Origin of the sequence: Bradyrhizobium sp. NP1 (assembly GCF_030378205.1) — a bacterium.
Classification (GTDB): domain Bacteria; phylum Pseudomonadota; class Alphaproteobacteria; order Rhizobiales; family Xanthobacteraceae; genus Bradyrhizobium.
Map to the genome: position 1 here is coordinate 1,391,190 of NZ_CP127385.1, position 55,679 is coordinate 1,446,868.

At 65.0% G+C, this 55,679-nt stretch carries 52 protein-coding genes, 1 tRNA gene and 1 pseudogene (1 of these 54 only partly in view); 32 read left to right on the top strand and 22 right to left on the bottom strand.

From position 1 onward, the window contains the following. The 4 genes from cpdR to QOU61_RS06625 form a co-directional block, all read left to right on the top strand. A protein-coding gene (gene cpdR, locus QOU61_RS06610) for a cell cycle two-component system response regulator CpdR (protein ID WP_289657313.1) crosses the window boundary here: on the top strand, positions 1-111 show its end. It extends 249 nt beyond the left edge of the window; 111 of the gene's 360 nt are visible here — the last part of the coding sequence; its start codon lies beyond the left edge, outside the window; it ends in the stop codon at positions 109-111. 118 nt (positions 112-229) lie between these two features. After that, positions 230-304 (top strand) — tRNA-Val (locus tag QOU61_RS06615). Positions 305-413: 109 nt separating this feature from the next. Beyond that, a complete protein-coding gene (locus tag QOU61_RS06620) occupies positions 414-629 on the top strand; it encodes a hypervirulence associated TUDOR domain-containing protein (RefSeq protein WP_289657314.1) in 216 nt (71 codons plus the stop codon). Positions 630-643: 14 nt separating this feature from the next. Then, the gene (locus QOU61_RS06625; protein WP_289657315.1) at positions 644-1,180 is read left to right on the top strand and encodes a DUF488 domain-containing protein; all 537 of its coding nucleotides are present in this window, start codon (positions 644-646) and stop codon (positions 1,178-1,180) included. Positions 1,181-1,191: 11 nt separating this feature from the next. Here the strand turns inward: QOU61_RS06625 and QOU61_RS06630 are convergent, their stop codons facing one another. The 3 genes from QOU61_RS06630 to QOU61_RS06640 all read right to left on the bottom strand — a co-directional run bounded on the left by QOU61_RS06630 (position 1,192) and on the right by QOU61_RS06640 (position 4,902). Beyond that, positions 1,192-1,758 carry an alpha-ketoglutarate-dependent dioxygenase AlkB gene (locus QOU61_RS06630; protein WP_289657316.1) on the bottom strand — a complete coding sequence of 189 codons (567 nt, stop codon included), beginning with the start codon at positions 1,756-1,758 and terminating at the stop codon, positions 1,192-1,194. A 224-nt stretch (positions 1,759-1,982) separates the two neighbouring features. Next, a complete protein-coding gene (locus QOU61_RS06635; protein ID WP_289661330.1) occupies positions 1,983-3,626 on the bottom strand; it encodes an FAD-dependent oxidoreductase in 1,644 nt (547 codons plus the stop codon). A 73-nt stretch (positions 3,627-3,699) separates the two neighbouring features. Continuing rightward, a complete protein-coding gene (locus QOU61_RS06640; protein ID WP_289657317.1) occupies positions 3,700-4,902 on the bottom strand; it encodes an ABC transporter substrate-binding protein in 1,203 nt (400 codons plus the stop codon). A 218-nt stretch (positions 4,903-5,120) separates the two neighbouring features. On the opposite strand from QOU61_RS06640, the gene QOU61_RS06645 reads away from it, so the two are divergent. The 3 genes from QOU61_RS06645 (at position 5,121) to QOU61_RS06655 (ending at position 7,593) form a co-directional block, all read left to right on the top strand. After that, entirely contained in the window at positions 5,121-6,398 is a 1,278-nt protein-coding gene (locus tag QOU61_RS06645) for a glycoside hydrolase family 3 N-terminal domain-containing protein (protein ID WP_354142515.1), read from the top strand. A gap of 314 nt (positions 6,399-6,712) precedes the next feature. Continuing rightward, the gene (locus tag QOU61_RS06650) at positions 6,713-7,285 is read left to right on the top strand and encodes a hypothetical protein (RefSeq protein ID WP_289657319.1); all 573 of its coding nucleotides are present in this window, start codon (positions 6,713-6,715) and stop codon (positions 7,283-7,285) included. A gap of 101 nt (positions 7,286-7,386) precedes the next feature. Then, positions 7,387-7,593, top strand: a complete 207-nt coding sequence (locus QOU61_RS06655; RefSeq protein ID WP_289657320.1) for a zinc ribbon domain-containing protein — start codon at positions 7,387-7,389, stop codon at positions 7,591-7,593. Between the two features lie 13 nt (positions 7,594-7,606). Here the strand turns inward: QOU61_RS06655 and QOU61_RS06660 are convergent, their stop codons facing one another. After that, positions 7,607-8,452: an SDR family NAD(P)-dependent oxidoreductase gene (locus tag QOU61_RS06660; protein ID WP_289657321.1), complete on the bottom strand. Its 846-nt coding sequence runs from the start codon at positions 8,450-8,452 to the stop codon at positions 7,607-7,609. Between the two features lie 227 nt (positions 8,453-8,679). On the opposite strand from QOU61_RS06660, the gene QOU61_RS06665 reads away from it, so the two are divergent. The 5 genes from QOU61_RS06665 (at position 8,680) to QOU61_RS06685 (ending at position 13,090) form a co-directional block, all read left to right on the top strand. Then, complete coding sequence (locus tag QOU61_RS06665; RefSeq protein ID WP_289657322.1) at positions 8,680-10,176, top strand: aldehyde dehydrogenase family protein; 1,497 nt, start codon at positions 8,680-8,682, stop codon at positions 10,174-10,176. Between the two features lie 228 nt (positions 10,177-10,404). Continuing rightward, on the top strand, positions 10,405-11,532 hold the full coding sequence (locus tag QOU61_RS06670; RefSeq protein ID WP_289657323.1) for an alkene reductase: 1,128 nt from the start codon (positions 10,405-10,407) through the stop codon (positions 11,530-11,532). Positions 11,533-11,654: 122 nt separating this feature from the next. Further along, the gene (locus QOU61_RS06675; protein WP_289657324.1) at positions 11,655-12,038 is read left to right on the top strand and encodes a putative quinol monooxygenase; all 384 of its coding nucleotides are present in this window, start codon (positions 11,655-11,657) and stop codon (positions 12,036-12,038) included. A gap of 59 nt (positions 12,039-12,097) precedes the next feature. Next, positions 12,098-12,445 (top strand): RidA family protein, encoded by a 348-nt coding sequence (locus tag QOU61_RS06680; protein WP_289657325.1) that lies wholly within the window; start codon positions 12,098-12,100, stop codon positions 12,443-12,445. Between the two features lie 162 nt (positions 12,446-12,607). Further along, entirely contained in the window at positions 12,608-13,090 is a 483-nt protein-coding gene (locus QOU61_RS06685) for a GFA family protein (RefSeq protein ID WP_289657326.1), read from the top strand. 195 nt (positions 13,091-13,285) lie between these two features. On the opposite strand, the gene QOU61_RS06690 is transcribed toward QOU61_RS06685, so the two are convergent. Beyond that, positions 13,286-13,690, bottom strand: coding sequence for a TfoX/Sxy family protein (locus QOU61_RS06690; RefSeq protein WP_289657327.1), 405 nt, complete (start codon positions 13,688-13,690; stop codon positions 13,286-13,288). A gap of 49 nt (positions 13,691-13,739) precedes the next feature. Continuing rightward, on the bottom strand, positions 13,740-15,401 hold the full coding sequence (locus QOU61_RS06695; RefSeq protein WP_289657328.1) for a lyase family protein: 1,662 nt from the start codon (positions 15,399-15,401) through the stop codon (positions 13,740-13,742). A gap of 56 nt (positions 15,402-15,457) precedes the next feature. Between QOU61_RS06695 and QOU61_RS06700 the strand changes: the two genes are divergently transcribed. Beyond that, positions 15,458-17,119: a thiamine pyrophosphate-binding protein gene (locus tag QOU61_RS06700; RefSeq protein ID WP_289657329.1), complete on the top strand. Its 1,662-nt coding sequence runs from the start codon at positions 15,458-15,460 to the stop codon at positions 17,117-17,119. A 148-nt stretch (positions 17,120-17,267) separates the two neighbouring features. On the opposite strand, the gene QOU61_RS06705 is transcribed toward QOU61_RS06700, so the two are convergent. The 5 genes from QOU61_RS06705 to QOU61_RS06725 form a co-directional block, all read right to left on the bottom strand. Next, on the bottom strand, positions 17,268-17,762 hold the full coding sequence (locus tag QOU61_RS06705; protein ID WP_354142516.1) for an RlpA-like double-psi beta-barrel domain-containing protein: 495 nt from the start codon (positions 17,760-17,762) through the stop codon (positions 17,268-17,270). A gap of 350 nt (positions 17,763-18,112) precedes the next feature. Next, positions 18,113-18,370 carry a hypothetical protein gene (locus tag QOU61_RS06710; RefSeq protein WP_289657331.1) on the bottom strand — a complete coding sequence of 86 codons (258 nt, stop codon included), beginning with the start codon at positions 18,368-18,370 and terminating at the stop codon, positions 18,113-18,115. 170 nt (positions 18,371-18,540) lie between these two features. Continuing rightward, on the bottom strand, positions 18,541-19,200 hold the full coding sequence (locus QOU61_RS06715; protein ID WP_289657332.1) for a phosphoribosylanthranilate isomerase: 660 nt from the start codon (positions 19,198-19,200) through the stop codon (positions 18,541-18,543). 1,047 nt (positions 19,201-20,247) lie between these two features. Beyond that, a complete protein-coding gene (locus tag QOU61_RS06720; protein ID WP_289657333.1) occupies positions 20,248-21,630 on the bottom strand; it encodes an LLM class flavin-dependent oxidoreductase in 1,383 nt (460 codons plus the stop codon). A gap of 21 nt (positions 21,631-21,651) precedes the next feature. After that, positions 21,652-22,278, bottom strand: a complete 627-nt coding sequence (locus tag QOU61_RS06725; RefSeq protein ID WP_289657334.1) for a carboxymuconolactone decarboxylase family protein — start codon at positions 22,276-22,278, stop codon at positions 21,652-21,654. Between the two features lie 173 nt (positions 22,279-22,451). Between QOU61_RS06725 and QOU61_RS06730 the strand changes: the two genes are divergently transcribed. The 10 genes from QOU61_RS06730 (at position 22,452) to QOU61_RS06775 (ending at position 31,608) form a co-directional block, all read left to right on the top strand. After that, positions 22,452-23,834 (top strand): M20 family metallopeptidase, encoded by a 1,383-nt coding sequence (locus QOU61_RS06730; protein ID WP_289657335.1) that lies wholly within the window; start codon positions 22,452-22,454, stop codon positions 23,832-23,834. An 18-nt stretch (positions 23,835-23,852) separates the two neighbouring features. Beyond that, the gene (locus QOU61_RS06735) at positions 23,853-25,148 is read left to right on the top strand and encodes an MFS transporter (RefSeq protein WP_289657336.1); all 1,296 of its coding nucleotides are present in this window, start codon (positions 23,853-23,855) and stop codon (positions 25,146-25,148) included. A 130-nt stretch (positions 25,149-25,278) separates the two neighbouring features. Then, on the top strand, positions 25,279-25,689 hold the full coding sequence (locus tag QOU61_RS06740; RefSeq protein WP_289657337.1) for a hypothetical protein: 411 nt from the start codon (positions 25,279-25,281) through the stop codon (positions 25,687-25,689). Continuing rightward, positions 25,686-26,564: an alpha/beta fold hydrolase gene (locus tag QOU61_RS06745; RefSeq protein WP_289657338.1), complete on the top strand. Its 879-nt coding sequence runs from the start codon at positions 25,686-25,688 to the stop codon at positions 26,562-26,564. The genes QOU61_RS06740 and QOU61_RS06745 overlap by 4 nt, the downstream gene beginning before the upstream one ends. Continuing rightward, positions 26,561-27,478, top strand: a complete 918-nt coding sequence (locus QOU61_RS06750; RefSeq protein WP_289657339.1) for an amino acid ABC transporter substrate-binding protein — start codon at positions 26,561-26,563, stop codon at positions 27,476-27,478. The genes QOU61_RS06745 and QOU61_RS06750 overlap by 4 nt, the downstream gene beginning before the upstream one ends. Before the next feature lie 34 nt (positions 27,479-27,512). Then, positions 27,513-28,430 carry an amino acid ABC transporter substrate-binding protein gene (locus tag QOU61_RS06755; protein ID WP_289657340.1) on the top strand — a complete coding sequence of 306 codons (918 nt, stop codon included), beginning with the start codon at positions 27,513-27,515 and terminating at the stop codon, positions 28,428-28,430. Between the two features lie 90 nt (positions 28,431-28,520). Next, positions 28,521-29,252 (top strand): amino acid ABC transporter permease, encoded by a 732-nt coding sequence (locus QOU61_RS06760; RefSeq protein WP_289657341.1) that lies wholly within the window; start codon positions 28,521-28,523, stop codon positions 29,250-29,252. Positions 29,253-29,258: 6 nt separating this feature from the next. Then, complete coding sequence (locus QOU61_RS06765; protein WP_289657342.1) at positions 29,259-29,951, top strand: amino acid ABC transporter permease; 693 nt, start codon at positions 29,259-29,261, stop codon at positions 29,949-29,951. 11 nt (positions 29,952-29,962) lie between these two features. Next, positions 29,963-30,694 (top strand): amino acid ABC transporter ATP-binding protein, encoded by a 732-nt coding sequence (locus QOU61_RS06770; protein ID WP_289657343.1) that lies wholly within the window; start codon positions 29,963-29,965, stop codon positions 30,692-30,694. Between the two features lie 56 nt (positions 30,695-30,750). Then, positions 30,751-31,608 (top strand): D-amino-acid transaminase, encoded by an 858-nt coding sequence (locus QOU61_RS06775; RefSeq protein ID WP_289657344.1) that lies wholly within the window; start codon positions 30,751-30,753, stop codon positions 31,606-31,608. A 15-nt stretch (positions 31,609-31,623) separates the two neighbouring features. On the opposite strand, the gene QOU61_RS06780 is transcribed toward QOU61_RS06775, so the two are convergent. From QOU61_RS06780 to QOU61_RS06790, 3 genes are all read right to left on the bottom strand, one after another. Further along, positions 31,624-32,088: a carboxymuconolactone decarboxylase family protein gene (locus QOU61_RS06780; RefSeq protein ID WP_289657345.1), complete on the bottom strand. Its 465-nt coding sequence runs from the start codon at positions 32,086-32,088 to the stop codon at positions 31,624-31,626. Positions 32,089-32,117: 29 nt separating this feature from the next. Further along, positions 32,118-33,746: an MDR family MFS transporter gene (locus tag QOU61_RS06785; RefSeq protein ID WP_289657346.1), complete on the bottom strand. Its 1,629-nt coding sequence runs from the start codon at positions 33,744-33,746 to the stop codon at positions 32,118-32,120. 116 nt (positions 33,747-33,862) lie between these two features. After that, positions 33,863-35,020: an HlyD family secretion protein gene (locus QOU61_RS06790; RefSeq protein ID WP_289657347.1), complete on the bottom strand. Its 1,158-nt coding sequence runs from the start codon at positions 35,018-35,020 to the stop codon at positions 33,863-33,865. A gap of 138 nt (positions 35,021-35,158) precedes the next feature. Here QOU61_RS06790 and QOU61_RS06795 point away from each other — a divergent pair, with 138 nt between their 5' ends. From QOU61_RS06795 to QOU61_RS06805, 3 genes are all read left to right on the top strand, one after another. Next, positions 35,159-36,070 (top strand): LysR family transcriptional regulator, encoded by a 912-nt coding sequence (locus tag QOU61_RS06795; protein WP_289657348.1) that lies wholly within the window; start codon positions 35,159-35,161, stop codon positions 36,068-36,070. An 84-nt stretch (positions 36,071-36,154) separates the two neighbouring features. Beyond that, positions 36,155-37,435, top strand: coding sequence for a serine hydrolase domain-containing protein (locus QOU61_RS06800; protein WP_289657349.1), 1,281 nt, complete (start codon positions 36,155-36,157; stop codon positions 37,433-37,435). Next, positions 37,435-38,622 carry an acyltransferase family protein gene (locus tag QOU61_RS06805; RefSeq protein WP_289657350.1) on the top strand — a complete coding sequence of 396 codons (1,188 nt, stop codon included), beginning with the start codon at positions 37,435-37,437 and terminating at the stop codon, positions 38,620-38,622. Before QOU61_RS06800 ends, QOU61_RS06805 begins: the two co-directional genes overlap by 1 nt. Before the next feature lie 3 nt (positions 38,623-38,625). Here the strand turns inward: QOU61_RS06805 and QOU61_RS06810 are convergent, their stop codons facing one another. Then, the gene (locus QOU61_RS06810) at positions 38,626-39,693 is read right to left on the bottom strand and encodes a peptidyl-alpha-hydroxyglycine alpha-amidating lyase family protein (protein WP_289657351.1); all 1,068 of its coding nucleotides are present in this window, start codon (positions 39,691-39,693) and stop codon (positions 38,626-38,628) included. Between the two features lie 164 nt (positions 39,694-39,857). Between QOU61_RS06810 and QOU61_RS06815 the strand changes: the two genes are divergently transcribed. Next, entirely contained in the window at positions 39,858-40,844 is a 987-nt protein-coding gene (locus QOU61_RS06815; protein ID WP_289657352.1) for a tripartite tricarboxylate transporter substrate binding protein, read from the top strand. A gap of 95 nt (positions 40,845-40,939) precedes the next feature. Continuing rightward, complete coding sequence (locus tag QOU61_RS06820; RefSeq protein WP_289657353.1) at positions 40,940-41,482, top strand: GlcG/HbpS family heme-binding protein; 543 nt, start codon at positions 40,940-40,942, stop codon at positions 41,480-41,482. 33 nt (positions 41,483-41,515) lie between these two features. On the opposite strand, the gene iaaH is transcribed toward QOU61_RS06820, so the two are convergent. Continuing rightward, positions 41,516-43,036 (bottom strand): indoleacetamide hydrolase, encoded by a 1,521-nt coding sequence (iaaH, locus tag QOU61_RS06825; protein WP_289657354.1) that lies wholly within the window; start codon positions 43,034-43,036, stop codon positions 41,516-41,518. A 224-nt stretch (positions 43,037-43,260) separates the two neighbouring features. Between iaaH and QOU61_RS06830 the strand changes: the two genes are divergently transcribed. The 3 genes from QOU61_RS06830 (at position 43,261) to mctP (ending at position 45,797) form a co-directional block, all read left to right on the top strand. Next, a complete protein-coding gene (locus QOU61_RS06830; protein WP_289657355.1) occupies positions 43,261-43,869 on the top strand; it encodes a hypothetical protein in 609 nt (202 codons plus the stop codon). A 239-nt stretch (positions 43,870-44,108) separates the two neighbouring features. Further along, a complete protein-coding gene (locus QOU61_RS06835; protein ID WP_289657356.1) occupies positions 44,109-44,288 on the top strand; it encodes a DUF3311 domain-containing protein in 180 nt (59 codons plus the stop codon). A gap of 12 nt (positions 44,289-44,300) precedes the next feature. Then, positions 44,301-45,797, top strand: coding sequence for a monocarboxylate uptake permease MctP (mctP, locus tag QOU61_RS06840; RefSeq protein WP_289657357.1), 1,497 nt, complete (start codon positions 44,301-44,303; stop codon positions 45,795-45,797). Here the strand turns inward: mctP and QOU61_RS06845 are convergent. From QOU61_RS06845 to QOU61_RS06865, 5 genes are read right to left on the bottom strand one after another with little or no spacing between them, the layout of a single operon-like run. After that, on the bottom strand, positions 45,781-46,755 hold the full coding sequence (locus QOU61_RS06845) for a Bug family tripartite tricarboxylate transporter substrate binding protein (protein WP_289657358.1): 975 nt from the start codon (positions 46,753-46,755) through the stop codon (positions 45,781-45,783). The two genes, mctP and QOU61_RS06845, sit on opposite strands and share 17 nt — an antisense overlap. A 9-nt stretch (positions 46,756-46,764) precedes the next feature. Continuing rightward, positions 46,765-48,498, bottom strand: coding sequence for a thiamine pyrophosphate-requiring protein (locus tag QOU61_RS06850; protein WP_289657359.1), 1,734 nt, complete (start codon positions 48,496-48,498; stop codon positions 46,765-46,767). Further along, positions 48,495-49,280, bottom strand: coding sequence for a fumarylacetoacetate hydrolase family protein (locus QOU61_RS06855; protein WP_289657360.1), 786 nt, complete (start codon positions 49,278-49,280; stop codon positions 48,495-48,497). Before QOU61_RS06855 ends, QOU61_RS06850 begins: the two co-directional genes overlap by 4 nt. 12 nt (positions 49,281-49,292) lie before the next feature. Further along, positions 49,293-50,660, bottom strand: a complete 1,368-nt coding sequence (locus tag QOU61_RS06860) for an LLM class flavin-dependent oxidoreductase (RefSeq protein WP_289657361.1) — start codon at positions 50,658-50,660, stop codon at positions 49,293-49,295. A 22-nt stretch (positions 50,661-50,682) separates the two neighbouring features. Continuing rightward, positions 50,683-51,735 carry an Ldh family oxidoreductase gene (locus QOU61_RS06865; protein ID WP_289657362.1) on the bottom strand — a complete coding sequence of 351 codons (1,053 nt, stop codon included), beginning with the start codon at positions 51,733-51,735 and terminating at the stop codon, positions 50,683-50,685. 317 nt (positions 51,736-52,052) lie between these two features. Here QOU61_RS06865 and QOU61_RS06870 point away from each other — a divergent pair. Then, positions 52,053-55,061, top strand: a pseudogene (locus QOU61_RS06870) (bifunctional diguanylate cyclase/phosphodiesterase); the annotation flags it as partial. A gap of 1 nt (position 55,062) precedes the next feature. On the opposite strand, the gene QOU61_RS06875 reads toward QOU61_RS06870, so the two are convergent. Further along, positions 55,063-55,536 (bottom strand): cupin domain-containing protein, encoded by a 474-nt coding sequence (locus QOU61_RS06875; RefSeq protein ID WP_289657363.1) that lies wholly within the window; start codon positions 55,534-55,536, stop codon positions 55,063-55,065. Positions 55,537-55,679 lie beyond the last annotated feature (143 nt).

Consider the following 55,679-nt stretch of genomic DNA (forward strand, 5'->3'; position numbering starts at 1 on the left):
GCCGTGGCGCTGAATTCGGATTCGGAAGCGCCGAAGAACGCCAAGGTGCTGTCGAAGCCGGTGCATCTGCGCGAGCTCGTCAGCGAAGTTAACAAGATGCTGGCCGCCTGAGGTCCCGCCGGCGGCCTGCCGGTTCGGGGCGAAAAGGCGCATCCGGAGCCAAAACGCCGGGTTGCCTGCCCGCGCCGGAGCCGATATACGGACCCCCGACCCACGAAATAAGCGTTTCGGGCACGTAGCTCAGCGGGAGAGCACTACCTTGACATGGTAGGGGTCACAGGTTCGATCCCTGTCGTGCCCACCATCCTTCGCTCGCGAAACGAGGCAGGATGCCGCGCCGGAGCCATTTGGCGGAGGCGGACTGGCGACCCATATCCTCGCTATCCTTATTCCTGTCGAGCGCGGGTATGGCCATGACGAAGGCTTTCAAGGTCGGCGACCACGTGAGCTGGAATTCGGAAGCCGGCAGGGTGCGCGGCACCATCATCCGCGTGCACACCAGCGACGTCGACTACAAGGGCTACGTCCACCACGCGAGCGCCGACGATCCGCAATACGAGATCAAGAGCGACAAGACCGACCACGTCGCGTTGCACCGCGGCCGCGTGCTGCGGCATCTGTCCACGTAGAGTGCGGAGCTGACATGGCTCATCCGTTCTTCACCATCGGCCATGGCACGCGCCCGCTCGACGAATTCGTCGCGCTGCTGGCAAGTGTCGAGGTCACGCTGGTCGCCGATGTCCGCACGGTGCCGCGCTCGCGCACCAACCCGCAGTATAACCGCGAGACATTGCCGGATGCGCTTGCGCCGTTCGGCATCAGCTACGAGCACATCGCCGCGCTCGGTGGTCTGCGCAGTCGCAAGCGCGAGGTCGATGCCGGCGTCAACGCGTTCTGGCAGAACGACAGCTTCCACAATTATGCCGACTACGCGATGGGCGCGGGCTTCCACGAAGGACTTTTCCATCTGCGCGCGCTCGGCCGCGATCGGCGCTGCGCCATCATGTGCGCGGAAACGCTGTGGTGGCGCTGTCACCGGCGCATCATCACCGACTATCTGCTGGCGGCGGGCGAAACCGTATTCCACGTGCTCGGGCCGGGCCATGTCGAGCCGGCTGTCATGAACGCGGCCGCGCGGCCGCAAGCCGGCGACGTGCTGGTCTATCCGGCGGCGGCCTGAGCGCGCGCAGCTTAGCGCTTCATGGTGCGGAAGGTGATGGAGTAACGGCGCGCCTCAACCGGCGGAATCGAATGCTCCCATACGCGCCGCGCCTCGCCATCCATCAGATAGAGCGAGCGCGGTTCGGCATCGAGCGTGAAACGCTGCCACTTTGCCCCGTCGCGGCGACGAAAGCGGAACCTGCACGGCGCGCCCAGCGAAAGCCCGAACACCTTGTCGAAATGCGGCTTGTCGCGATGCCAGCCGATGCCGGCGCCGATCTCGTATTCGGTGCAGAGAATTTGCCGCACGCTGTCGTCGGGCAGGCCGCCGAAATCCGCGACGCGGCGCGCGACCTCTTCGAGCCAGTCCGGGATCGGCTCGGCCTCCAGCATCCGCTGCAGCGTGTAGTCGTAGCGGAAGCCGAACGACTTCACCCGCCGCTTGCCCTCGAAGGCGCCGAACTGGAACGGCGCGAGCGGCAGTTCCGCGATGCGCGCGATCAGCTCTTTCTCTGCCGTCCGCGAAATGAAGTCCGGCGTGGTGCGCAGCCCCTGCGGAACCGGAGTCTGATCGTCAAATAACGCAAGCTGGGACATCGGCGGCGACATGCGCGAGAGGGATCAACACTGCCGATATGGGAATTTTCCGCGGGAATCACAGGGGAGAGCGCAGCTCACCGCGCCCTCCCGCAACCAGAGCATGATCCGGAAAAGTGTGTAGCGGTTTTCCCTCGCGACAAACGCGGAACGCGTTTGCGCGGAGATCATGCTCAATCAAGAACCTAAAGCGCGATGACGACTCAGCCTGATCTCATCGCGCTTTAGCCGGCGCTACCCGCAAGATGCCGGCCCGCGATGTAGCCGAAGGTCAGCGCGGGGCCGAGCGTGATGCCGGCGCCCGGATAGTTGCCGCCCATGATGCTCGCCATGTCGTTGCCTGCTGCGTAGAGCCCGGGAATCGGCTTGCCCTCGGCGTCGAGCGCCTGCGCGTTCTCGTTGGTCTGGATGCCGGCATAGGTGCCGAGATCGCCGATCACCATCTTGATCGCGTAGAACGGTCCGTCCTCGATCGGCGCGATGCAGGGGTTGGGACCATGCAGTGCGTCGCCCTGGTAGCGGTTGTACGCCCGCGAGCCCTTGCCGAAGAAGGGATCGCGGCCTTCCGCCGCCACGGCGTTGAACTCCGCGACCGTCGCCTCCAGCCCCTTCGCATCGATACCGGCGGCGGCCGCGAGTTCGGCCAATGACGCGCCGCGCTTCAGATACCCGGAGCGCAGGTGATGGCCGAGCGGCATCGGGAACGGCGGCACGCAGCCGAGCCCGTAGCGGCGCAAGGAGCGATGGTCGGTGATGAGGAAGGAGGCGATCTCCTCGCCGGGTCCTGCGGCCTTCATCATCTCCTGCACGAAGTCGTGGTAGGAATTGCCTTCATTGGCAAAGCGTCTGCCGTCGCGCATCACGGCGATGACGCCCGGTTTTGCCCGGTCGATGAAATGCGGCATCACGCCTGTCGAGCCGTCCTTGCGCGTCGTCTGCGACACCGGCACCCAGGCCGCCGCATTCGGCAGACGGTCCTCGATGCGGCCGCCGGCTGCTTCCGCGAGCCGCAAGCCGTCGCCGGTGTTGCCCGATGGCCCCGGCGAAAAATGCTCCTGTCCCGTCGGCGCATGCGGAAACATCTTCTTGCGCCGCTCGACGTCGTGCGGGAAGCCGCCGCAGGCGAGCACAACGCCGCGCCTGGCGTTAACGCGGATCGGGCGGCCGTCCTTCTCGACGACGGCGCCGCGCACCACACCATTCTCGACGATCAACTCGCGCACCGGCGAAGACAGCCACATCGGGATCTTGAGGTCGAAGGCCGATTTGGCGAGCCGGCCGGCCAGCGCATTGCCATTGGTCAGCGTCATGCCGCGGCCAAAGCGCAGCACGTCGCGGAAATGCCTGGACAGGCGCTTTGCGACATAGACCGCCGAGGTCAGCGATTTCGTCGCGCGCATGAAGTGGATGATCTCCTTGCCGCTTCCCAGCATCATCCCGAACACGGTGAGCTCGGGCAGGGGATTGCCGAGGTCCTTGATGGCGTCCCCGAGCTCGTGGCCGTCGAACGGCCGCGTCACCATCGAGCGGCCGCCCTGCGCGCCGCCGGGCGCTTCGGCGTGATAGTCGGGGAAGGTCAGGGGCATGTCGAAGCGCAGCGCGGTCTTCGTGGTGAAGAAATCGACTGCCTCGGGGCCAGCGGCGAGGAACGCATCGACCCGCGCGGCATCGAAATTGTTGCCGGCCTCGTGCCGCAGATAATTGCGCGCCTGCCCCTCGCTCTCCGCGATGCCCCAGTCGCGCGCGAGTTTCGTGCCCGGAATCCAGAGCCAGCCGCCCGAGCGCGCGGTGGTGCCGCCGAAGCGCGGCTCCTTCTCCACGATCAGGACGTTGAGCCCGCGATGGCCGGCGGTGACGGCCGCGGACATGCCGGCGCAGCCGGAGCCCGCGACCAGCACGTCGCATTCGTAGGTTTCTTCGTTGTCGGCCACGGGAACAATCCTACTTCTTGAGCAGCGGGCACTTGGATTCGGAGACCGGACGGTAGGCGTCCTCGCCCTTCACGGTCTTGACGATGGTGAGATAGTCCCACGGCTCCTTCGACTCCGAGGGCTTCTTCACCTTGGCGAGATACATGTCGCGGATGACGCGGCCGTCCTCGCGCAGCTTGCCGCCATGCACGAAGGCGTCCTCGATCGGCAGCTCGCGCATCTTCGCCATCACCGCTTTCGGATCGTCGCTGCCGGCGGCCTGGATCGCTTTCAGATAATGCAGCACCGAGCCGTAGACGCCGGTGTGGATCATGGTCGGCATCACGCCAGTCCGGGCGAAGAACTTCTTCGACCAGGCGCGGGTCTTGTCATCCATGTTCCAGTAGGACGCCGTGGTCATGTAGGTGCCTTGGGCGGCCTCGAGCCCGATCGCGTGCACGTCGGTGTCGAACATCAACAGCCCGACGAGTTTCTGGCCGCCCTTGACGAGCCCGAACTCGCCGGACTGCTTGATCGCGTTGTCGGTGTCCTGCCCGGCATTGGCAAAGGCGACGACATCGGCCTTCGAGCTCTGCGCCTGCAGCGCGAAGGAGGAGAAGTCCGCGGTGTTGGTCGGATGGCGCACGCCGCCGAGCACGGTGCCGCCGAGTTCCTTGACGAAGCGCGTGGCATCCTTCTCGAGCTGCTGGCCGAAGGCGTAGTCGGCGGTGATGAAGAACCAGGACTTGCCGCCCTCGGCGATCACGGCCGACGCCGTCACCTTCGACAGCGCATAGGTGTCATAGGCGAAGTGCACGGTGTTGGGGCTGCACAATTCGTCAGTCAGGGAACTCGCGCCGGGACCCGACAGCAGCGCGATCTTGTTGCGCTCCTTCACCATGTTGTGCACGGCGATCGCGATGCCGGAGTTCGGGATGTCGACGACGGCGTCGACCTTGCCGTTGTCGAACCAGTCGCGCACGATCTGGGTGCCGACATCGGTCTTCATCTGGTGATCGGCGCTGATGATCTGGATCGGCTTGCCGAGCACGGCCGGCCCGAATTCCTCGACCGCCATCTTTGCCGCCTCGACCGAGCCGGGCCCGCTGTTGTCACGCCCCCAGCTCGACAGGTCGGTCAATACGCCGATGCGCACCGCGTCGTCGGAGATTTGCGCGGATGCCCCCGATACCGTCACGGCAAGAATGGCGCAGGCCAGGGCGTAAGCTCTCACGATCGTTCCTCCGTTTGATTTTATTGTTTGGCCATTGTGGCTTCCGTTCTTGTGACGGCGATGTCTGCGATGGTCAAGGGAGATGCGCGAGGCCTCTTGCAGCGGCACGGCGGAACAGGCAGTAAGTCCGCAACGGAACGCCGGAGCGGCGGCCGACGGCGCCTCGCCTTCATGCAGACTTCATCCTCATGCAGATATGGCTTCGCATACGATCCGCCTTGGCCGGGCTCGTCGGGCTGGTCCTGGCGCTTGCAGCCCTCAACAAATATGACCCCTATCTGATCCCGTTGCGCGGTACGGGGAACGCCGTCATCGTCGTCGCAAGCCTTCTGGTCGTGGCACTGCTGATCAGGCGGGGCGTCTGGCGCCGCGGCCTCGGTGGACGGCTGCTGCTTCTCGTGTGGATCCTGCCGTCCGTGGCGATGCTTTTGGCCACGACGTCGTATGAGCTCGGCAAGCGGCGCGTGTTGAGCGCACAGCCTTCGCGCGCGCAAATCCTGGGACGGCATTTCGTGGTCGGCTACACTTCCTTCGGCGAGGTTGCGCGCCTGGCGGAACAGGGGCTGATCGCCGGCGTCTATGTCACCAGGCACAATATCGCGGCCGCGGGCGGAACTGCCGAGGGGCTGCGGTCGGAGATCGCAGCGCTGCAGCAGCGGCGACGCAGCGCCGGCCTGCCGCCGCTCGTCGTCGCCGTCGACCAGGAAGGCGGCATCGTCTCGCATCTTGCGCCGCCGCTGAGCGCGCTGCCGGCGTTGTCGACGCTGGCAGGCCTGCCGGCGGACGCTCGCGCGCAGAAGGCCGAGGAGCTCGGACGCACCCACGGCCGCGAGCTGGCGTCGATCGGCATCACCCAGAACTTCGCGCCGGTCGTCGATCTCAAGCCGGATGCGGAACACAACCCGCTCGATTTCAATACGCTGATCGGCGAGCGGGCGATTTCAGACGATCCGGCCGTCGTCAGCGACGTCGCGGCTGCCTATGTCGGCGGTCTCGAAGCGTCCGGTGTCACCGCGACCGTCAAGCATTTTCCGGGCCTCGGGCGGCTGCGCTCCGATACGCACCATTTCACGGCCCATCTCGATACCCCGCGCGAGGTGCTCGACGTCTCCGACTGGCGTCCCTTCAAGGATTTGCTCAAAGGCACAAGAGCCCAGTTGATGATCGGGCACGTCAATCTGGCCGCGATCGATCCCGACCGTCCTGCATCGCATTCCAGGCGCGTGGTTGACGGCCTGATCCGCAAGCAGTGGAATTATCAGGGCGTCATCATCACCGACGATCTGGTGATGGGGGCAGTCTACCACAACGATATCTGCACGGCGGTCATCGAAGCCTTTGGCGCAGGCGTGGATCTGCTGCTGGTTGCCTATGACGGCGCCACGCAATTCTATCCCATCTTTACCTGCGCGCTGGATGCCGCGGAGGCCGGAAAGCTCGATCTCGCGGCCTTGCGCGAGAGCGAGGCGCGGCTGGCCTCTCGAACGCGACCATAGGCCAGAACGAGAAAACCTCAGCGCGCGGGCGCGCGCTGAGGTTCCGGATGGCCGCCGGCCTTCAATTCCGCCGGCCTTCAATTCCGAGGGACGGCCGTGTCAGATCGCAATCGGGATCGATCGACCACACTCCATCAACCGCACACCTGAACCGGCTGGTGGCGCCAGCCATGCGTGGTGTGAACGCGCCGCTGGACGACATAGCAACTTCCGTCGTCGTAATATGAATCCGCGTACGGCGTGTCGTAGGCATAATCGTCGTAATAGTCATACGGATAGTAGCCGTAGCCGTACCCGAAGCGGTGGCGGAAGCCGTGATCGTGGAATCCGCGGCCGGCAAAGCCGCGGCCATCGTGGAACCCACCGGCGAAATGCCCGCCGCCGAAGCCGCCGGGACGCAAGCCTCCAGCGGCTACGCCGCCACCATGGAAGCCGCCGCCAAAACCTCCACCATGGAAGCCTCCACCGCCAAAACCTCCACCGCCAAGGCCGCCACCGTGGAAACCACCACCTCCACCGCCGCCAAAGCCACCGCCGCCATGGCCGCCACCACCTCCGCCACCACCACCACCGCCACCCCGCGCCAACGCCATCGTCGGCGCGACCAGGGCAATGGACGCAACGGCCAACAAGCCGATCACTGTCTTGCGCAACATAACGAGTCTCCAGAGATACGCTCCCAACCACGATCGCTGCGCAGATGGCGATCGATCGGCGCAGCCGCCAGCGTTCTCGCCAACACCTTTCCTCAACTCGTCGCGACCCAGATTAAATTTCAATTTAATGCGCGCGGGTGCGCGCAGCGCACGGGTTCGTCGCAGATCTCGGGAGATTCAAATTCTCGGCACACAGCGCCGCGTGCGGACGGGAATGTGCAGTTCCGATAGAGTTGGGGACTGCGGAACGTTCGGGGAAGTTTTTCGAAAGCGGCTCGCCGGACGCGATATCGATGCTATAAGGCTTCGGTTCTGAACGGTAGGGGAAGCGGATGTCGAAGCAGGCGATGCGGGAAGAGGCGGAGCGCCTGATCCGCGAGACCATGGCGCGCAAGGCTCTCGTCGTAAAGGAGGGCAACACCAGGATCGAGGCGATCTGCGGCAAATGCGGCGCGCCTAACCGCCTCTCGGCGGAACGAGGTGCGACGCGGGTAAAGTTCGTCTGCAAGAATTGCGGGCACAAGCAGGAGACGCTGTGAAGCCGAACGCTGGCTATTTCCCCTTCGCGAACGCCGCGAAGGCTCCCGCATAGTCCGGATGCCAGCGCGACAGCGGCGGGCGGTTCTCGACGATGTCGCCGGCCGCCCACAGGATTCGCCGCTCGTCGAGCGCGCGCGGCACGTCGTTGTCCGGACACAGGATGTAGAAGTCTCCCGCGTCGAGCCGCTCGATCATGAAGTCGACGGTCTGTTCCGGCGTCCAGGCCGCGGCCGGCTTCTCGGTGCGGCCGTGGGACGTCAGCGCGGTGAAGACGAAACCCGGGGTCAAGAGATGCGCGCTGATCCTGCAGGTGGGCGTATTCCGCAGCTCGTGCTGTAGCGCCTCGGTGAAGGCTTTCACGCCTGCCTTCGACACATTGTAGGCGGGATCGCCGGGCGGCGTGGTGATGCCCTGCTTGGAGCCGGTATTGATGATGAGGCCGGCCCGGCCGCGCTCGATCATGCGCGGCGCAAAGGCCTGCGTGCCGTTGATCACGCCCCACAGGTTGACGCCGAGGATGCGCTGCCAATTCTCCGGAGGGCCGAACATCTTGCTGCCGGGCTGGATGCCGGCATTGTTCATCAGGATGTCGGTGCCGCCGAACCGCTTTTGCACCGCTTGCTCCAGCGCCGCGATCTGGTCGGGATGGCTGACATCGACCTCGGCGGTCATGATGGATGCCGCGCCGCCGGCCGCGGCCAATCGCGCCTCCGCCGCCTTCAGCCGCTCGGCGCCGAGATCGGCGATGACTACCTTCATGCCGAGTTGCGCAAAGCGCATCGCGGCCGCAAGCCCGATGCCGGAGGCGCCCCCGGTGATCACGGCGACATGGTCTTTTGACATCGCTGGATGAGGCATCGCGTTTCTCCTTGAATGGCTGGCCGTCGCCGGATGGCGGCAGTTGGCAAATCGTGGTTCTGGCGGGCGAGCACCACGCACGAAGGCGCATGGGAGCTCTTCGTGCGCCGCGCTCGAACCACTCATGCGTTGGCTTTACCGCCTTCCGCCATGGCGGTAGACTTCAGGCGATAACGATCCCCCCCCAAAAGCTGCAAAAAGCCGATCAAGTTTCAGGGAGTGCAGACATGGCTGTGTCACAGGCGATTCCGATCACGCGCCATCCCTTCGCAGATGGTTCCTACAAGAAGATGCTGATCGACGGCCAATGGGTCGATGCCGCCTCCGGCAAGAAATTCGAGACGCGGAACCCGGCGACCGGCGAGCTGCTCGCGACCGTTGCCGAAGGCGATGCCGAGGACATCAACCGCGCGGTGGCCGCGGCGCGCCGCGCCTTCGAGGGGCCCTGGAGCAAGGTCAAGCCGTTCGAGCGGCAGAACATCCTGCTCCGCCTCGCCGACCTCGTCGAAAAGCATTTCGAGGAGCTCGCCCAGCTCGACACCGTCGACATGGGCGCGCCGATCAGCCGGACCCGCGGCAACCGGCTGCGCGTGCTCGGCATGCTGCGCTACTACGCGGGCCAGACGACCGCGATCCATGGCGAAACAATCGAGAACTCGCTGCCCGGCGAGATCTTCTCCTACACGCTGAAGGAGCCGATCGGCGTGGTCGGCGCGATCATTCCGTGGAACGGGCCGCTCGCCGCCACCATCTGGAAGATCGGGCCCGCGATCGCGACCGGCTGCGCCGTGGTGCTGAAGCCCGCCGAGGAAGCGCCGCTCACCTCGCTCAGGATCGCGGAGCTCGCGATGGAGGCCGGCGTGCCGGCGGGCGTCGTCAATGTGGTGCCCGGCTATGGCGAGACCGCGGGTGCCGCGCTCGCCGCCCATCCCGACGTCGACAAGGTGGCGTTCACCGGCTCGCATGTCACGGGGCAATCGATCATCCGCGCCTCGGCCGGCAACCTCAAGCGCGTCTCGCTCGAGCTCGGCGGCAAGTCACCGGACATCGTGTTTGCCGATGCCGATCTCGATGCGGCGGTGCCGGGCGCGGCGATGGCCGTGTTCGCCAACTCCGGCCAGATCTGCAGCGCGGGCACCCGGCTGTTCGTCGAGAGCAGGATCTATGACGAGTTCGTCGGCCGCGTCGCCGAGTTCGGCAAGAAGCTGCAGGTCGGCAACGGCCTCGATCCGAACACGCAAATTGGTCCGCTGGTTTCCGAGCAGCAGATGGAGCGCGTTTCGGGCTATCTCTCGATCGGCCAGAAGGAGGGCGCGAAAGCGCTCGCCGGCGGCGGGCGCATCACCGAAGGACCGCTCGCCAAGGGCTATTTCGTCCAGCCGACCGTGTTCGCCAACGTGCAGGACACCATGCGCATCGCGCAGGAGGAGATCTTCGGGCCGGTGATCTCGGCGATCTCCTTCAAGGATACCGACGAGCTGATCAAGCGCGCCAACGCCACCATGTTCGGCCTCGGCTCGGGCGTGTGGACCACCAACGTCTCGCGCGCGCATCACGTGGCCAAGGCGCTGCGCGCGGGCTCGGTCTGGGTCAACTGCTACCAGGCGATGGACCCGGCGGTGCCGTTCGGCGGCTACAAGATGAGCGGCTACGGCCGCGAAAGCGGCAAGCAGCACGTCGAGGAATATCTCAACGTCAAGGCGGTCTGGGTGAAGACGGGTTAGGGGGCCGGCTGGAGCTTCACCTCTCCCCGCTTGCGGGGAGAGGTCGTCGCGCTCTTGCGCGGCGGGTGAAGGGGATTCTCCACGCGCTGTGCTCTTGAAAAGAGCCCCTCACCCCGCCCCTCTCCCCGTAAGCACGGGGAGAGGGAGAAGTGCGTCAATCGGAGTGGCAGTTTCTTGCGGACTGCCACTCCTTCTTTGTGATGATCACTTTCTGAATTCGGGGCAGGCATGAATTTTCCGTCGCTGTTTTCACCGCTGGATGCGGGTCCCTGTCATCTGAAGCATCGCGTCGTGATGGCGCCGTTGACGCGGATGCGCGCGGCCAGGCCCTCGCTGGCGCCGCGGCCGTTGAACGCGCAATACTACACGCAGCGCGCGACGCCCGGCGGCCTCTTGATCGCCGAAGCCTCGCCCGTGGTCGCGAGCGGCTTCGGCAATCCCGGCGTGCCCGGCATCTGGTCGGAGGCGCAGGTTGCGGGTTGGCGGGCGGTGGTCGACGCGGTCCACGCCAGGGGCGGGTTTATCTTCCTCCAGCTCTGGCATGTCGGGCGCGTCTCGCATTCCTCGTTCCAGCCCGGCGGCGCGCTGCCGGTCGCGCCGTCCGCGGTCGCGATCTCGACCGACTTCAAGGCGATGACATCGGACGGCAAGGTCGCGGCCTACGAGACGCCGCGGGCGCTGGAGACGGCCGAGATCGCCGGCATCATCGAGAATTTCCGGACGGCCGCGCGCAACGCGATGGACGCGGGCTTCGACGGCGTCGAGATCCACGGCGCCAACGGTTACCTGCTCGAGCAGTTCCTGCAATCGCGCAGCAACCGCCGCACCGACCGCTATGGCGGCGGAATCGAGAACCGCGCCCGGCTGCTGCTGGAAGTGACGCAGGCCGCGATCGATGTGTGGGGCGCCAATCGCGTCGGCGTGCGGCTGTCGCCCTATGGCATCGCCAATGATTCCGGCGAGGCCGACCCGATGCCGCTCTATACCCATGTCGTCGAGCGGCTCAACCCGCTGGGCCTTGCCTATCTGCATGTGATCGAGCCGCGCTCGAGCGGCGCCGGGCGCGCCGAGGTCAACTGGCAGAACGTGCCGTCGGCGATGATGCTGTTCCGCCCGATCTGGAAAGGCGTGCTGATCGCGGCCGGCGGCTTCACCGGCGAGGCGGCGAACGAAGCGATCGCCGCAGGCCATGCCGATGCGGTCGCCTTCGGGCGCATCTTCATCGCCAATCCCGACCTGCCGCGGCGCCTGCAGCGCGGCTGGCCGCTCAACCCGTACAACCGCGCCACCTTCTATGGCGGCGAGGAGGCGGGCTATACCGACTATCCCTTCTACGACGAGATGGCCCCGGCCTGAGCCGACGCGCGCGGGCTCGTGGTTTTCGCGCGCGCGGACATGGTCTGCGCCGGGCGTAGGAGCGCGCCGTCGGGCGCCGCGCCGCCCAGTCGCGCCACTGTTGCCAGCATCTCGGCGATGATGTGCTGTTCCGCCGGCGACAGGGTGTGGTCGCGCCGGGTCAAGAGATAACGACGAGGCAGCGGGGGCATTTGGCAGGAGCTGGCATGAGCGAAAATGGGCAGGAAATCGCCATCATCATCGAATTCGAGGTCGCGACCGAGAACAGGGGCCCGTTTCTCTCGCGCCTGCACGAGAACTGCCAGGAAACCCTGCGGGACGACGGCTGCCTGCGCATGGAGGTGTCGGAGCCGATCGGCGGCGACGGCCGCACTTTTTTTCTCACCGAACGCTGGCGCGATCAGGCCGCTATCGATAAACATCGCGCCAAGCCGGGGCACGACGCCTCGCATGCGCGCATCGACGCGCTGCTTGCGCGCAAGCGCGTGGCGAATGCCACGTCGTGAGCGGCTGAACAGACGGCGCTAGCCGCAAGTGCAATGACGGAAGGTGAAGGAGTTGAAAGATGATCGAGCGTTTTGAACCCAGCCAGATTCTCCACGAGGTGGTGAAGCACAACGGCACGCTTTATCTGGCGGGGTGCGTGTCGGAGGATCTGAAGCTCGACATGGAGGGACAGGCGCGCAACGTCTTCGCCCAGATCGACCAGCTTTTGACGCGCCATGGTTCCGACAAGCATCACGTGCTGTCGGCGACGATCTTCGTCACCGATCTCAACCAGAAGCCGGCGATGAACAAGGCCTGGCGCGACTGGCTGCCGGAGAAGGCGCTGCCGGCCCGTGCCACCATCGGCATCAACGATCTCGGTCCGGGCGTCCTGATCGAGGTGGTGGTGACCGCCGCGGTGCGGTGAACGTGTTGTCGTTCCGGTTCGCGTTGAAAGCGCGAACCCCGGATGCGCGGCCGCGCATCGGGCAACCTCGAGATTCCCTGGAGCGCAATTGCGCACCAGGGTTCGATGCCGGCGCATCGCACCGGACTGACGCGTAAGCTGATCTCAGGAGGCCAAGCGCACATGGCAAAGCCAGCCACCGCAGCCGGCGTCGCCAGCGGCCAGTGCCTGTGCGGCACGGTGCGTTTCGAGATCGACGTGCCGGCGCGCTGGGCCTGGCACGATCATTCCGCAGCAAGCCGCCGCGCCCATGGCGCGGCCTACGCCACCTATGTCGGAAGCTGGCGCAAGCGCTTCCGCGTCACGGCCGGCGCGGACGCGATCGCGCGCTATGAGGACGCGGCGACGAAAACGGCGCGCAGCTTCTGCACGGCCTGCGGCACGCCGCTGATCTATGAGCGCGCGCGTTCGGCGCACATGGTCAACATCCCCCGTGCGCTGTTCAATGGCCGCACCGGGCGCCAGCCGCTCTATCACATCGCGATCGAGGAGCTGCAGGAATGGGCCTATACCGGTGCGCCGCTGGTGCCGCTGAAGGGCTATCCCGGCGTGGTCTGGCAGCGCTCGAAAAAGAAGACGCGGCCGGACCGCGAGGGGATGTTTTGAAAGCTTGGGGTGAGCTGATCTGTGGGCCGCAAACGCCGCTGCGCTCCCTCTCCCTTTGGGAGAGGGGTGGGGTGAGGGGTTACGGTCCATCGATGCGGCGATCCCCCTCACCCGGATCGCATCCGGTGATGCGATCCCACCTCTCCCCGCTGGGGAGAGGTGTCGAGTCCGTGGACAACGGCTTGAGCCATCCAACTATGCCTTCCGCTTCTTGCGTGACACCTTTTTTTGTTCCTTTTTCGCGGCCCGCGGCGCGCGCTTCCTCGCCGCCTTGCCCTTCAGCGTCGCGGTGAAATCAACCCCGCGCGTGAGCCATTTCTTTAAGGCGGCCTCGCTCCGGTAGCCGTCCGGCGCCACGCGCACATATCCCTTCATGACGCGGTCGCGCATTTCCATCGGCTCGGTGTGTGGCTCCTGCAGCATCTTTTCATGCGCGTCCGGCCCGACCCGCACCAGCAGGCCGCCGCGGCCGGAGACCGCGCAGCACATGTTGCCGTTCAGCATGAAGCAGACGCCGCCCATCAGCGGCTTCTCGGTCAACGCTTTTCGGCCGGCGAGCTGCTTTCGCACCCGCTCCGCAGTCTTCTCGTCATAGGCCATCATCCGCCCCTTGCGCCTTTCGCCGTTTCGCCGGCCCGTTCAAGGTCTTTCACTCGCGCAGCCGCGCAAACGCCTGGTCGAGCTTTTGCGTGGCGTCCGCGAGTTTTGCCAGCGTCGCATCGAGCCAGGCGCGGTCGGCCGCCAGCCGCTCGCCGGCTGCCTTGAGCATCCGCGCCACCTCCGCCGGCTGCGGTCCGCCCAGCCCCTTGCTGGCGGCGACCATGTTCTCCGCCGTCAGCGCGCGGCGGAACGCGTCCTCGCTCAGCGGCAGTTTCGGATCAAGCTTCGCGCCCGCTGCGATTTCGGCGTAGATGCGCTGCGCCTCGGCGTAAGGAATCTGGCTTGCATGCAGATGATGTCCTCGGCCGTAATTGACGAGCTCGGATGCGAAATGGTGTCCGATGCGGAACGGCACGTCGGCGTCGCGCTGCAGCGTATCGGCGAGCTCGGTCGTGGTCGAATAATCGCCATTGACCTCCTCCAGCGCGCGTTCGGGCCGAAAGCGAAGGTTGCGGATGAGGGCGTCGGCATGCGCGAAGAGCGCGGCCATGTCGCGCAGGATCGTGTCGGGATATTCCTTCGGATTGCCAAAATCCTTGTAGTCGCTCATGCGCGGCTCGACATTGTGCGCGATCACTACGAAGGTCGTGGCCTCCCCGATCAGCGTGGAAGCCTCCCCGCGCAGCCGCACCAGCCCGCTCGGATTGCGCTTCTGCGGCATGATGCTGGAGACGCCGGTCTCGTTGCCCTCGCTGAGAACGATCCATGGCTCGGTCTGGGCGTATTGCGCGGTGACGTCGGCGATCAGGGCACCGAGCGTCAGCGCGGCGGACGTTGCAAGTCCTGCGATCTCAGCGCCGCCGTCGATGGGGGAGATCTGATTGGCATCGAGTGAATTTTCCACCGGCGCATCGAAGCCGAGGAGGTCCGCAAGCCGCGGACGATCGACCGGGAAACTCGAGGTCGCGAGCGCCGCCGCGCCGAGCGGCGACCGGTTGAGGCGCCCCCAGGCTTCGCGCATCCGCGCCGCCTGCCGGTCCAGCGCATTCATGTAGGCCGATGCATAGTGCCCGAGCGTGATCGGCTGCGCCTGCACGCCCCAGGTATAGGCCGGCATGATCGCGTCCGGTGCCTGCGCGGCCAGCGCCAGGACTGCCTCCCGCATTCCGTTCAATGTCCCGAACGCGGCGAGGAAATCGTCGCGCGTGATCAGCCGCTGCGTGGTCGAGCCGATATCCTGCCGGCTTCGCCCCGAATGCAGGCGGCTGATATCGGGGCCGCCCACCGCCATCAGGTCCTGCTCCACCTTGAGATAGTCGCCGGAACGCGCGGCGCCTGGCCGGTCGCCTGTCGCCTCGACGCGGGTGATGGCCTCGAAGAACTTCGCGCCGAGCGGTTTTGGAACGATTCCCCGCTCCACCAGCATCACGGCGGAGGCCTTGTTGATTTCCGACAGCCAGAAGAAGCGGTCGCGGGGCGCGGCTGACGTGGCGTTCGCCTGGGCGATCACAAGCGTGACGCCGGCGATCGCGAGCGTAACGCCCATGGTGATCCCCTTGGTGGTCCCCTTGGCGATCCCGATGGCGATCCCGATGCGCTGGATGTACGACAAGGCAGGTCTCCCTTCAGTTTCTTGTTCCTTGGCCGGATCATAGCCTGCCGCCGACCCGCAGGGCAGCCATGAGCGCGCTCCATTGCGCGCCTCGCTCATCTTTGGTCTCCTGAAATCCCCGGACCGCGAGCGGCCGGGCGCGGCGGAGGAAACGAATGAAGAACCGCATCACCGGGCGATCGGCGTTCCTGGCGCTGCTCAAGGACGAGGGCATCACGCATCTGTTCGGCAATCCCGGCACCACCGAACTGCCGATCATGCACGCGCTGAAGGACCACCCCGACCTCACCTATGTGATGGCGATGCAGGAAAGCCTGGTGGTGGCGATCGCCGATGGCTACAGCCGCGCCTCGGGCCGGCTGGTCGCCTGCAACGTCCATGTCGCGCCCGGCCTCGGCAACGCCATGGGCTCGCTCTACAACGCCAGCTTCACGGGCACGCCGATGATCCTCACCGCCGGCCAGCAGGAGCAGGGCCACGGCCTGATGGAGCCGGTGCTCTATGGCCCGCTGTTGCAGATGGCCGAGCCGCTGGTGAAATGGGCGGTCGAGGTGACGCGGCTGGAGGATCTGCCGCGCATCGTGCGCCGCGCCGCCAAGGTCGCGACCACGCCGCCGACGGGACCGGTGTTCATCTCGCTGCCGGGCGATATCCTCAATTCGGAAGCCGGCATCGATCTCGGCCGTTCCACCCGCGTCGACACGCGGGTGCGGCCGTCGGACGAAGCCTTGCAGGCGCTCGCCCAGCGCATCCTGAAAGCGCGGGCGCCGGTCATCATCACCGGTGACGAAATCGTCAAGAGCGACGCGCTCAAGGAGGCGGCCGCCTTCGCCGAAGCGCTCGGCGCGCCGGCCTATCAATGCTCGACGCCCTATGGCGCCCACTTCCTCTCCGAGAGCCCGTGCTTCATGGGCGCGCTGTCGCGCCTGCAGAAGCAGGTGCGCGAGCTGCTCTCGCCGCACGACCTCCTGATCGTGCTCGGCGCCGATCCCTTGCGCATGTCGGTCTACAGCGAGGTCGATCCGTTGCCCGAGGGGCTCTCGATCGCGCAGGTCGGTCTCGCCGAATGGGACATCGCCAAGAACTATGCAGCCGAGATCGCGCTGAAGGCCGACGTCAGGGAGACGCTGAAGGCGCTCGTGCCCGCGCTCAAGGCCGCCGGTGGCGCCGCGCTCGAGGCGCGCGCGAAGCAAAACCTCGCCGAGTTGGCGCCGAAGAACTGGAGCGCGAAGCGCAAGGCGCTGGTCGAGCAGATTCTCAAGGCAAAGGACAAGGCGCCGATCGATCCGGATTTCCTGGCGCTGCAGGTGGTCGAGGCGATGCCCGACGACGCCATCCTGGTCGACGAGGGGCTGACCTCGTCGCGGCACATGATCGCGCTTCGCCCGCATCGCGAGCGCTACGGCTATCACGGGCTCGCCTCGGGCGGCATCGGCTGGGGACTGCCGGCGTCCGTCGGTGTCAGCCTCGCCAACCACGGCCGGCCGGTCGTGTGCTACACCGGCGACGGCAGCGCGATGTATTCGATCCAGGCGCTGTGGACCGCGGCGCACCACAAGCTGCCGCTCAACGTCGTGATCGTCAACAACGGCGGCTACCGCATCATCAAGCAGCGGCTGCTCTCCTTCCATGGCGACGACAACTACGTCGGCATGGATTTTGTCGATCCGCCGGTCGACTATTCCGGCCTCGCGAGATCGCTCGGGCTCGAGGCGATCCGCATCACGGCGCCCGGAGAGCTGAAGGCGAAACTGTCCGATGCGTTCAGTCGTCCCGGCGCCAAGCTGATCGAGATTGTGGTGGACGGAACGGTTTAGCACCGCACCGTTGATCGTCGCGGGGTCAGCCGACCGGCGCCATGCCACCAGATGTGGCATCGCCTCAAGACGCAGCGAGCGAGGAGGACACCGACGCGTTTCCGCCGTCCAGGCTGTACTACGATAACCGCTCTCGCGAGCGATCATCTCAGCCAACCGGTCCGGGGACCCAATAGTCGCCGAAAAGCGGCTTAACGCTTACGCGATAAATCACCCCGAGCTGCAGCGTTGGATCGAAATAGCGCATCGTCCGCTCATTGAGGTCAATGATGCGGCCAGGCACTAGCGGCCCCACGTCATTTATCTTGACGATGACCTTCTTGCCTACAGCCTCAACGAGGGCATACTTCGGCCTCGCGCCATATTGGACCCCACCAAATTTCTGACGCAAGTTCGTTTTGATGGCAGCCGCCCAGACAGAGGGATCATAACGCTCGCCGGAGGCGGTGTTCGGGCCGCCCTCCCGGCATCCGGGCCGGAACGGGTTGTACATGGATGCGGCGCCAACGATCGCATCCCCCGAAGCTTCATTGACGACGGCGCTTGAATGAACTGTATCGATTTCACTTCGAGCAACGGTAACGGAAACGCCAAGCGCAACTAGGGCGCCGCAAATTGCGGCGCTCGAGCGAAACAGCATCATAACTCCTCGACTGATTTTTTTTGGATTGTTTCGGTTCCCGATGCCGCAAAAGATGGTCAAGCGAACGCGGAGGCGTTGACGAACTTGCGCCAGCTTTTTGCGGATTCGCGCCAATCCTGGCGACGGAACCGGTGAGGGAACCAGGGTGGTCCCTCGCACAGTGTTCTTAGTTCTCACCGTCTAAGACAGAGATTGCGTCAGCAGCTTGACTGAACGGAGCCTTGGATAGGGCGAGAGTCGGAGCAAACGTCTGATGTTCGCCACGGGCCAAAATCGGCAATGCTCTGAGCGGAAAATTTCAGCTCAGCCCCGAAAGCCGACATCTGCGCCCTTATGAGTACGTGCCAGGTTCACGTGTCGGATCGCGATATTCCTCGTCTCAGGGTAACGAGTCCGCCCACGAGCCGACCCAGAACGACCGGGCCGAACAAGCAGGCGGCGATCACAGGCCAATGCACCACAAGGAAGACCGTGGTGCCGGTGCACGAAGTGTCGGCCGTCAGATGGCAATGAAGCCGCCAGGCCGCGCGCCAGGTTTCATCTCGGGACGCGAGCCAGCCTGCGATCACGATCCAGACGATCGAAGCGGCAACGCCGAGACGCATCATGGGCAGGGCTGCCTGTACATGGTTTGCGAGAAGCGGGACTGATTTGCCCGACGGGCAAATCACGCGAAAGCCTGTCCAGCCTTCGCGCGAAAAATATATCGCTTGAGCCGTCGGGCAAATCATCTTCCGCGCGAAGCGCGCCCTTGCCCACCCCGAGGACTGTCATCGATTCAGATTTCGGACAGAGCAGCTTCCCGAAAGCGACGGACCAGATCGATGTCCTTGGCATGCGATCCCTCACGATCCGTTCTTGTCTTGGAGTCGACCCCGGCAGGCCCGACCGCGCGGATTGCATCTCGGACGTTGTCGGGTCCGAGGCCGCCTGCCAGGATCACCGGCACGCGAACCAACTCAACGATGCGGCGGCTGATGCGCCAGTCATGTATGACACCGAGCGCCCCGATTTGATTGTCGAGCGCGCGGTAGCTATCCAGCAGGATGAAGTCCGCGATACCGTCATAACTCTGCGCAATACCGATGCTTTCCTCACCGGTCACGGGCACGCTCCGCATGATTTGGATTGTCGGCAGCCTGCGCTTGAGCGCTGTAACATCCGCTGGCGAAAGGAGGTCAGCGCTGGCCCCAAGGTGAATGATCGAAGGCCGGAGCTTAAGAGCCCACGCCTCAATCATGCGGGTGTTTGCTGTGAGGAAGAGGGCGGAAAACTTGGTCGGCGCTAATATTGCTCGAGCCACTTTCTTTGCTGCCGCGAGAGGCAACTCGCGCGGAAATTGTCCATCCCCGACGAGGACGCCGGCATGATCTATTCCCAAAGACGAAATCGAGCGAGCTTCGTCAGCCGTTGAGATTTCGTATATTTGTGTGAGCACGCAGAATGCCTTCCTTCGACAATCGCGCAGGACGTCGCTGGCGTCATCCGTTCCGGGATCGCGCTATCCGTCTTGCGAGGGTAACGAGTCCCCAGCCCATAAGCCAGCCCACGGCGACAGGGGCGAACAAGACGAGCGCGATCACAGGCCAATGCACCACAAGGAAAACTGTGTCGACGCATGCCGGGTGAGTCGTCAGATGGCAATAGAGCCTCAAGGCAGCGGTCCAGGTTTCGTTTCGGGACGCGAGCAGGCCCGCTACCATGACCCAGACCACCGAAGCTGCGACGCCGAGACGTATCATCTGTTTGCTGCTCTGCATGAGTCCGAAGGCGCGACTGATTTGCCCGACGGGCACGCCGGCGAAAAACCTGTCCAGCCTTCGCGCGAAAAATATATCGCTTGAGCCGTCGGGCAAATCATCTTTACAACCCCGCGCCGTCCGGCCTCGGCAAGAGGGGCGTACGCGTCGTCACGAACGCGAGACCGGATGCGATGGATGTGATGGCGTCGCAAGACGAGCGGCGTTCACTTGCATACGGCGAAGTCGTGTGGTCCTGGCATCCCGACGCTGATGCCAAGTTCGCGAGAGGCAAGCTCTCGCTGATGACGGTGGCAAGAAAGCCCGGTCACCGGGGAGAGCACGAAGGAAACCGTTAAAACCATCGCGCAGGGAAGGCCGGATGATGAGGCCAAGCCTGTGGTGACTAACTCGTGTGCTTTTTTCGTTGCACGCGAGGCTGCGGGTGCGGCCAGCGCCCGGCTTTCCCTGCGCCCTCTGTCTTCGAGGGACGAAGCTTCTGCATCACTCGGGCGCGAAACGCGTCGCGGGAATGCGGAGGTGTATCCTCTCGGCTGTTTGACAATCGAATCGATCCAGGCATGCCACGCATTCATTTGTCATCGCCCGCCAACGGGTCGCGCGAATGCGCGCCCGATGACAGGCTCCGGCGGGCGATCCAGTAAGCCGCGCCCTGTTGGCTCAAGCCTTGACGTCTCTGGAATACTGGGTCGCCCGGTCAAGCCGGGCGACGACACCTGAGAACACTACCTTGGCGCCTTCGCCTTCACCCGATATTGCGCCGCCGGATGCGGCGCGGACAGCCGGGCGCGTCCCGCGCCGAACAGTTTTTCGCGCAAGGTGCCCTGCGCATATTCCGTCTTGTAGCGGCCGCGCCTGGTCAATTCCGGCACCAGCATGTCCGCGATATCCTCGAAGTCGCCGGGCGAGACCGCAAACGGCATGTTGAGGCCGTCGACATCGGTCGCCTCGAACCAGGCCTCGATCGCATCCGCGACCTTCTCCGGCGTGCCGACGACCACAGGCCCGATGCCGCCGATCCCGACATGCTCGGCGACCTCGCGCACCGTCCACACCCGGTCCGGATCGGCGCGGGTGATGTTGTCCATCGCCGAGCGCCCGGCATCGTTCGTCACATGACGCACCTCCTGGTCGAGCGCGTAGGTCGAGAAATCGACGCCGGTCCAGCCCGCCATCAGCGCCAGCGCGCCTTCCGCGCTGATGTGCTTGCGATAGTCCTCATATTTCGCCTTGGCTTCGGCTTCGCTGCGCCCGAGGATCACCGTGAACATGGAAAACATCAGGATCTCGGCCGGGTTGCGGCCGGCCTTCGCGGCAAGCTCGCGAATTCCGGCGACGCGCGGCGCGATCACCTTCGCCGACGGGCCCGACATGAACACGCATTCGGCGTGTTGCGCCGCGAACTGCCTTCCGCGCGGCGAGGTGCCGGCCTGGTACAGCACCGGCGTGCGCTGCGGCGATGGCTCGCTCAGATGAATGGCGTCGAGCCGGTAGTTCGCGCCCTCGTGCAGGACGCGATGCACCTTTGCAGGATCGGCGAAGATGCCGCGGGCGCGGTCGCGGATCGCGGCGTCATCCTCCCAGCTTCCTTCCCAGAGCTTGTAGACCACCTCCATATATTCGTCCGCGATGTCGTAGCGATCGTCATGGGCGGTCTGCTTGTCCTTGCCAGCGCCGCGCGCGGCGCTGTCGAGATAGCCGGTGACGACGTTCCAGCCGATCCGCCCCTCGGTGAGGTGATCCAGCGTCGACATCCGCCGCGCGAACGGATAGGGCGGCTCGAAGGAGAGATTGGAGGTGACGCCGAAGCCGAGATGCTTCGTGGCCGCGGCCATCGCCGAGATCAGGAGCAGCGGCTCGTTGGCCGGCGTCTGCGTCGCGTTGCGCAGCGCGGCCTCGGGGCCGCCGCCATAGACGTCATAGACGCCGAGCACGTCGGCAAGGAAAAGCCCGTCGAAGCGGCCGCGCTCCAGCGTCCTTGCCAGATCAAGCCAGTAGGGCAGGCGGTTGTATTCACTGGTGCGGTCGCGCGGATGCGTCCACAGCCCCGGCGACTGGTGCGCCACGCAGTTCATGGCAAAGGCGTTGAGCCGGATTTCCTTCTTCATGGCGGGTCCGCGATTGAGCTGCTATCGGCCGGCCTGCCTGAACGGCAGTTCGGAGCCCTGCGGCGGCAGCACATGAGCGACGTTCAGGGTCATCGAGACGACGTCGTAGTAGCCGTTGACCGCGACCAGGTCCATCACGCCCTGCTCGCCGAATTTGTCCACCGCCTTCTGGTAGATCGCCTCGTCGACGCCGTGGTCGCGGCGCAGTTGCGTGGTGAATTCCCACACGATCGCCTCGTCGTCCTTCATGTTGTCCGGTTTCCGCCCGGCGCCGATCGCGGCGACGATTGTCGGATCGAGGCCCGCCTTGATCGCGAGCGGCGCGTGCGCGTACCACTCATATTGCGAGCCCCAATATTGGGCGGTCATGATGATCGCCATCTCGTTGACGCGCTTGTCGAGCGAGGTGTCGAAGCGGATATATTCGCCGACCTTCTGCAGGCGGTCGGCAAGTTTCGGGCTGCGCAGCCAGGCGTTGAACGGCCCGTTCATCGACTTGCGGGGGCCGGACATGATGGCGTCAGCGACGCTGCGCTGGTCCGGCGTCATCTTGTCCAGCGGGATCTGCGCCATGCGCTCGCTCGTCAGCGCCATCGCCGAACCCGCAAGCAGAATGGACATCGCAGCGATGCGCAGCGCGGTTTTCATGGATCGTCTCCCTGTCTTTCGCCCGGTCTCGCCGCCGGGCTGGAGGCGAATTGTTTCACTCGTTGCGGTTTTCGCAAGTCAATTTCCGGTTGTCTGACCCACTTCCCGCATGCGGCGGTTCTCGCTAGGGTGAGCGCGGGCCCGGACCATCGACCAACGAAAAAGGAAAAAGCATGAGCAGGGCGGATGCGATTGCCGAGGCGCAAGAGGCGCTTCGATCCGGCGAATTCCTCGGGGAACTCGGGCGCCGGGTCGCCTACCGGACCGAAAGCCAGAATGCCGAGCGCGCCGGCGCGCTGCGCGCCTATCTCGAGCAAGAGCTGAAGCCCGCTTTCACCGAACTCGGCTTTGGCAGCCGTGTGGTCGAATCCCCGAGCGGCAAGGCGCCCTTCCTCATTGCCGAGCGCATTGAAAGCGAGGGCGTGCCGACGGTCCTGATGTACGGCCATGGCGACGTCGTCGACGGCATGGCCGGCGAATGGCGCGACAACCTCGATCCCTTCAAGCTGACGCCGAAGGGAAACCGCGTCTATGGCCGCGGCACCGCCGACAACAAGGGCCAGCACTCGATCAACCTCGCAGCGCTGCGCGCGGTCAGGAAGGCGCGTGGCGGCCGGCTCGGCTTCAACGCCAAATTCATCATCGAGATGGGGGAGGAGATCGGCTCGCCCGACCTCAACGCGGTCTGCGGCGCGCTGCGCCAGGAGCTCGCCGCCGACCTGTTCCTCGGCTCCGACGGGCCGCGGCTTGCGGCCGAGCGGCCGACCATCTTTCTCGGCTGCCGCGGCGGCTTGCGGATCCATCTCGACGTGACCTTGCGCGAGGGCGCGCATCATTCCGGCAATTGGGGCGGCGTGCTCGCCAATCCCGCGACCATTCTGGCGAACGCGATCGCAACCCTGGTCGACGGCCGCGGCCGCCTCAAGCTCGAGGCGTTGAAGCCGCCGAGGCTTTCGAACCAGATCAGGGCCACCCTTGCCGACGTGAAGGTCGAGCCCTCGGAAGGCGAGCCGGAGCTGGCGGAGAACTGGGGCGAGGAGGGCCTCTCCGCCGCCGAGCGGCTCTATGCCTGGAACACGCTCGAAGTGCTGGCGATGTCGTCAGGCAACATCGAAAAGCCCGCCAACGCCATTCCGGGTCATGCGCGGGCCGTGTTGCAGCTGCGCTTCGTGGTCGGCACCAGGGTCGAGCAGGCCGTCAAGGCCGTGCGCGCGCATCTCGATGCGCACGGCTTTCCGATGGTCGCGGTCAAGGCGACGCAAAGCTTTGCCGCCTCGCGCACCGATTTCGACAGCCCCTGGATCCGATGGGCGGCGGACTCGGTCCGGCAGACCACGGGGAAGGCGCCGGCGGTGCTGCCGAACTTCGGCGGCTCGCTGCCCAACGACGTGTTCTCCGACACGCTCAAGCTGCCGACGATCTGGGTGCCGCATTCCTATCCGGGCTGCTCGCAGCATGCACCCGACGAGCACATCCTGCTTGATGTCACCGAGGAGGCGCTCGGCATCATGGCCGGGCTGTTCTGGGATCTCGGCGAGATGAAGCGGCCGCGCTAGCGGCGGAAGGAAGCGACCATGGCGATCTCCGCGCAGGCCGAGTCATCTGTAGTCCACGAGGGAGGGCGCAAGAACGTCGCCCGGCTGATCGTCGCGACCTCGCTCGGCAACGCGCTCGAATGGTTCGACATCTCGGTCTACGGCTATTTCGCGGTCTACGTCTCCAAGGCGTTCTTCCCGGCGAACGATCCGACCACGTCGCTGCTCCTGACCTTCGGCACCTTCGGGCTTTCCTTCCTGATCCGGCCGATCGGCGGCGTCATGTTGGGAGCCTACGCCGATCGCCACGGCCGCAAGGCCTCGCTGATGGTCTCGATCGCGATGATGACCGTGGGGACACTGGCGGTCGCGCTGATGCCGACCTATGCCAGCATCGGCGTGCTAGCGCCGATCGCGGTCATCGTCGCCCGCCTGGTGCAGGGCTTTTCGGCCGGCGGGGAGTTCGGCTCGTCGACCGCGTTCCTGGTTGAGCACATGCCGGGGCGGCGCGGCTTTGTCGCGAGCTGGCAGTTCGCGAGCCAGGGCGTGAGCGGTCTGCTCGGCTCGGGGTTCGGCGCGCTGCTCACGATGATGATGGCGCCCGCCGATCTGGAAGCCTGGGGCTGGCGCATTCCATTTTTGTTCGGCGTCCTGATCGGGCCGGTCGGCCTCTACATCCGCAACCATGTCGAGGACGCCACCGCGCCGCCGGCGGCCAAAGGGGACTCGCCGGTGCGCGAGGTTCTCCTGCGGCAGAAGTTGCGCGTGATCCTTGCGATCGGCGCGCTCGCGATCTCGACCGCCGTGAACTACCTGATCGTCTACATGCCGACCTATGTGGTGAAGACGCTCAACTTGCCGCCCACGGTCGGTTTCGTCGCCGCCTTCGCGTCCGGGGTATCCGTCACGCTGCTGACACCGCTTGCCGGCATCGTCTCCGATCGTGTCGGGCGCACGACGCACATGATCGCGATCGCCATTGTGCTGCTGGTCACGCTGTTCCCGGTGTTCCTGCTGCTGACAGGCCATCCGACGCCGACCATCATCGTGCTCGCGGTGCTGCTGCTCGGCACGCTGAAGGCGCTCTATTTCGGGCCGCTGGCGGCGCTGATGTCGGAACTGTTTCCGCCGGCGACGCGCGCCACCGGGCTCGGCCTCAGTTACAACATCGGCGTCACCCTGTTCGGCGGCATGGGGCCGGCGACCATGACATGGCTCGGTGGCTTCGCCCTGATCGGGGAGCTGGCGCCGGGCTATTACCTGACCGCGGTCTGCGTCCTGAGCCTGTGGGCGCTGGTGGCGATCCGCCTGCGCAGGGCGGACGCGGACGGCTGATGCGAGGTGCGGCAGCCTGCGTCCAAAGACGGCTTGCGGGGGCCTTGGGTTCGGGCCATCATGGGACGGCGAAAAGGAATTTTTTCGCTCAATTGCCGGTAGTGCCCTTTGGGATGCCTGTTTGACGCCGATGACGCCAGCTCCAGCCGACGCCGCCGTGCTGCAAGCATTTGCCGCTATCCCTGCGCTGCTCGACGCGACGCCGGCGCTGGTTGTGCGCGGCAGGATGCTTGATTGCGACTGCCTGCTCGGCCTGATCGACCATCCGTTCCACGCTTCGATCCGGCAGGGACGGATCGTCGAACTCGTGCCGGCCCCTCGCCTGATGCGTTCCTGGCGTTTCGCCTATCGCGCAACCCCGCAAGCCTGGGCCGAATATTGGCAAGCGATGCCGCGCCCCGGCTGGCACGATTTGTTCGCGCTGACCAAGCGCCAGCAGGCTGTCCTGGAAGGCGACCTGCACCCGTTCATGGCGCATCTGCAATATTTCAAGGACGTGCTGGCGCTGCCGCGCCGCTCCTTTGCGACGGTGGCGGCATGAGCGGCGCGATCGAGCCGATCGTCGGCCGGTATCTCCATGTCGATATCGGCGGGGAGGCGCATCGCATCTATTTCGAGGAGAACGGCGCGGGCATCCCGCTGCTCTGCCTGCACACCGCGGGCTCGGACGGAAGGCAGTGGCGCCATCTGCTCGTCGATGCCGAATTCGCGAAGAGCTTTCGTATCATCGCCTTCGATCTGCCCTGGCACGGCAAGTCCAATCCGCCTGCAAGCTGGGAGGACGGGGAATACCGGCTCACCACCGCGCGCTACACCGAGATCATTCTGGCGTTCTGCAGCGCCTTGAGCCTCGACAAGCCCGTGGTGATGGGCTGCTCGATCGGCGGTCGTATCGTGCTCAACCTCGCGATCGCGCATGCGGCGAAATTCCGCGCGCTGATCGGGCTCGAGGCCGCCGATTTCCAGACGCCGTGGTACGACACCGCCTGGCTCAACCGTCCCGACATCCACGGCGGCGAGGTCTGTGCCGCGCTGGTTTCCGGGCTGATGGCGCCGCAGAGCCCGCAAGCCTCGCGCGAGGAGACGCTGTGGACCTACAGGCAGAGCGGGCCCGGCGTCTTCAAGGGCGACCTTTATTTCTACCGCGTCGACGGCGATCTGCGCGATCACGTCGCGACGATCGACACCGCCCGCTGCCCGCTTTATCTCCTGACCGGCGAATACGACTTTTCCTGCACGCCTGACGACACGACGCGCACCGCGGCGTCGATTCCAGGCGCACGCGTCACCATCATGGAAAAGCTCGGGCATTTTCCGATGAGCGAGAACCCGGAGCAGTTCCGCCGCTACATCGCGCCGGTGCTGACCGAGATAGCGAAACAATCGATTTCTTCCAGGCAAGGAGTAAACGCATGAACCGCAACCATCTGTTTGGTGTCGCGCTCGCTTTAGCATTCGCCGCCGGACAGGCCGGCGCCGAGGAGCTGACCGGGACCTTGAAGAACATCAAGGATACCGGCGCGATCACGCTCGGCTATCGCGATTCTTCCATTCCCTTCTCCTATCTCGACGACAACCAGAAGCCGGTCGGCTTCGCGATGGACATCTGCTACAAGATCGTCGACGCCGTGAAGAAGGAGCTCAAGCTCGACAAGCTCGAGGTCAAGCTCAACCCGGTGACGTCATCGACCCGCATCCCGCTGCTCGCCAACGGCACCGTCGACCTCGAATGCGGCTCGACCACCAACAACGCCGAGCGGCAGAAGCAGATCGCCTTCACCAACACGCATTTCCTCACTGCAAGCCGCTACGTCTCCAAGAAGGCGAGCGGCATCAAGTCGATCGACGACCTCAAGGGCAAGTCGGTGGTCTCGACCGCAGGAACCACCAACATCAAGCAGCTCACCGAGGCGAACTTCGCGCGCGGGCTGAACGTCAACATCATTCCGGCCAAGGACCATGCAGAAGCCTTCCTGATGGTCGAGACCGACCGCGCCGTGGCCTTCGTGATGGACGATATCCTGCTCGCAAGCCTGGTTGCGGGTTCGAAGGATCCCGCCACCTACGTCATCTCGACCGACGCGTTCTCCAAGCCGGAGCCTTACGGCATCATGCTGCGCAAGGACGATCCTTCGTTCAAGAAGGTGGTCGATGCCGCGACCGCTGCGCTCTACACCAGCGGCGAGGGACAGAAGCTTTACGACAAATGGTTCACCCAGAAGATTCCGCCGAAGGGCCTGAACCTCAACGCGCCGATCTCGCCGGAGCTGAAGGCCGAATTCGCAAAACCCTCGGACTCCCCCGATCCGGAGTCCTACAAGGCGATGTGAGCGGCCCGGCGTTGTGGGCAGGGGAAGAACGACAATGAAGCATTTGCGACTAGTCGGATTCGCGCTCGCCGCCGCGCTCTGCGCGGCGCCGGCTGGCGCCGAGGAGTTGACGGGGACGCTGAAGAGCATCAAGGACACCGGCGTGATCACGCTCGGCTACCGGGACGCCTCGATTCCCTTTTCCTTTCTCGACGACGACCAGAAACCGATCGGCTTCGCGATGGACATCTGCCACGCCATCGTCGATGCCGTGAAGCGGGAGCTCAAGCTGGACAAGCTCGAAGTCCGGCTCAACCAGGTGACCTCGTCGACCCGCATTCCGCTGCTCGCCAACGGCACCATCGATCTCGAATGCGGCTCGACCACCAACAATCCCGAACGCTGGAAGCAGGTTGCCTTCACCAACACCCATTTCCTGACCGCGAGCCGCTTCGTCTCCAAGAAGGCCAGCAACATCAGCTCGATCGACGATCTGAAGGGCAAGTCGGTGGTTTCGCCGTCCGGCACCGTCAACATCAAGCAGCTCATCGAAGTGAACGCCGCACGCAAGCTGAACATCAACATCATTCCCGCCAAGGACTATGCCGAGGCCTTTCTGATGGTCGAGACCGATCGCGCGGTGGCTTGCGTGATGGACGATATCCTGTTGGCCGGCCATGTCGCATGGTCGAAGGACCCGGCCGCCTATGTCATCTCGACTGACGCGTTCTCCAGGCCGGAACCCTATGGAATCATGCTGCGCCGGGACGATCCGGCCTTCAAGAAGGTCGTCGATGCGGCGACCGCCGCGCTCTACACCAGCGGCGAGGGGCAGAAGCTCTATGACAAGTGGTTCACCCGCCAGATTCCGCCCAAGGGACTGAACCTCAACACGCCGATCTCGCCGGAGCTGAAGGGCGAATTCGCAAAACCCTCGGACTCGCCCGATCCCGACAGCTACAAGGCGATGTGACGGCCGGATCGGCGGGTCGCGAAAGTCCGGGACAATGGCCCGGGCATTGCATGGGCTGCTTGTTACCGTAGCAACAGCGAAGGACGTTCAGTGAACTATCACTGGAACTGGCACATCTTCCTCGAGCCGGCGCCGAGCGGCGGCGGCACCTATCTCGACATGTTGCTGTCGGGACTGGTCGTGACCATCGAGACCTCGCTGTTCGCCTGGGTCATCGCGCTGGTATCCGGCTCTGTCGTCGGCGTGCTCAGGACGCTGCCGTCGAAGACCGCCAATGTGATCGGCTTCTGCTATGTCGAGTTCTTCCGCAACATGCCGCTCCTGGTGCAGCTCTTTCTGTGGTTCTTCGTGCTGCCGGAACTGCTGCCGCGCGCCTGGGGGCTGTGGCTGAAGCAGGTGCCGCATGCGCCGTTCTACACCGCCGCGATCGGCATCGGGCTGTTCATGTCGGCGCGCGTCGCCGAGCAGCTGCGCGCCGGCATCAACTCGCTGCCGCGCGGCCAGAAGATGGCGGCGACCGCGCTCGGCCTGACCACGGCGCAATCCTACATCTATGTGCTGCTGCCGATCGCGTTCCGCATCATCCTGCCGCCGCTGACCTCCGAATTCCTCTCCACCATCAAGAACACCGCGGTCGCGATCACCATCGGCCTGATCGAGCTCACGGGCGAGGCGCGCTCGATGCAGGAATTTTCCTTCCAGGTGTTCGAGGCCTTCACGGCGGCGACCCTGATGTATCTGGCGATCAATATCGTCGTCGTCACCGCGATGCGCCTGCTCGAGCGGCGCGTCGCGATCCCAGGCTATATCGCGGGGAAGTGACGCGCCATGTTCGCCAATTTCGACTTCGACGTGATCCGCCGCTCGCTCGGCTATCTGTTCCTCGACGGCATGACCTTCACGCTGACGCTGACGACGCTCTCGGCGCTCGGCGGCCTGATCTTCGGCACGCTGCTTGCGCTGATGCGCCTCTCCGGGCTCAGGCTGCTCGGGCGGATTGCCGGTCTTTATGTCGATCTCATGCGATCGCTGCCGCTGGTGCTGGTGATCTTCTGGTTCTACTTCCTGGTGCCTTATATCGGGCAATGGCTGACAGGCGCATCGCGTCCGATCGGCGTCGGCGCGTTTGCCTCCTCGCTGATCACCTTCATCATGTTCGAGGCCGCCTACTTCTCCGAGATCATGCGCGCCGGCATCCAGTCGATCTCGAAAGGGCAGCCGGCCGCGGCGCAGGCGCTCGGCCTCACCTACAGCCAGACCATGCGCTACGTCGTGCTGCCCCAGGCGTTCCGCAACATGCTGCCGGTGCTGTTGACCCAGACCATCGTGCTGTTCCAGGACACCTCGCTGGTCTATGTGCTGTCGATCCCCGACTTCCTCGGTGCTGCCAGCAAGGTGGCGCAACGCGACGGGCGATTGGTCGAGATGTACCTGTTCGCCGCCGCCGTCTATTTCGTGATTTCGTGCATTGCTTCCCTCGGGGTCCGCCGCCTGCAGGCGCGGATCGCCATCGTCCGCTAGGTGAGACCGCCATGATCGAGATCAGCCACGTCGATAAATGGTACGGCACCACCTTCCAGGCGCTGAAAGACTGCACCACGCATGTCGCCAAGGGTGAGGTCGTCGTGGTCTGCGGTCCCTCGGGCTCGGGGAAGTCGACGCTGATCAAATGCGTCAATGCGCTCGAGCCGTTCCAGGCCGGCACCATCATCATCGACGGCATCAAGGTCAACGATCCCAGGACCAACCTGCCGAAGCTGCGTGCGCGCGTCGGCATGGTGTTCCAGCATTTCGAGCTGTTTCCGCATCTGCGGATCATCGACAATCTCTGCCTCGCGCAGGAAAAGGTGCTGGGCCGTTCGCATGAGGAAGCGGTGGCGAAGAGCATCAAGCTGCTCGACCGCGTCGGCCTGAAGGAGCATGCGAAGAAATATCCGGCAGAGCTCTCCGGCGGCCAGCAGCAGCGGGTCGCGATCGCCCGCGCGCTGGCGATGGACCCGATTGCCATGCTGTTCGACGAGCCGACCTCCGCGCTCGATCCGGAAATGATCTCAGAGGTGCTCGACGTCATGGTCGATCTCGCGCGCGAGGGCATGACCATGATGGTCGTGACCCACGAAATGGGCTTTGCCAGCAAGGTCGCCCATCGCGTGATCTTCATGGACCAGGGCGAGATCGTGGAGGATGCCGCCAAGGCCGACTTCTTCGGCAAGCCGCGCAGCGAGCGCGCGCAGAAGTTCCTCTCCAAGATTCTCTCGCATTAACAAATCGGGTATAAGATTCGACGAAATTGCCCCGTTTCGCTTGCAGGAGAATTCGCGTGGACTCGATCGCCTATGTCAACGGTTCGTATGTGCCGCTCTCGGAAGCCAAGGTCTCCGTTCTCGACCGCGGCTTCCTGTTTGCCGACGGCATCTATGAGGTCGCGGCCGTGCTCGACGGCAAGCTGATCGACAACGCCTCGCACCTGGCGCGGCTGGAGCGCTCGGTCGGCGAGATTGCGCTTCCGTTGCCGGAAACGACCGAGCGGATTCAGCAAATCCAGAAGGAACTGGTGGCGCGCAACAACCTCGTCAACGGGATGGTCTATCTGGAGGTCACGCGTGGCGCAGATACGGGCCGTGACTTCGCGTTTCCAAAGAACGTCAAGCCGACGCTGATCATGTTCACGTCGGTCAAGGACATCGTCAACGCGGAGTCCGCCAAGACCGGGATCGGCGTCATCACCGTGCCCGACATCCGCTGGGCGCGGCGCGACATCAAGAGCGTGGCGCTGCTTGCGCAGGTGCTTGCCAAGCAGGCCGCTGCCGCGGCCGGTGCCGGCGAAGCCTGGATGATCGAGGACGGCAAGGTCACCGAGGGTGGATCATCGTCCTGCTTCATCCTGACCCAGGACGACGTCATCGTGACCAGGCAGAACGGCAGCGAGATCCTGCCCGGCTGTACCCGCAAGGCGGTGGTGGCCCTTGCCGAAGAGCGTCAGCTCCGTGTCGAGGAGCGGGCGTTTTCGGTGGAGGAGGCGCTGGCTGCCAAGGAAGCGTTCATCACCAGCGCCACCGTTTTTGTGCAGGCGGTGACCTCGATCGACGGCAGGAAGGTTGCAAACGGCAAGCCCGGGCCGATGACCGGCCGCTTGCGCGAAATCTACGTCGATTTTGCGCGCACCACCGCGGTGTGAGCGGCGCCGCTTTTCTCAGGCGGCGGTGGCCGCCTTCGCCCTGACCGGCGGCACCGAGCGGAACGAGATCGCGAGCCTGTTCCAGGCATTGATGGTCGCGATCAGCATCGTCAGGTTGACCGTCTCGGCATCGGTGAAATGCTTGCGCACCTCCTCATAGAGGTCATCGGGTGCGTGCGTCTCGGAGATCAGCGTGACGGCCTCGGTCCAGGCCAGCGCGGCGCGCTCGCGGTCGGAATAGACCGGCGCCTCGCGCCAGGCATTGAGGAGATAGAGCCGCTGCTCGGTCTCGCCGTGCTTGCGGGCGTCCTGCGTATGCATGTTGATGCAGTACGCGCAGCCGTTGATCTGGGACGCGCGGGTCTTGACCAGCTCGATCAGCGACTGTTCGAGGCCGCTGGCCTGCACCTGCGCTTCGAGCGCGCTCAGGGCTTTGATGGTTTCGGGCGCTGCCTGGTAGAAGTTCATGCGTGGTTTCATGGTGGTTCTCCTTTGCTGGGATCAGTTTGCTAATGTGCGCCGCCTGCATCGACGTGATCGGGCTTCTTCAGCAGCAAGCCTGCCAGCAGCGCCGCGAGCAGCGCCACACCGAGCAAGTAGAATGTGTCGCTGAAGGCGAGGATGAAGGCCTGCTTCTGCACGATGTGGCCGATCGCGACATAGGCGCGATGGGCGGCGTCGGCGCGGTCGATGACGCCGTGGTTCATGAAATACTGGGTGAGCTGCTCTAGGCGCGTCCGCGTCGCCTGCTCGAACATCGACACCGACTGCATCAGCACGTTGGAATGGTACTGCTCGCGCTTGGTGAGGAAAGTCTGCAGCAGGGCGATGCCGATGGCGCCGCCGAGATTGCGCATCATGTTGAACAGTGCCGAAGCCGAACCGGCATTCTCAGCCTCGATGCCGGCGGTTGCAACCGCCGACAGCGGCGCGAAACACAGGGCCTGACCGACCGCTCGCACCACGTTGGGCCAGAACAGCTGATCGGTGGCATAGTCGTTGGTCATATAGATGTTCATGAAGTTGGAGGCAGCGAACAGCGCAAAGCCGATGCCGATCACGATGCGCGGGTCAAAGCGCTTCATCAGCTGCGGTACCAGTGGGATCAACACAAGCTGAGGAATACCTGTCCATGCCAATACCATGCCGATCTGCTCGGCATTGTAGCCTTGGACGCGCGCGAGATAGACCGGCAGGATATAGGCCGAGCCGTAGAGCGCAACGCCGAGCAGGAAATTGGCGAGCATCCCGAAGCCGAAATTGCGGCGGAACAGCAGGCGCAGGTTGAGCAGCGGCTTCTTGCTGGTCATTTCGATCGCGACAAACAGCGTCAGCGCGATCGCGGCGATGACGGCGAGGCGGACGATGAAGGGCGAGCCGAACCAGTCGTCCTTGTTGCCTTCTTCCAGCACGGTCTGCAGCGCCGAGAGGCCGATCGCCATCGTGATGATGCCGGGCCAGTCGCCCTCGCGCAGCAGCGACAGCTTCATCGGGCTTGCTTCCAGCGAGAAATAGAGCATGCCGATCATCACCACGCCCGGCACGATGTTGACATAAAAGATGTATTGCCAGCCCCAGTTCTCGGTCAGGTAGCCGCCGATGGTCGGGCCGATCGCCGGCGCGAAGGTCGCCGAGAGCGCGAACAGCGCAAGCCCAATCGGCTGCTTAGCCTTCGGCAACAGCGTGATGATCAGGGTGAACGCCATCGGGATCAGCACGCCACCGGCGAATCCCTGCACGGCGCGCAGCGCGATCATTTGCGGCAGGTCCTGGGCGAGGGCGCACGCCGCGGAGAACACCAGGAACAGGAAGGCGTTGGTCAGGAGATAGGTGCGGATCGAGAACACCTGTGCGAGCCAGCCCGACAGGGGGATCACGACGATCTCGGCGATCAGATAGGAGGTCGAGATCCAGCCGCCGTCATCGATGCCGGCGCCGATCGCGCCCTGGATGTCCGCAAGCGAGGCGTTGACGATCTGGATGTTGAGCACCGCCATGAAGGCGCCAAGCGTGGCGCCGATCACCGCGATCCAGGTCTTGACCGCAATCGCCGGCGCAGCCGGTGCTGCGGCGGGTTGTGGCTGTTCGCTGCGGCTGGTGACGGAAACCGTTTCGATCGTGGGCTGGAGAGCGGTCATTTGTTTCTCCTCTTGCTTGCAGCGGAGGATGCATTAGGCGTCGGACTCGGATAATCCGCTCATTTGGGAAAACATTGTTTTGCGGTGCTGGATAATGCGCCGCCGGACAGGGCCAATCAGCTGCCATTCGGCCGCGCCACAGGGTTGTTGGCGGCGACCCGCCTTGCGGTCTCACGCTCAGCCAGCACCGTCGCCTTGGTGTCGACGGTCGGCTCCGCCGACATGCCGGGACGCAGCAGGCCTTTGAGGCGCTGGTCGTCGAGCACGATCTTCACCGGCACGCGCTGCACGATCTTGGTGAAGTTGCCGGTCGCGTTGTCAGGCGGCAGCAGCGCGAACTCCAGTCCGCTCGCCGGTGACAGGCTGTCGACATGGCCCCGCAGGGGCTGACCGTGGAAGCTGTCGATGCGGATCTCGACCGGCTGCCCGGCGCGCACATGGGTGAGCTGCGTCTCCTTGAAGTTCGCCACCACATAGACCGCGTCCAGCGGGACGACCGCCATGAGCTGCGTTCCGGCCTGCACATACTGGCCGACCCTGAGCGAGCGGGCGCCGACCGTGCCGTCAACCGGCGCCGTGATCTCTGTGTAGGACAGGTTCAGCGCCGCCTGCGCTTCGACGGCACGCGCGCGATCAAGCTGCGCCACGGCCTTGGCGCGCTCGGTCGACAGCACCTCGATTGTCTTGTTGGCGGCGATCAGCGCCGCCTTGCCCTGCTGCAGCTGCGCGGTGCCGGCGTTCAGCGCGGCATCGGTCTGCTGGGCGCGCTGAACGGTGCCGGAGCCCGACTTCATCAGATCGTCGGAGCGGGTGCGCTCCTGCTGCGCGAATTTCAGGTTGGCTTCCGCAGCATCGACTTCGGCGGCCCGCTGCTGGATGATCGGCTGCTGCAACGCGATCTGCGCATCGAGGTTGCGGATCGCTGCTTCCGATGCGGCGACGTCGGCGCGGGCCTGATCGAGCGCCGCCTTGAAATCGCGGTCGTCGATCCGTGCCAGCAACCGGCCGGCCTTGACCTGCTCGTTGTCGCGGACCAGCACCTGCGCGATATAGCCGGAGACCTTCGGCGCGATGATCGTGGAATCGGCCTTCACATAGGCGTCGTCGGTGGTTTCCAGATAGCGGCCGGTGGTCAGGTAGCCGTAGCCAAGGTCGGCAGCGGCGGCCAGGCCGAGCGTGACGGCGAGCGCCAGCGCCGCTCGCTTGACCGCCAGCCGCGACGGCTTCAGGCTGATTTTGGTTGCGGTTTCAGAGACATAGGAAGCGTTCGACATGGCACCCTCCGGATCGGATAAGCGTCCTCACGCGGTGAGCGCGCTATCGCGCCGAATAGATGCAATGCATCGAGCCCTGTGATAATCCCCGAAAAAATGAAAGCATTATCCAGTATTGGCTGATAATCGGAGGCCACCATGGACCGGCTGACCAGCCTGACGGCATTCGCACGGGTGGTCGAGAGCGGCGGGTTCTCAGCCGCGGGCCGCCGCCTCAACATGTCGACCACCATGGTGAGCAACCACGTCCAGGCGCTGGAGGAGCGGCTGGGGGTGCGGCTTCTCAACCGCACCACCCGCAAGGTCAGCCTCACCGAAGTGGGCAGGGCCTATTACGACCGTTGCGTGCAGATCCTCGCCGATCTCGAACAGGCCGACGACATCGCCGGCGCGACGCAGTCGGCGCCGCGTGGCACGCTCCGGGTCTACACCCATACCCACACCGTGCCCTATGTGGCCCCCGTCGTCGCCGACTATCTCAAGACCTATCCGGATGTCAGCGTCGATCTCAGCATGGGGGAAAAGACCGTCGACTTGATCGAGGAGGGCATCGACGTCGCGATCCGGATGGTGCCGCCGCCGGATTCCAGCCTGATCGTGCGGAGCCTTGCGACCTGGCGTCACGTGCTGTGCTGCTCGCACGACTACATCGAGAAGCACGGCCGCATACAGCAACTGGCCGAACTGTCGCAGCACAATTGCTGCCGCCACGTGAACTATCCCTTTGGCGACGAGTGGCATTTCATTGATCGCAAGGGCGCGTCGGCGAGCGTGCGGATTTCGGGACGGCTCATTTCCAACAGCGGGGACGCGCTGCGCGTGGCGGCACTGTCGGGCGTCTGTATCGTGCTTGCAGCCGGCTTCCTGGTCCATGACGAACTCGAAGCGGGCCGCCTGGTCCGCCTGCTGCCGGAATACCGTCCCGTCGAATTGTCGATGAATGCGGTCTATCCGCATCGCCACTACCTGTCGGCGAAGGTGCGGATCTTCATCGACATGCTGGCCAAGCACAGCGCCGAGCAGCAGAAGCTCATCAATCCTTATTCATGACCGGAATTTTGCGCATAATTGTACACGCCATCGCCTTCGCGCCATGGCATACATGCCGGCAGGATTGATGAGCCCGGTCTGACGATGTCCCGACTGAAATCAGCAGCGCGCCACAGGGGCGTCGCCGCGCTGTTCGCCGCCGCCATCCTGACGGCGGGTCCGTCGTCGGCCGAAAGCCCCTTGTTCGGCCCGCGGCCCGGCGCCAAGCTCAGGCTCGACAAATTGTCGCCGCTGGAGGATTTCATCAACGGCGAGGTCGCCGCGGGAAGAATTCCCGGCGCCGTCGTGCTGATCCAGCGCCACGGCAAGCCGGTCTATTTCAAATGCTTCGGCAAGCGCGATGCCGAAGCAGGCACGCCGATGACGGAAGATACGATCTTCCCGATCCACTCCGTCACCAAGACGATCACCAGCGTCGCCGCCTTGATGCTGGTCGATCGCGGTGTCATCGCGCTCGATGATCCCGTCAGCAAATACATTCCGTCCTTCGCCGGCATGACAGTCGGATTCGAGCGCAAGGACGAAGCCGGCAAGATCGTGCTCGAGCGGATGCCGCTGCGCCGGCCGATCACGATCGAGGACTTGCTCCTGCATACGTCCGGCATCACCTATGGCTTCTATGGCGAAGGGCTGGTCAAGGCCGCCTATGACGGCATCTATCTCGGCGACTTCGACAATGCCGGCTTTGCCGAGCGGATATCCAAGGTGCCGCTCGCCGAGCAGCCGCGCACGCTGTGGGACTACGGCCACTCGATCGACGTGCTCGGCCGCGTCATCGAGGTCGCCTCCGGCCAGTCGCTCTACCAGTTCGAGAAGGAAAACCTGCTCGATCCGCTCGGCATGACCACGACGAAATTCTTCCTCACCGATCCGGCGGAGCGGGCGCGCTATGCCCAGCCGCTGGCGAAGGACCGCCATGTCGAGCGCAATTCGCTTGACGTGACGCGTTGGGAGTCCGGCGGCGGCGGCATGGTGTCGACGCCGGCCGATTTCGCCCGCTTCGGGCAGATGCTGCTCAATGGCGGCTCGCTCGACGGCAGGACCTATCTCAGCCCGAAAATCTTTGCCGCGATGACCACCGACCACATCGGTCCGGGCGCGGGCGTGGCGCGCGATTATTTCTATTATCCGGGCGACGGCTTCGGCTTCGGCTACGGATTTGGCGTGCGTGTGGCGCCGGGCTACGCCGCGCCGCCGGCGCCGGGCTCGCTCGGCGAGTTCAAATGGGACGGCGCCACCGGCGCCTATCTGGTGGTCGACCGCGCCGAGGACATGTTCTTCGTGGTGATGCAGGATGCCCCGTCGGGCCGGGTGCACGTCAACATCGAAATCAAGAAGATCATCTATGACGCCTTCGAGGAATGATGCTGCGACGCTCTGACGAGACCGATCAGAAGCTTGCGATGCCGGTTCGCTTCGTCGGGCTCGACCGGGCGCGCACCTGCATCACGCTTTTGGTGCTGCTGCACCATTCCGTGGTCAACTACACCTATTTCGGCAATGGCGATCGCATGCACTGGCTCGGCTTCGATCTCGTCGTGCTCTTCAACGACAGTTTCTTCATGGCCTGCATGTTCTTCATCTCCGGGCTGTTCGTCCGCGACAGCCTGGCGCGGCGGGGGGCGGCGAACTTCCTCGCCAGCCGTGCCCTGCGGCTCGGCCTGCCGTTCCTGCTCTCGATCTACGTGCTGATGCCGATCGCCTATTATCCGACCTTCTTGCGCTACCATTTGCCCGGCACCACCGATTTCAATTTTTTCCATTTCTGGTGGCACACACTCACCATCGGTCCGTGGCCGTCGGGGCCGGCCTGGTTCCTCTGGGTGCTGCTGGCGCTGGATGCGATCGCGGCGGCGATCTGGGTCGTCAGCCCGCGCGCCATCGACATGCTGGGATGGCTGCCCTTCCGCCTGCGCTACCGGCCGGGCGTGGCCTTCGTGCTGTTCCTGGCGTTTTCGGTTCTGATCTATCTGCCGATGCGGCTCGCCTTTGGCGACGCCAGTTGGCTCGAGCCCGGGGGCTATCCGCTGCCGATCCAGACCAGCCGCATCCTGCTCTATGCCGGCTATTTCTTCTTTGGCGTCGGGGTCGGGGCGATGAACCTGCAGGCCGGCCTGCTCGCGCAAAACGGCGCGTTCGCGTATCGCTGGCCGGTCTGGCTCGGCTTTGGCCTGCTGTTCTACGGCGCGATCCTGCTCCTGGTCTACGCCCACCACAACTGGGTCGCGGATTTCAATTCGCCGCCCTTGTCATGGCGCGTGGGCTATGGTCTTGCCTTTGCGCTGTTCAGCGCTGCCATGACCTTTGCAGAGCCCGCGATCTTCCTGCGCTTCGAGAAGGCGGGCTTGAGGCTGTTCGACGCGATCCAGCCGTCGGCCTACGGCATCTTCCTGTTCCACTACATTTTCATCATCTGGCTGCAATACGCGGTCTACGATCCGCCGTTGCCGGCGTTCGCCAAATTCGCGATCGTGTTCTCAGGCACGCTCGCGATGAGCTGGGGGCTCACCGTGCTCTTGCGCAAGATCCCGCTGGTTGCGCGGGTGATCTGATCTTCAAGGCTTGAGCGTCAGCTTCTGCACCCGCCAGTTCAGGAGCTCGGCCACATACAGCGTGTTTTCGGCAGGGCACGCCATCGCGTGGATCCAGCCGAACTGCTTCAGCTGCTTGCCGGACTGGCCGAGCACCCCCAGCACCTTGCCGTCGAGCGACAGCTTGTAGACGCGTCCGGGCCAGGCATCTGAGGAATAGAGCACCTGGTTGGGCGGCGGCGTGATGCAGATCGCCCACGGCGAGCCCGGCGTGAAGGTGCCGCCGGCCATCATCGCCTCGTCCGGGATCTTGCCGATCGCGGGCTTCGCGTCCGGCGGCACCGGCACGTCGATGGTGAACTGGCGCAGGAATTTTCCGTCGCCGTCGAACACCTGGATGCGGTGGTTGCCGCGGTCCGCGACATAGACATTGCCCTTGGCGTCGGTCGCGATCGAATGCGGAGTGTTGAACTGGCCGGGCGCCGTGCCGCGGTCGCCCCATGACTTCAGCCAGTTGCCGTCCTTGTCCACCTTGGCGACGCGCGAATTGATGTAGCCGTCGCTGATGAAAGTGTTGCCGTTTTGATCGAATGCGACGTCGGTGACTTGGCGAAAGCGGCCGTCCTCGGCGGGCAGCGGCGGCTTCGGATGCTTCAGCGGCGCGGTATCCTCGTCGGAAGCTTCCTGCTTGCGGCCGAACACCATCAGCACGCGGCCTTCGGGATCGAACTTGATCACCATGTCCGATCCCTTGTCGGTCACCCAGACGTTGTCCTTGGGATCGACCTTCACCGTATGCGCAAAGGACCAGGCATAGAGGTTCTTGCCCATCTCGCCGATCAGATTGCCCTTGGCGTCGAATTCCAGGAGCTGGGTCGCGGCCGCCGCATAGGCCGGGCCGGACGTGTTGCCGCGCGACAGCGCGAAGACATGCCCCTTGGAGTTGACCGCGATGCCCGAGACTTCGCCGAAATACATGTTGTGCGGCAGGTGCAGCGGATTGGGCGTGGAATCGAAGGGGATGTTGGGCGCTGTCTGCGCCCAGGCGGGGGACGCGGCCAGGCACGCCAATCCGATCAGCCAGCACTTCATGTATGTTCTCCCGGGGAAATCGATCTGCTTTCTTGCGAGCGGTGGAATGGTAGTCTAGCGGATCTCGCACCGTCCATCGCCGTCTGCGCGATGCCGGTCGTCATCAGGCGCATAACGGAGCGTCTCTTGGCGTTGGAGAGAGCCGCTTCCTGATCGGGTGCCGCATGCTGCCTCGAACCAGCTTCGCCTGCCGACTTCTGCTCGTGCTCGCAGCATGCGCGCTGTCGGCGCTGCCGCCGGGTCAGGCGCTTGCCGGCTATCCCGAGCGCATCATCAGGCTCATCGTGCCGTACCCGCCCGGCGGCGGTACCGACGCGATCGCGCGGACGCTGGCACAGGAGATGGCGAAGGATCTCGGCCAGTCCGTGATCATCGAGAACAAGCCGGGGGCGGGGACCATCATCGGCACGCAGGCGGTCGCAACCAGCGAGGGCGACGGCTACACGCTTCTGATCGGCACCTTCGCCAACGCCGTCAATCCTTCGCTTTACGCAAAACTGCCATATGATCAGCATCGCGACTTCGCGCCGGTGGCGCTGATCGCACGCTCCTTCAACATCGTCGTGGTCAATCCGACGTCGCCGATCAAATCGATCGCGGACCTGATCGCGGCGGCCAAGGCCGAGCCTGACAAGCTCGCCTACGGCACCTACGGCACCGGCAGCTCGGCGCATCTGGCCGGCGAATTGTTCAAGCACATGACCGGCGTCAGCCTGACCACCGTGCCCTACAAGGGGGCGGCGCCTGCGATCACCGACCTGATCGGCGGCCAGATCCAGGTGATGTTCACGACGGTGACGAGCGCGGCCGCGCTGATCGAGGCCGGCCAGTTGCGCGCGCTCGCGGTGACGTCGGCGGAGCGTTCGCCTGCCTTTCCCGATCTGCCGACGGTGGCCGAGGCCGGCGTGTCCGGCTACGAGGCGGAGGCCTGGTACGGCCTGTTCGCACCGGCCAGGACGCCGCCCGAGATCATCGCGCGGCTCAACCGCGCCGTGGCGCTCGCGGTCCGGTCCGAGGCCTTCAAGACGCTGGCCAGGAATGAAGGCCTCACCCTCGTCGCAGCATCCCCGGACGAACTCGACCGCTATTACCGCGGCGAGGAAGAGCGCTGGCGCAAGGTGATCCGGGACGCCGGTGTCAAGGTCGAGTAGGGATGCCGCCTGCGGCGATCCGGAATATCGGTCCGGGTCCGGGGTTGCTGCAGGACGATGCACCAACAAAACAAGACTTGAACCGGGAGGATAGAATGCGACCGATCGTTTCGATGACCCTGGCGGCCTGCGCCGTCGTGTTGATGACCTCGCCGATACTGGCGCAGGCGCAGACACCGGCGCCCACCACTCCGCCGTCGGCGGGTGGAACGCCAGACGTGATGCCCTTCGACATCCCCTACGGCCAGTCGATCGGTCTCGAGCTTGCCAAGCAGGTCGTCGCTGCCGCCGAAGCCGAGGCCAAGAAGCGAAACTGGAAGATGAACATCGCAGTGGTCGACACCAACGGCGAACCCGTGATGTTCGAGCGAATGGAAGGCGCGCAGATCGCGTCAGGCTCGATTTCTATCGGCAAGGCCCGCACCTCGGCGCGTTTCCGTCGCGAGTCGCGGGCTTTCTACAACGCCTATGAGACCGGTCACCCCTATGTCGCGACGCTCGATCCGACACTGACCGCAAGCCCCGGCGGCTACCCGCTGGTGCAGGGCGGCAAGCTGATCGGCGCCGTCGGATGCTCCGGGGGCACCGGCGATCAGGACGCTGCGATCTGCAAGGTCGGCGCCGAGGTCGTGAAATAGCGCTTCCTCTCTACCGCCTTTGTCGTCGCAATGTCATTTGCCCGGCGGCGGTAGCCGGCCGAAAACTTTCTCGATGGCGAGCCCGATCGCGAGCAGCCGGCGGTCGCTTCCCGCGGGGCCGTCGAGCTCGAGCCCGACCGGCAGCTTGCTGGCGGCGCCGAGCGCGATCGGGATCTGGATGCCGGGCACGCCCGCATTGCTGCCGGGATCGGTGTTCTGGATGAACAAGGTGAAGTTGGCGAGGCTGCTCGCGTCGGGATTGGCGGGAATGGCGACCTTCGGCGTGGTCGGGAAGGCGATGGCGTCGAGCCTGTTGCTGGCAAAAGTGTCACGGTAGAGGGCCTGCAAGGCCGGGCGCGCGGTCTTGATCGCGGCCTCATAGGCGGGCTTGGCGTCGGTCACCGAATTGTCGGGCCCCGGCAGCTTGCGGGGAATGACGAGCCCGTCATAGGTGCCCTTGACGTCGGGGCTTGCAATCGATTTCGCCAGTTGGTCGATGCTGATGCCGGTGCCGGTGTGCTTCAGATAGGCCACCATGTCGTCATAGGCCTCGTAGAGCGCGACCGGGAATCCGACCTGGCTGTTGAGCTCGCCCAGCTTCGGCATCTCCACGTCAACGACCGTGACGCCTTCCGCCTTCAGCCTGTCGAGCGCGGATCGGAACGCCGCGTCGGTATCGCCATCGAGATTGGCGAGCATGGATTTGACGACGCCGAGGCGCACCTGCTTGAGATTGGCGGGTGCGACCGCTCCGCCGCTGGCGATGGCGCGGTCGAGCAGGGCGACATCGGCTACCGTCGCCGCCATTGGGCCGGCGGTGTCGCGCGTGTGCGAGATCGGCGCGATGGCTCCTTGCGGGTAGCGCCCGACGGTCGGCCGCAGCGAAGCGCAGCCATTCAGTGCGCAGGGAATGCGCACCGAGCCGCCGGTGTCGGTGCCGAGCCCCGCGGTCACGATTCTCGCCCCGATCGCCGCGGCCGTGCCCGACGACGAGCCGCCGGCGATCTTGCCTGCATCATAGGCGTTGCGCACGCCGGGCTCAGGGCCGGTCTTGAACGACGGGTTGTAGCCGGAGATGCCAAAGGCAAGCTCATGCATGTTGGTCTTGCCGATGATGATGGCACCGGCGGCGCGCAGCTTCTCGGCGACGGGCGCGTCCTTGCGCGGCACGAAATCCTTCAGTGCCGGCGTCCCCGCCGTCGACGGCAGGCCGGCCACCTCGATATTGTCCTTGATCACGATGGGCACGCCGCCCAGAGGTTTGCAGGCGCCTTTGCGCTTGCGGCTGGCATCGAAGGCGGCAGCGGCCTTCTTCGCGCCGGCTTCGTCGAGCGTGACAAAGGCATTGAGATCGGCCCTCGCCTTGGCGCGGGCCAGCGCGGCCTCGACCAGTGCCTGGCTGGTGACCTTGCCGGCACACAGGTCGGCGGCCGCCTGCGTTGCGGTCAGGCGATCGAGGTCGGGCGCCGTCTGGGCTGCGGCCTGGTGCGCGAGACCGGTCAGAGCTGCGGTAATGGCCAGCAGGTATGCGCGCTTGTGCTGTCGGAATGTCATTTTCTTCTCCCCATGATGGTGCCGGTCGCGTGCCCCCAGGGAATGATCGGCTGCGCCGTCACGTCTTGATTGGCGACAACGTTATGCGATGGCGCTGGGAACGTCGATTGCCGCGCGATCTTGTTGCGGCGCGGCGCAACCAGAAATGGTGATGGCTGCGGATGCCGGAATAATCGCGCGCCAAAGGGGTTGGCGAGGCAACATTGCAACAACGGGAGATCATCATGTTTCGCTTCGCACAAATCGCCGTCGCTGCCTCCTCTTTCCTGCTCATCGCAGGGCCGGCAAGCGCGCAGGAAACCATTCGCATCCGTGGCACCGTCGAGCGCATCGACGGGCCGGTCTATGTCGTCAAGAGCCGGGACGGTGCGGAATTCAGGCTGACCGTGACCGACAAGCCGCTCTATGTCGCCATCGTCCGGGCGACCATGGCCGACATCAAGCCCGGCATGTTCGTCGGCTCTGCCGGCATGATGGAGGCGGACGGCACGCAAAAGGCCATCGAAGTCCACATTTTCCCGGAATCGATGCGCGGCACCGGTGAGGGCCATTATGATTGGGACCTGATGCCGAAGAGCAAGATGACCAACGGCAATGTCGAGCAGGCCGTCACCGGCGTCGATGGGCCGGTGCTGTCGGTCAAATACAAGGACGGCGAGAAGAAGATCCTGGTGACGCCGCAAACGGTCGTCGTCACCTATGTGATGGGTGACAAAAGCGAGATTACCCCCGGTACCCGGATCTTCATCTCGGCCGCCAAGAAGCAACCCGACGGCACCGTGCAGACGCCCCGCATCACCTACGGCCGGAACGGCGAGGCGCCCGCATTCTGAAGGCGTGGCCGATCCGACCGCCGCGCCAGCGCCGGCTCGGAAGACGTGTCCGAACAGCGGTCGGCCGATTCGGGTCGGTCGTCTGGCCGATGCCGAAAACGATTCCCGGCATCCATGCTCCTCTCCAGTCCTGTGGTCAGCGGGGGGCCTCCGCCGGCGAGTTTGCGCGACGGCAGCGATCTGGCCTCTGGTATCTGTTGGCGACATTGATATTGTTTGGCCAAAAGGCGGAGCTCCTCATGTGGATTCTGTTGTTGCTGCCCTTCATCGGCCTGTTGTGGGTGCCGTTCTACAATTTCCTCGAGCCATCGCTGTTCGGCTTTCCCTTCTTTTACTGGTACCAGCTCGCCTGGGTGCCGATCTCCTCGCTCCTGATCTGGCTGGTCTATCGCAGCCGCTCACCTGACGACGCGCATTGAGGAGTACGCGTCATGGCCGGTCAGATCCAATGGGTTGCGCTCTCCATCTTCATCTTCTTCTTTGCCCTCGTCACCGTGATGGGCTTCTTTGCCGCGCGCTGGAAATCGGGCCCGGTCAGCGAGCATCTGGATGAATGGGGGCTGGGCGGCCGGCAGTTCGGCACCTGGATCACCTGGTTCCTGGTCGGTGGCGATTTCTACACCGCCTATACCGTCATCGCGGTGCCGGCGCTGGTCTATGCGGTCGGCGCCTATGGCTTCTTCGCGCTGCCCTATACCATCATCGTCTATCCCTTCGTGTTCGCGGTCATGCCGATCCTGTGGAAGGTGGCCTACGACAACGGCTACGTCACGGCGGCCGACGTCGTTCACGGCATCCACCGATCGCGCGGCCTCGAGCTCGTGGTCGCCCTCACCGGCATCGCCGCGACCATGCCCTACATCGCACTGCAGCTCATCGGCATGGGCGTGGTGATCAAGGCGATGGGTTTGACCGGCGAGCTGCCCATCATCGCCGCCTTCATCATCCTTGCGCTCTACACTTACAGCTCCGGGCTGCGTGCGCCGGCGCTGATCGCCTTCGTCAAGGACATCATGATCTATATCGTGGTGCTGGTCGCCGTAGTCCTGGTGCCGGCGAAGCTTGGCGGCTATGGCGCGGTGTTTTCCGCGGCCAACGACGCGTTCGTGGCCAAGGGCGGCGCCACCGGGCTGATCCTGAAGCCCTCGCAGATGCTCGCTTATGCGACCCTCGCGCTCGGCTCGGCGCTGGCCGCCTTCATGTATCCGCACACGCTGACCGGCATATTCGCCTCGAAATCGGCCGACACCATCCGCAAGAACGCGATCCTGCTGCCTGCCTACACGCTGCTGCTCGGCCTGATCGCGCTGCTCGGCTATATGGGCTATGCCGCCGCCGTGAAGGTCACCTCGCCCAACGATGTGGTACCCGCGCTGTTTCAGGCGCTGTTCCCCTCCTGGTTCGTGGGCTTCGCCTTTTCGGCGATCGCGATCGGCGCGCTGGTGCCGGCCGCCGTCATGAGCATCGGCGCAGCCAACCTGTTCACCCGCAATGTCTGGAAGGCCTATGTCAATCCGGACATCAGCCATGCCGGGGAAGCTTCGGTTGCCAAGATCACCTCGCTGGTGGTGAAGCTCGGCGCGCTTGCCTTCATCCTGTTCCTGCCGACGCAATATGCGCTCGACCTGCAACTGCTCGGCGGCCTGTGGATCCTGCAGACTTTCCCGGCGCTGGTGTTCGGGCTGTTCACGCGCTGGTTCCGTGCCGAAGCGCTGCTGCTCGGCTGGGCGGCCGGCATCGGCTGGGGCACATGGACGGCGTGGAGCAACGGCCTGAAGCCGCTTGCGACGCTCGCTTTCGGCGACGCCAGCTATACGTTCTATGTCGGGCTCGGCGCTCTCATCCTCAACGCCGTGATCGCGGCCCTCGCGACCGTCGTGATCAGCGCGGTGCTCCCGGACCGCGGCCGCGCTACGGCTCGATCCTGATATTGGCTGCTTTCGCGACCTCGCCCCAGCGGGCGATGTCGCGGTTGAGGATTTGCGCGAATTCCTCCGACGAGGTGCCGACGCATTCAATGCCGAGCAGCTTGAGCCTGGCGACGACGTCGGGCAGGTTCGCGATCCGCATCAGCTCGCTCTCGAGCTTCCGGACGATCGCGGCAGGCGTCCCCTTCGGGACAAAGATGCCGCTCCACAGCACGGCGTCGACGTCGGCGCCGGCCTCCTTCATGGTCGGCACATCGGGCAGATCTTCCATGCGCGCAGGCGCGGCGACCGCGAGCGCCCGCACCGTGCCGCTCTTCACCTGGCTCACCACCGGACCCGCATCGGCGATGGTCGTCGTCACCTGGCCGGAGATCACCGCGAGCACCGACTCGTTGGCGCTCTTGTAGGGGATCGCCAGCATCGGTGCGCCGGTTTTCTGCTTGAATAGTTCCGTCACGAGCTGGAACGAGGCCGACGAGCTCGCATAGTTCATCTTGTCGGCATTGGCCTTGGCGTAAGCCACGAGCTCGGCCACCGATCTGATCGGCGAGGCGGCATTCACGATCATGATCAGCGGAAAGGACGCGAGCTCCGAGACTGCGACGAAGTCCTGCACGGCGTCATAGGGCAATTTGGCGTAGACCGCCGGATTGATCGATATGCCGCTCGCGCTCATCAGCAGCGTGTAGCCGTCGGGCGCGGATTTCGCGACATATTCGGTCGCGACGATCGCGCCGCCGCCCGGCTTGTTGTCGACGATCACCGGCTGGCCGAGGCTTTCGGACAGCTTCTGCCCGAATACGCGCGCGATGATGTCGTTGCCGCCGCCGGCGGCGAAGCCGACCACGATGTGGATCGGGCGGGCCGGATATTTGGCGGGATCGTCTTGCGCGAGCACAACCCGGCTTGCGAGCGCGAGCAGGCAGGCGCCGAGCATGAAGGGCTTGAGCAGCTTCATCGTCATTCCCTAAAGCCGCGTGACGTCGACATGCAGCACCGCGGCCCTGCCGTCGTCGAGCGCGGCGAGCGCGCGGTCGATCGCCGCGGCGAGCTCATCCGGCTCGCTGACGCGTTCGCCATAGGCGCCAAAAGCCTTGGCCACGCCGGCGAAATCGCGCCGTTCGCCTTGCCGGCCCGAGGTCAGGCGCGACTGGAACTGATTGGTCTCGGCGGCGACGCCCCTGGGATAGACCCGTTGGGTTGCCGACTTCACCGCCTGCCAGCCGCCATTGTCGACCACGACGGTGAGGATCGGGAGCTGGTATTGCTGCGCGACCGCGTAGACGCTGTCGGGCGAGGAGAAGTGGAAGCCGCCGTCGCCGATCACCTGCACGACGCGCCGTTTCGGCTCCGCGAGCCGCAAGCCCAGCGCCATGCCGCCGGAAAAGCCGAGCCCGCCGCCGGCAAGCCCGACATAGCTCCGCGGTTGCGTGCGCTTCAGATGTTCCTGCAGGACCGGCGCGTTGCGGATCGCTTCGTTGAGCACGACGTCATCCGGCGCGAGCTTTGCACCGAGGGTCGCGAACACGAAAGCCGGGTTGAGCGCGCCGGAGACGCCCTTGTTGGCGGATGCCGCCGCGCGGCGCTGATCGGCCGCCTCGCGCGTGCCGCTCCAGCCTGCGATCCGTTCCGCCACACGCCTGCGGTACGATTCATCGGCGCGCGCCTCGACCGCTTGCCGCACCTGTTCGAGCGCGATCGCGCAATCGCCCTGGACACGGATGTCGGTGGCAAAGCCCCACATCGGAAAATCCGCCTTCAAGGGATCGATGTCGATCTGGATCCATTTCATGGTGCTCGCGCGCTTCGCCGACTGCGGCACGAACGGCACGTCGGTGTCGAGCAGCAGGCCGAGGTCGGTGCCTTCGAGCAGAGGCAAGGGATCGTTGCCGGCGAAGCAGGGGGAATCCTGCGGCATGTTGAGATCGACAGGGTTGAACTCGGCGACGCGGATGCCGCAGGCGCGCGCCAGCCGGTCCAGCGCGGCCACCGCTGCCGGCCTGCGGCCGAGATAAGCGGTGAACGCCACCGGGTTGTTCGCCTCCATCAGGGCTTTCGCGATCGCCTCGGCCCGCGCCGGTTCGACGCCGCCGGTCTTGATGCCGCCATAGCGATCCGGCGGATAGGCCGGCATGTCCGTCTCGTCCCATTCCTCCGCGAGCGTCTCGCGGGGGAGCATCATGTAGACCGGGCCCGGCGGGTCGCTCTGCGCAAAGGCGGAAGCGCGCGCCAGCGCCTCCTTCACCACGATGCCCGACGGCAGCGAGTATTCCCATTTGACATAGGGGCGGACGATGCTCGCGATGTCGAACGGGTCCTGCACGAAATGCACATAGGTATCGCGCGACCCCCTCAATTCGCCATGCAACGTGTGCGGTGCGCGGCCGGCGAACAGCATCACCGGCAGGCGGTAGCGGAACAGATTCTGGATCGCCATGCAGGCATTCGCGGTGCCGGCATCGACGTGAACCAGCACGGCCTGTGCGCGGCCGGTCGCGAGTGCATAGCCGCCCGCCATGTGGACTGCGACCACCTCATGGGGACACAGGATCATTTCGGGATGCTTGCGGCCTTCCCTGTCCCAGCGCGCCATTTCCTCGATCAGCGAGACATGGTCAGTTCCGAGATTGGCGAAGATATAGTCGACACCGAGGTCGACCAGGGCTTCGAGGAAGTAGTGGGCTGTCGAATAGCGGCTCATCTGTTCTCCGTGACAAATCGATTTCGTAACGTGCCGATGCCGGTGATCTCGATCTCGACGACGTCGCCGGCCTTCAGGTCAGGCGAGGCGCCGTCGGTTCCCATCCAGATCACGTCGCCAGGCCACAGCGTGAAGTACTTCGTCAGCTCGACGATGAAGGGAACGATGCCGAAGATCATGTCGCCGGTTCGGAAGCGGATGGTCTGCCTCCCGTTCAACCTGACGATGGTCTCCATCTTATCGGGATCGGCTTCGGTCTCGATCCAGGGCCCCATCGGCTTGAACGTGTCGGCGTTCTTGGCTCGCCACAGGCCGCGATCCGCCTTCTGCCAGGTCCGCTCGCTGACGTCGTTGCCGATGGTATAGCCGAACACGCAGGACATCGCGTCGTGCTCGGTGAGGTGCTTGACCTTCTTGCCGATGACGACGACGAGCTCGCCTTCATAGTGGATCTTTTCGGTGGCATCAGCCGGGATCACCACGTCCTCGTCATGGGCGATCAGCGCGTTCTGCGCGCGGTAGCCGATCTCGGGCCGGTCGGGGATGTTGGGAACCTCGCCGCGCTTGTTGGCGGCTTCCTTCAGGTGGGTGAGGTAGTTCAGCCCGACGCAATAGAAGGTGCGCGGGATCAGCGGCACCTCGATCCTGACGCCGTCGAGCGGATAAGACCGCTCAGTGCGCCGCCATTCACCGAAGGGATCACCTTCGACGCCGACAACCCCGTCGCCTTCGACGATGCCCCAGGATGTTTGGCCCGAGGCCGTGAATTTCAGCCAACGCATGATGATCTCAGCTCATTCGGCCGCGACCTGCGGCTTGCTCTTCCAGGCGCCGGCGGCCGGGCGCGGCAGGCCGAGATTCTCGCGCAGCGTCCTGCCGGCATAGTCTTTCTGGAACAGGCCGCGGCGCTGCAATTCAGGCACCACATGGCGCACGAAATCGGCGTAGGAGCCCGGCACATAGGTCGCGGCGATGACAAATCCGTCGCAGCCGCGGCCCGCGAACATTTCTTCCAGCCGGTCGGCGACTTCCTTCGGCCCGCCGACGATGGCGTCCTGGGTCTGGCCCCGTCCGGAAAAGGTGATGAAATCGCGCGTGGACGGATTGCTCTTGCCGGAGGTGCGCAGCACGCCGTCGCGGATGCCGAGCATTCCCTGCATGCCCTGCAATTCCTCCGTCGTCAGCGGCTCATCGATGCCCTTGGCGCCGAAGTCGAAGTTCAGGCCTTCCGCCAGCAGCGACAGCGCGTCGATCTCAAGCGGCAGCTTCCCGATCACCGCCATCCTGTCCTCGGCCTCTGCCTTGGTCGCGCCGCAGACCGGCGTCACCAGGTTGCAGAGAAAGATCTGGTCGGGATCGCGGCCGGCCCTTGCGGCCTCGTTGCGGATCGCGTCATAGCCTTGCCGTGCGTTCGCCAGCGTGCGCGCCGCCGTGAAGATGACCTCGCCCCAGCGGCCGGCGAAGCGCTGGCCGCGACCGGAGGCGCCGGCCTGGATGATGACGGGATGACCCTGCGGCGAGCGCGGCACCGTGAACGGCCCGCGTGATCTGAAGAAGGCTCCCTCATGGTCGAGCCGCTTGACCTTGCCGGGGTCGGCGAAGCGGCCGCTCTTCTTGTCGATGATCAGCGCGCCATCTTCCCAGGAATCCCAGTGGCCAAGCACCACTTCCATGAACTCGTCGGCGCGGTCGTAGCGCGGATCGTGCTCGAGGTGGTGTTCACGCCCCATGTTCTGCGCCTCGCCGTCATTGACCGAGGTGACGACGTTCCACCCGGCGCGGCCGCCGGTCATCAGGTCGAGGGTGGCGAAGCGACGCGCCACGTCGAACGGCTCGAAATAGGTGGTCGAGCAGGTCGAGGCGAGCCCGAGCTTCTCGGTGACCATGCCCATCGTCGTCAGCACGATGAGCGGGTCCATCTTCACGCAGCGGATGCCGTATTCGACGGTGTGGGCGTGGTCGTTGCCGTAGCGGTCCGGCATCGCCAGGCGATCGTCGAAGAAGGCCATGTGGAATTTGCCGGCTTCCAGGATTCTGGCGATCTCCTGGTAGTAATCAGCCGACATCGAATCGTCGCGGGACTCCGGATGACGCCACGAGCTCGGCAGATTGGTGCAGTTCTGCGCCTGCAGGAAGCCGATCAGTTTCATCTGCCGCGTCATGCCGCTCTCCTGTCCGGCCCGTTCACGCAAGGCCGAGCTCGTCCGCGACCTTGTAGTCCCGCGCCAGCACGCGCAGCCTGTCCCAGGTCGCGTCCTCGACCGCAATGCCCTCCTTGCGGCGCCGCTGCTCGCAGCGATATTCGACCTCGCCGGGACAGAGCACGCCGGTCGAGCCTTCGGAAGGAGGCGTCGATGTCAGGTAGCGGGCGAAGTCGGCGACGTCCTTCTTGAACTGATCGAGCGGACGGAAGGCGGCGACATTGAACACCGCCATGAAGCAGCCGTCATTGTGCCGGCCGGTCGGCTCGACGCCGAAGCCCAGGCCCGTCAGCAGGCCGCACAGCACCTCGACCATCGCGGCAAGGCCGCTTCCCTTGTAGCCTTCGCTGCCGCCGAGCGGCAGCAGCGCGCCGCCTTTGCGATATTGCGTGGGGTCGGTGGTGTGGCGGCCCTCGGCGTCGATGATCCAGCCCTTCGGAATCGCTTCGCCGCGGGCGACCGCGAGCTGGATCTTGCCGGCGGCGACCGCCGAGGTCGCCATGTCCAGATAGAACGGCGCCTCGAGGTCGGAGGGCACCGCGATCGAGATCGGATTGGTGCCGAGCCGCGGCTCGCGTCCGCCGAAGGGCGCGACATGTTTCGGCGAGCGCCCGGAATCGGCCGTGGCAATTCCGATCATGCCCGCGCGCGCCGCCATCAACGGATAGGCGGCAAGCCGCCCGACATGGCTCTGCCGGAACACGGTGCACGCCGCCACGTTGGCGGTCTTCGCCTTTTCGATCGTCAGCGCCATGGCCCTGGCGTTGACGCGAAAGCCGAAACCCCAATTGCCGTCGATCACCGTCGTCGTCGGCGATTCCTGCACGATGGTGAAGGGGGCGCCGGGCACGATATGGCCGGCCTTGATGCGGTCGATATAGGTCGGGATCGCGATCACGCCGTGGGAATCGTGGCCGGCGAGGTTGGCGTTGATGCAGCCGGTCGCGACCGCGCTTGCCTCTTCCTCCGATGCGCCGGCTGCCTTCAGCAGCGCCGCGCCGATCTGCGCAAGACGGTCGGCCTGGACGATCGGCATGAGCTTTCCTCGCAACCTGCCCGCCTCGGAAGCGGGTCTTGTTCCGCCCATGCTCGCAAAGCGATCGCGCGATGGCAATCGGCTCGGCGCGAATTCATGGGTGCATTGCAGCGAGCGGCCGGATGTTCGCGGGCCGGGGCCGCCCTTCGAGGGAGCCCAGCCAGGGTTGGTAGTTTTCCGGAGTTTTCGCCGCCTCCATTGGCAAGCCGTTTACTTTGAATCGCAGTTTATCACCGTTCCTAACGCCGGTTTAGGTTCCGCCTACGCACAAATTTCCACGCGGCGCGCTTGCCTGGCCGCAGGGAGCGAACGTTTTGCAGAGCAGTCTTGCCCGCATATTTGCAGCGTTGAGCGCGACCAACGAGGCGATCCTGTATGCGAAATCGCCGGAAGAGCTTTACCGGAAGGTCTGCGAGGCGGCGTTCTCCAGTGGCGATTTCCTCGCGGTCGCCGTGTTCCTGCTGGATTCCGACACCAGCCTGCTGCGTTTCGCTGCGGGTTTCGGCGAGGACATCGCGCGCCTTCGCAGCAGCGATATTTCGGTCGCGGCGGGCACGCCTGAAGGTTCCGGCGTCTGCGGCCACGCGTTTCGCGACCGGAAATTGTCCGTCAGCAATGACTTCCTCCACGATGCCCGTTCGCTCGCCTGGCGCCAGGGTGCGGAGCGCGGACGTGTCGGTGCGGCCGCGGCACTGCCGCTGATCTGCAACGGCGCGAGCGTCGGCGTGCTGATGGTGACGCGGCGGGAGCCAGCCTCGATCACCGGAGAAACGGTCGCGCTGCTGACGCGGCTGTCCGAGAACATTTGCTTCGCTCTCGACAATTTCGAGCGGGCGCAGCAGAAGGCCAGGGCCGATGCGGACCAGGAACGACTGACGCGGATGTTCGCCGCGCTCCACGCCACCAATGAAGCGATCATGCGCGCCAAGTCACGCGCCGAACTGTTCGATCTGGTCTGCGAGGCGGCGCTGGTCGGCGGTCATTTCACCTCGACGGCGATCGCGCTGGAGCGGCCTGGCGAGATCTTCCTGGAAAACGTCGCGGCCGCCGGGCCCTACCGCACGCAAGCGATGCAGGTGCGGCTCTCGGCGCATGCGCATCGCCCGGAAGGCCAGGGCATTGCCGGAATCGCCTTCCGCACCCGCGCGCCCTGCATCAGCAACGACTATCTTGCCGATTTCCGCGCCGGAAACTTCCACGAAGTCGCGCGCAAAAGCGGAATGAGGTCCGGCGCGGCGCTGCCGCTGCTCAAGGACGGTCGCGCGATCGGCTGCCTGATCTTCCGCTCGATCGAGCTCAATGCGTTCAGCCCCGAACTGATCGGGCTGCTGCAGCGCCTTGCGGAAAACATCTGCTTCGCGCTCGAGAATTTCGACCGTGCCGACGAAAAGGCGAGAGCCGACGAGCAGAAGGAAAAACTGGCGCGGATGTTCGCCGCGTTGAGCGCAACCAACGAAGCGATCGTGCGGGCGAAATCCCGCGCCGAGCTGTTCGAGCTTGTCTGCCACGCGATCGCCAAGGGCGGCAAGTTCCTCTCGACCAGCATCGCCCTCGCCAGTCCCGGCAGCGACGATCTCGAGATGGCGGCGGTGGCGGGGCCGATGGCGGCACGGATGCGGACGATCCGGCTTTCCACCGACGCGGAGCGGGAGGAGGGGCGCGGCCTCAGCGGCACCGCCTTCCGTTCGCGGCAGCCCTGCATCAGCAACGACTATCTCAGCGATCCGCGCGGCATCGCGTTTCACCCGGTGGCCCGTGAAGGCGGCTCGAAGTCGGGCGCCGCGTTTCCGCTGCTGGTGCGGGGGGCGACCGTCGGCGTCATCCTCTTCATCTCCGCGGAACGGCACACGTTCACGCCCGAATTCGCCGAGCTGCTGCAGCGGCTCGCCGACAATGTGTCGTTCGCGCTCGAGAATTTCGACCGCGCCGACGAAAAGCGCGAGGCGGACGAGCGCATCGAATATCTGGCTTCGCATGACAGCCTGACCCGGCTGCCGAACCGCGAAATGTTCAACGGCCTGCTGCGTTATGCAATCGCGACCGCGCAGCGGCATCAGCGGCGGCTTGCGGTGCTGTTCATCGACCTCGACCGCTTCAAGGTCGTCAATGATTCGCTGGGGCACGAGGCGGGCGACCTCCTGCTGCTCGAGGTCGCGAACCGCCTGAGCCGCGCACTGCGCGCGAGCGATGTGGTGGCGCGGCTCGGTGGCGACGAGTTCGTCGTCATCCTCGAGGAGTGCGGCGGGGTCGAGGATGTCGAACGGATCGCCGCCAGCCTGCTCTCGGTGCTCGGCCAGCCCGTCGAGCTCGGAGCCCATGAGTGCCACACCACCGCAAGTATCGGGATCGCGCTCTATCCCGAACACGGCGGCGATGCCCAGGCGCTGACCCGGAATGCCGACATGGCGATGTATCGCGCCAAGGAGGATGGCAAAAACGGCTTCCGGCTGTTCTCCCAGGACATCAAGCCGCAATCGATCGAGCGCCTGACGCTGGAGGCTGCGTTGCGCCGCGCACTGGAACGCGACCAGTTCTCGCTGCTCTATCAGCCCAAGGTGGACATGGCGAGCGGCCAGATCACCGGCGTCGAGGCCTTGTTGCGCTGGACCCTGCCGGATCGCGGGTCGGTGCCGCCGCTGCAATTCATTCCGCTTGCCGAGGAGACCGGGTTGATCGTGCCGATCGGCCGCTGGGTGCTGGAGCAGGCCTGCGGGCAGACCATGGCCTGGCGGCGGGCTGGCCTGCGGCAGGTGACGATGGCGGTCAACCTTTCGCCACGGCAGTTCGCCGACGAGCGCCTGCTGCAGGATATCGACGAGGCGCTGGCCGCAAGCGGCCTGTCGCCGTCGCTGCTGCAGCTCGAGGTCACCGAAAGCATGATGATGCGCAACGTCGCCCGTGCGGTGCGCACCCTCGACGCGATCCAGAGCCGCGGCATCCGGCTGGCGATCGACGATTTCGGGACCGGCTATTCGTCGATGTCGCTGATGAAGCAGTTCCCGATCGACACCATCAAGATCGACCGTTCGTTCGTCCGCGACCTGCCCGATGATGCCGAGGATCAGGCGATCGCCCAGGCGATCATCAGCATGGGCAAGGCGCTCGGCATGACCGTGATCGCGGAGGGTGTCGAGACGCCGGAGCAGCGCGACTTCCTGCGGCAGCGCGGCTGCGACGAGATGCAGGGTTTCCTGTTCTCCAAGCCGCTGCCGCCGCTGCAGATGGCAACGCTGCTCGGTCCGGTCCCTGCGCTCGTGTCACCGCCGCTGCAGCCGGAGGGTCGCGCGCTGAGGCCGCGACCAAGGCTGCGACGCGCGGCGGTCTGAGCTATTTGGTCTCCGCGACCTTGGTCGCCGTCGCCGGCCCTTCGCCCATGATCAGGAGCACCGCGTCCTCGTCCTTGGCACCGTCCCAATGCACCTGCTTGCCGTAATGGGTCACGAAGCTTCCCACGGGCATCGGCACGGTGCCGTGCTCAGGATCGAACTTGGACCCTGAGCCGACCCACCAGGTGCCTTGCAGCACGACGATGTAGCGGTCGTTGGGGTGGAAGTGCGGATGGCTGAAATGGTTGCCCTTGGTCCACTTGTTGTAGACCATGTAGAAGCCCGGCTTGCTGGGATCGCCGATCACCACGGCGACCTGGGCGCCCGCGGCGTTGACCGGCCCCCAGGGAATCTGGTCGGGCAGCTTGTAGACCACGGCTGCGGGATTGAGCTCCGCCGCCGAACCGATCGACAGCATCCCCGCGAAGCACACTGGTAACGCCAGAGATCGCAAGAACCGCCTGGTCGCCTTCATCTGATCCTCCCAACATTGTGAACCGAGCGCGCTTTTCCTCGGATGTTAGCCGTCCGCTTTGTCGGCCGACAAGGCGCGCGCACGCATGCGTGGCAAGCACCGTTGCGGGCCGAAACAACGCATCTGCAGCATGAAAAAGCATT

What these genes read in the sequence shown, in the direction of transcription:
- QOU61_RS06620 (WP_289657314.1), top strand. Translation starts at nt 414, where the DNA reads ATGACGAAGGCTTTCAAGGTCGGCGACCACGTGAGCTGGAATTCGGAA.
- QOU61_RS06625 (WP_289657315.1), top strand. Translation starts at nt 644, where the DNA reads ATGGCTCATCCGTTCTTCACCATCGGCCATGGCACGCGCCCGCTCGAC.
- QOU61_RS06630 (WP_289657316.1), bottom strand. Translation starts at nt 1,758, where the DNA reads ATGTCCCAGCTTGCGTTATTTGACGATCAGACTCCGGTTCCGCAGGGG.
- QOU61_RS06635 (WP_289661330.1), bottom strand. Translation starts at nt 3,626, where the DNA reads ATGTCCGCGGCCGTCACCGCCGGCCATCGCGGGCTCAACGTCCTGATC.
- QOU61_RS06655 (WP_289657320.1), top strand. Translation starts at nt 7,387, where the DNA reads ATGTCGAAGCAGGCGATGCGGGAAGAGGCGGAGCGCCTGATCCGCGAG.
- QOU61_RS06660 (WP_289657321.1), bottom strand. Translation starts at nt 8,452, where the DNA reads ATGCCTCATCCAGCGATGTCAAAAGACCATGTCGCCGTGATCACCGGG.
- QOU61_RS06665 (WP_289657322.1), top strand. Translation starts at nt 8,680, where the DNA reads ATGGCTGTGTCACAGGCGATTCCGATCACGCGCCATCCCTTCGCAGAT.
- QOU61_RS06670 (WP_289657323.1), top strand. Translation starts at nt 10,405, where the DNA reads ATGAATTTTCCGTCGCTGTTTTCACCGCTGGATGCGGGTCCCTGTCAT.
- QOU61_RS06680 (WP_289657325.1), top strand. Translation starts at nt 12,098, where the DNA reads ATGATCGAGCGTTTTGAACCCAGCCAGATTCTCCACGAGGTGGTGAAG.
- QOU61_RS06685 (WP_289657326.1), top strand. Translation starts at nt 12,608, where the DNA reads ATGGCAAAGCCAGCCACCGCAGCCGGCGTCGCCAGCGGCCAGTGCCTG.
- QOU61_RS06690 (WP_289657327.1), bottom strand. Translation starts at nt 13,690, where the DNA reads ATGGCCTATGACGAGAAGACTGCGGAGCGGGTGCGAAAGCAGCTCGCC.
- QOU61_RS06695 (WP_289657328.1), bottom strand. Translation starts at nt 15,401, where the DNA reads ATGAGCGAGGCGCGCAATGGAGCGCGCTCATGGCTGCCCTGCGGGTCG.
- QOU61_RS06700 (WP_289657329.1), top strand. Translation starts at nt 15,458, where the DNA reads ATGAAGAACCGCATCACCGGGCGATCGGCGTTCCTGGCGCTGCTCAAG.
- QOU61_RS06705 (WP_354142516.1), bottom strand. Translation starts at nt 17,762, where the DNA reads ATGATGCTGTTTCGCTCGAGCGCCGCAATTTGCGGCGCCCTAGTTGCG.
- QOU61_RS06710 (WP_289657331.1), bottom strand. Translation starts at nt 18,370, where the DNA reads ATGATGCGTCTCGGCGTTGCCGCTTCGATCGTCTGGATCGTGATCGCA.
- QOU61_RS06720 (WP_289657333.1), bottom strand. Translation starts at nt 21,630, where the DNA reads ATGAAGAAGGAAATCCGGCTCAACGCCTTTGCCATGAACTGCGTGGCG.
- QOU61_RS06725 (WP_289657334.1), bottom strand. Translation starts at nt 22,278, where the DNA reads ATGAAAACCGCGCTGCGCATCGCTGCGATGTCCATTCTGCTTGCGGGT.
- QOU61_RS06730 (WP_289657335.1), top strand. Translation starts at nt 22,452, where the DNA reads ATGAGCAGGGCGGATGCGATTGCCGAGGCGCAAGAGGCGCTTCGATCC.
- QOU61_RS06735 (WP_289657336.1), top strand. Translation starts at nt 23,853, where the DNA reads ATGGCGATCTCCGCGCAGGCCGAGTCATCTGTAGTCCACGAGGGAGGG.
- QOU61_RS06740 (WP_289657337.1), top strand. Translation starts at nt 25,279, where the DNA reads ATGACGCCAGCTCCAGCCGACGCCGCCGTGCTGCAAGCATTTGCCGCT.
- QOU61_RS06745 (WP_289657338.1), top strand. Translation starts at nt 25,686, where the DNA reads ATGAGCGGCGCGATCGAGCCGATCGTCGGCCGGTATCTCCATGTCGAT.
- QOU61_RS06750 (WP_289657339.1), top strand. Translation starts at nt 26,561, where the DNA reads ATGAACCGCAACCATCTGTTTGGTGTCGCGCTCGCTTTAGCATTCGCC.
- QOU61_RS06755 (WP_289657340.1), top strand. Translation starts at nt 27,513, where the DNA reads ATGAAGCATTTGCGACTAGTCGGATTCGCGCTCGCCGCCGCGCTCTGC.
- QOU61_RS06765 (WP_289657342.1), top strand. Translation starts at nt 29,259, where the DNA reads ATGTTCGCCAATTTCGACTTCGACGTGATCCGCCGCTCGCTCGGCTAT.
- QOU61_RS06770 (WP_289657343.1), top strand. Translation starts at nt 29,963, where the DNA reads ATGATCGAGATCAGCCACGTCGATAAATGGTACGGCACCACCTTCCAG.
- QOU61_RS06780 (WP_289657345.1), bottom strand. Translation starts at nt 32,088, where the DNA reads ATGAAACCACGCATGAACTTCTACCAGGCAGCGCCCGAAACCATCAAA.
- QOU61_RS06785 (WP_289657346.1), bottom strand. Translation starts at nt 33,746, where the DNA reads ATGACCGCTCTCCAGCCCACGATCGAAACGGTTTCCGTCACCAGCCGC.
- QOU61_RS06790 (WP_289657347.1), bottom strand. Translation starts at nt 35,020, where the DNA reads ATGTCGAACGCTTCCTATGTCTCTGAAACCGCAACCAAAATCAGCCTG.
- QOU61_RS06795 (WP_289657348.1), top strand. Translation starts at nt 35,159, where the DNA reads ATGGACCGGCTGACCAGCCTGACGGCATTCGCACGGGTGGTCGAGAGC.
- QOU61_RS06800 (WP_289657349.1), top strand. Translation starts at nt 36,155, where the DNA reads ATGTCCCGACTGAAATCAGCAGCGCGCCACAGGGGCGTCGCCGCGCTG.
- QOU61_RS06805 (WP_289657350.1), top strand. Translation starts at nt 37,435, where the DNA reads ATGCTGCGACGCTCTGACGAGACCGATCAGAAGCTTGCGATGCCGGTT.
- QOU61_RS06810 (WP_289657351.1), bottom strand. Translation starts at nt 39,693, where the DNA reads ATGAAGTGCTGGCTGATCGGATTGGCGTGCCTGGCCGCGTCCCCCGCC.
- QOU61_RS06815 (WP_289657352.1), top strand. Translation starts at nt 39,858, where the DNA reads ATGCTGCCTCGAACCAGCTTCGCCTGCCGACTTCTGCTCGTGCTCGCA.
- QOU61_RS06820 (WP_289657353.1), top strand. Translation starts at nt 40,940, where the DNA reads ATGCGACCGATCGTTTCGATGACCCTGGCGGCCTGCGCCGTCGTGTTG.
- iaaH (WP_289657354.1), bottom strand. Translation starts at nt 43,036, where the DNA reads ATGACATTCCGACAGCACAAGCGCGCATACCTGCTGGCCATTACCGCA.
- QOU61_RS06830 (WP_289657355.1), top strand. Translation starts at nt 43,261, where the DNA reads ATGTTTCGCTTCGCACAAATCGCCGTCGCTGCCTCCTCTTTCCTGCTC.
- QOU61_RS06835 (WP_289657356.1), top strand. Translation starts at nt 44,109, where the DNA reads ATGTGGATTCTGTTGTTGCTGCCCTTCATCGGCCTGTTGTGGGTGCCG.
- mctP (WP_289657357.1), top strand. Translation starts at nt 44,301, where the DNA reads ATGGCCGGTCAGATCCAATGGGTTGCGCTCTCCATCTTCATCTTCTTC.
- QOU61_RS06845 (WP_289657358.1), bottom strand. Translation starts at nt 46,755, where the DNA reads ATGAAGCTGCTCAAGCCCTTCATGCTCGGCGCCTGCCTGCTCGCGCTC.
- QOU61_RS06850 (WP_289657359.1), bottom strand. Translation starts at nt 48,498, where the DNA reads ATGAGCCGCTATTCGACAGCCCACTACTTCCTCGAAGCCCTGGTCGAC.
- QOU61_RS06855 (WP_289657360.1), bottom strand. Translation starts at nt 49,280, where the DNA reads ATGCGTTGGCTGAAATTCACGGCCTCGGGCCAAACATCCTGGGGCATC.
- QOU61_RS06860 (WP_289657361.1), bottom strand. Translation starts at nt 50,660, where the DNA reads ATGACGCGGCAGATGAAACTGATCGGCTTCCTGCAGGCGCAGAACTGC.
- QOU61_RS06865 (WP_289657362.1), bottom strand. Translation starts at nt 51,735, where the DNA reads ATGCCGATCGTCCAGGCCGACCGTCTTGCGCAGATCGGCGCGGCGCTG.
- QOU61_RS06875 (WP_289657363.1), bottom strand. Translation starts at nt 55,536, where the DNA reads ATGAAGGCGACCAGGCGGTTCTTGCGATCTCTGGCGTTACCAGTGTGC.